The sequence below is a fragment of the Priestia sp. JSM ZJ58 genome (assembly GCF_044383985.1).
Lineage (GTDB): Bacteria > Bacillota > Bacilli > Bacillales > Bacillaceae_H > Priestia > Priestia zanthoxyli.
The window spans coordinates 2523672-2581342 of record NZ_JBISEM010000001.1 but is presented as its reverse complement, the minus strand read 5'-3'; the positions used below and the strand labels follow the sequence as shown (position 1 = coordinate 2581342).

Annotated in this window: 53 protein-coding genes and 1 riboswitch (2 of these 54 cut by a window edge); of the genes, 46 read left to right on the top strand and 7 right to left on the bottom strand. The window is 35.7% G+C overall.

Annotated features, from left to right (window positions below):
- The 7 genes from ACH6EI_RS13615 to ACH6EI_RS13585 all read left to right on the top strand — a co-directional run.
- A protein-coding gene (locus tag ACH6EI_RS13615) for a glycosyltransferase (RefSeq protein ID WP_048021089.1) crosses the window boundary here: on the top strand, nucleotides 1-566 show its end. Its footprint begins 685 nt before the window's first position; the window shows 566 of its 1251 coding nt (coding positions 686-1251); the start codon falls outside the window, past its left edge; its stop codon occupies nucleotides 564-566.
- The gene (locus tag ACH6EI_RS13610; protein WP_226313292.1) at nucleotides 566-1600 is read left to right on the top strand and encodes a glycosyltransferase; all 1035 of its coding nucleotides are present in this window, start codon (nucleotides 566-568) and stop codon (nucleotides 1598-1600) included. Before ACH6EI_RS13615 ends, ACH6EI_RS13610 begins: the two co-directional genes overlap by 1 nt.
- Nucleotides 1601-1619: 19 nt before the next feature.
- On the top strand, nucleotides 1620-2780 hold the full coding sequence (locus ACH6EI_RS13605) for a polysaccharide pyruvyl transferase family protein (RefSeq protein ID WP_048021087.1): 1161 nt from the start codon (nucleotides 1620-1622) through the stop codon (nucleotides 2778-2780).
- Between the two features lie 13 nt (nucleotides 2781-2793).
- Complete coding sequence (locus ACH6EI_RS13600) at nucleotides 2794-3984, top strand: glycosyltransferase (RefSeq protein WP_048021086.1); 1191 nt, start codon at nucleotides 2794-2796, stop codon at nucleotides 3982-3984.
- Nucleotides 3985-3997: 13 nt separating this feature from the next.
- Nucleotides 3998-5185, top strand: coding sequence for a glycosyltransferase (locus ACH6EI_RS13595; RefSeq protein WP_048021084.1), 1188 nt, complete (start codon nucleotides 3998-4000; stop codon nucleotides 5183-5185).
- A gap of 14 nt (nucleotides 5186-5199) precedes the next feature.
- Nucleotides 5200-6384 (top strand): glycoside hydrolase family 88 protein, encoded by a 1185-nt coding sequence (locus ACH6EI_RS13590; RefSeq protein ID WP_394530684.1) that lies wholly within the window; start codon nucleotides 5200-5202, stop codon nucleotides 6382-6384.
- Nucleotides 6385-6822: 438 nt separating this feature from the next.
- Nucleotides 6823-8376, top strand: coding sequence for a lipopolysaccharide biosynthesis protein (locus tag ACH6EI_RS13585; protein WP_048021079.1), 1554 nt, complete (start codon nucleotides 6823-6825; stop codon nucleotides 8374-8376).
- A 309-nt stretch (nucleotides 8377-8685) separates the two neighbouring features.
- On the opposite strand, the gene ACH6EI_RS13580 is transcribed toward ACH6EI_RS13585, so the two are convergent.
- The gene (locus tag ACH6EI_RS13580) at nucleotides 8686-12660 is read right to left on the bottom strand and encodes a chitobiase/beta-hexosaminidase C-terminal domain-containing protein (protein WP_108674680.1); all 3975 of its coding nucleotides are present in this window, start codon (nucleotides 12658-12660) and stop codon (nucleotides 8686-8688) included.
- A gap of 377 nt (nucleotides 12661-13037) precedes the next feature.
- Between ACH6EI_RS13580 and ACH6EI_RS13575 the strand changes: the two genes are divergently transcribed.
- The 14 genes from ACH6EI_RS13575 to ACH6EI_RS13510 all read left to right on the top strand — a co-directional run bounded on the left by ACH6EI_RS13575 (nucleotide 13038) and on the right by ACH6EI_RS13510 (nucleotide 26200).
- On the top strand, nucleotides 13038-14978 hold the full coding sequence (locus ACH6EI_RS13575; protein WP_108674681.1) for a lasso peptide isopeptide bond-forming cyclase: 1941 nt from the start codon (nucleotides 13038-13040) through the stop codon (nucleotides 14976-14978).
- 14 nt (nucleotides 14979-14992) lie between these two features.
- Complete coding sequence (locus ACH6EI_RS13570; RefSeq protein ID WP_108674682.1) at nucleotides 14993-15148, top strand: paeninodin family lasso peptide; 156 nt, start codon at nucleotides 14993-14995, stop codon at nucleotides 15146-15148.
- A gap of 469 nt (nucleotides 15149-15617) precedes the next feature.
- On the top strand, nucleotides 15618-16550 hold the full coding sequence (locus tag ACH6EI_RS13565; RefSeq protein WP_048021074.1) for a phosphoenolpyruvate carboxykinase (ATP): 933 nt from the start codon (nucleotides 15618-15620) through the stop codon (nucleotides 16548-16550).
- Nucleotides 16547-16852 carry a lasso peptide biosynthesis PqqD family chaperone gene (locus ACH6EI_RS13560; protein WP_048021072.1) on the top strand — a complete coding sequence of 102 codons (306 nt, stop codon included), beginning with the start codon at nucleotides 16547-16549 and terminating at the stop codon, nucleotides 16850-16852. The genes ACH6EI_RS13565 and ACH6EI_RS13560 overlap by 4 nt, the downstream gene beginning before the upstream one ends.
- Before the next feature lie 32 nt (nucleotides 16853-16884).
- Nucleotides 16885-17367 (top strand): lasso peptide biosynthesis B2 protein, encoded by a 483-nt coding sequence (locus ACH6EI_RS13555; RefSeq protein WP_048021070.1) that lies wholly within the window; start codon nucleotides 16885-16887, stop codon nucleotides 17365-17367.
- Nucleotides 17360-18553 carry a nucleotidyltransferase domain-containing protein gene (locus tag ACH6EI_RS13550; protein WP_108674683.1) on the top strand — a complete coding sequence of 398 codons (1194 nt, stop codon included), beginning with the start codon at nucleotides 17360-17362 and terminating at the stop codon, nucleotides 18551-18553. The genes ACH6EI_RS13555 and ACH6EI_RS13550 overlap by 8 nt, the downstream gene beginning before the upstream one ends.
- Nucleotides 18553-20346 carry an ABC transporter ATP-binding protein gene (locus ACH6EI_RS13545; protein ID WP_108674684.1) on the top strand — a complete coding sequence of 598 codons (1794 nt, stop codon included), beginning with the start codon at nucleotides 18553-18555 and terminating at the stop codon, nucleotides 20344-20346. The genes ACH6EI_RS13550 and ACH6EI_RS13545 overlap by 1 nt, the downstream gene beginning before the upstream one ends.
- Nucleotides 20347-20425: 79 nt before the next feature.
- Nucleotides 20426-20629: a hypothetical protein gene (locus ACH6EI_RS13540; RefSeq protein ID WP_098626850.1), complete on the top strand. Its 204-nt coding sequence runs from the start codon at nucleotides 20426-20428 to the stop codon at nucleotides 20627-20629.
- A gap of 108 nt (nucleotides 20630-20737) precedes the next feature.
- Nucleotides 20738-21523: a hypothetical protein gene (locus ACH6EI_RS13535; RefSeq protein WP_226313293.1), complete on the top strand. Its 786-nt coding sequence runs from the start codon at nucleotides 20738-20740 to the stop codon at nucleotides 21521-21523.
- A complete protein-coding gene (locus tag ACH6EI_RS13530) occupies nucleotides 21520-21789 on the top strand; it encodes a PqqD family protein (RefSeq protein ID WP_108674685.1) in 270 nt (89 codons plus the stop codon). Before ACH6EI_RS13535 ends, ACH6EI_RS13530 begins: the two co-directional genes overlap by 4 nt.
- 28 nt (nucleotides 21790-21817) lie before the next feature.
- Entirely contained in the window at nucleotides 21818-22237 is a 420-nt protein-coding gene (locus ACH6EI_RS13525; RefSeq protein WP_189643461.1) for a signal peptidase I, read from the top strand.
- A 15-nt stretch (nucleotides 22238-22252) separates the two neighbouring features.
- A complete protein-coding gene (locus tag ACH6EI_RS13520; protein ID WP_108674687.1) occupies nucleotides 22253-24064 on the top strand; it encodes an ABC transporter ATP-binding protein in 1812 nt (603 codons plus the stop codon).
- Nucleotides 24065-24082: 18 nt separating this feature from the next.
- Entirely contained in the window at nucleotides 24083-25186 is a 1104-nt protein-coding gene (locus ACH6EI_RS13515) for a nucleotidyltransferase domain-containing protein (protein ID WP_108674688.1), read from the top strand.
- 87 nt (nucleotides 25187-25273) lie between these two features.
- Entirely contained in the window at nucleotides 25274-26200 is a 927-nt protein-coding gene (locus ACH6EI_RS13510; protein ID WP_226313326.1) for a metallophosphoesterase, read from the top strand.
- An 84-nt stretch (nucleotides 26201-26284) separates the two neighbouring features.
- On the opposite strand, the gene ACH6EI_RS13505 is transcribed toward ACH6EI_RS13510, so the two are convergent.
- A complete protein-coding gene (locus ACH6EI_RS13505) occupies nucleotides 26285-27406 on the bottom strand; it encodes an FAD-dependent monooxygenase (RefSeq protein ID WP_108674690.1) in 1122 nt (373 codons plus the stop codon).
- A 331-nt stretch (nucleotides 27407-27737) separates the two neighbouring features.
- Between ACH6EI_RS13505 and ACH6EI_RS13500 the strand changes: the two genes are divergently transcribed.
- The 8 genes from ACH6EI_RS13500 (at nucleotide 27738) to ACH6EI_RS13465 (ending at nucleotide 36569) form a co-directional block, all read left to right on the top strand.
- Entirely contained in the window at nucleotides 27738-28133 is a 396-nt protein-coding gene (locus ACH6EI_RS13500; RefSeq protein WP_014460246.1) for a CDI toxin immunity protein, read from the top strand.
- A gap of 222 nt (nucleotides 28134-28355) precedes the next feature.
- Complete coding sequence (locus tag ACH6EI_RS13495) at nucleotides 28356-29132, top strand: NUDIX domain-containing protein (RefSeq protein WP_028413475.1); 777 nt, start codon at nucleotides 28356-28358, stop codon at nucleotides 29130-29132.
- A 72-nt stretch (nucleotides 29133-29204) separates the two neighbouring features.
- On the top strand, nucleotides 29205-29753 hold the full coding sequence (locus ACH6EI_RS13490; protein ID WP_108674691.1) for a cysteine hydrolase family protein: 549 nt from the start codon (nucleotides 29205-29207) through the stop codon (nucleotides 29751-29753).
- A gap of 23 nt (nucleotides 29754-29776) precedes the next feature.
- Entirely contained in the window at nucleotides 29777-31246 is a 1470-nt protein-coding gene (locus tag ACH6EI_RS13485) for a nicotinate phosphoribosyltransferase (RefSeq protein ID WP_028413473.1), read from the top strand.
- Between the two features lie 15 nt (nucleotides 31247-31261).
- Nucleotides 31262-31942: a nicotinate (nicotinamide) nucleotide adenylyltransferase gene (gene nadD, locus ACH6EI_RS13480; protein WP_049164380.1), complete on the top strand. Its 681-nt coding sequence runs from the start codon at nucleotides 31262-31264 to the stop codon at nucleotides 31940-31942.
- A 34-nt stretch (nucleotides 31943-31976) separates the two neighbouring features.
- Nucleotides 31977-32798 carry an ammonia-dependent NAD(+) synthetase gene (gene nadE, locus ACH6EI_RS13475; RefSeq protein WP_028413471.1) on the top strand — a complete coding sequence of 274 codons (822 nt, stop codon included), beginning with the start codon at nucleotides 31977-31979 and terminating at the stop codon, nucleotides 32796-32798.
- A gap of 181 nt (nucleotides 32799-32979) precedes the next feature.
- Nucleotides 32980-33417, top strand: a complete 438-nt coding sequence (locus tag ACH6EI_RS13470; RefSeq protein WP_013056909.1) for a S1 domain-containing RNA-binding protein — start codon at nucleotides 32980-32982, stop codon at nucleotides 33415-33417.
- A gap of 740 nt (nucleotides 33418-34157) precedes the next feature.
- Nucleotides 34158-36569 carry a S8 family serine peptidase gene (locus tag ACH6EI_RS13465; protein ID WP_028413470.1) on the top strand — a complete coding sequence of 804 codons (2412 nt, stop codon included), beginning with the start codon at nucleotides 34158-34160 and terminating at the stop codon, nucleotides 36567-36569.
- Between the two features lie 36 nt (nucleotides 36570-36605).
- Here the strand turns inward: ACH6EI_RS13465 and ACH6EI_RS13460 are convergent, their stop codons facing one another.
- Both ACH6EI_RS13460 and ACH6EI_RS13455 read right to left on the bottom strand, forming a co-directional pair.
- Nucleotides 36606-37382, bottom strand: a complete 777-nt coding sequence (locus ACH6EI_RS13460; protein ID WP_013056911.1) for a 3-hydroxybutyrate dehydrogenase — start codon at nucleotides 37380-37382, stop codon at nucleotides 36606-36608.
- Between the two features lie 83 nt (nucleotides 37383-37465).
- Nucleotides 37466-37747, bottom strand: coding sequence for an acylphosphatase (locus ACH6EI_RS13455; RefSeq protein ID WP_028413469.1), 282 nt, complete (start codon nucleotides 37745-37747; stop codon nucleotides 37466-37468).
- Nucleotides 37748-37887: 140 nt separating this feature from the next.
- Here ACH6EI_RS13455 and ACH6EI_RS13450 point away from each other — a divergent pair, with 140 nt between their 5' ends.
- The 5 genes from ACH6EI_RS13450 to ACH6EI_RS13430 all read left to right on the top strand — a co-directional run bounded on the left by ACH6EI_RS13450 (nucleotide 37888) and on the right by ACH6EI_RS13430 (nucleotide 42628).
- Entirely contained in the window at nucleotides 37888-39105 is a 1218-nt protein-coding gene (locus ACH6EI_RS13450) for an MFS transporter (protein ID WP_028413468.1), read from the top strand.
- 129 nt (nucleotides 39106-39234) lie between these two features.
- Nucleotides 39235-40245, top strand: a complete 1011-nt coding sequence (locus ACH6EI_RS13445) for an LLM class flavin-dependent oxidoreductase (protein ID WP_098999811.1) — start codon at nucleotides 39235-39237, stop codon at nucleotides 40243-40245.
- Between the two features lie 60 nt (nucleotides 40246-40305).
- Nucleotides 40306-40935, top strand: a complete 630-nt coding sequence (locus ACH6EI_RS13440) for an alpha/beta hydrolase (RefSeq protein ID WP_098999812.1) — start codon at nucleotides 40306-40308, stop codon at nucleotides 40933-40935.
- A gap of 27 nt (nucleotides 40936-40962) precedes the next feature.
- Nucleotides 40963-41679, top strand: a complete 717-nt coding sequence (locus tag ACH6EI_RS13435; RefSeq protein WP_028413465.1) for a helix-turn-helix transcriptional regulator — start codon at nucleotides 40963-40965, stop codon at nucleotides 41677-41679.
- A 64-nt stretch (nucleotides 41680-41743) separates the two neighbouring features.
- Complete coding sequence (locus ACH6EI_RS13430; RefSeq protein ID WP_098999813.1) at nucleotides 41744-42628, top strand: DMT family transporter; 885 nt, start codon at nucleotides 41744-41746, stop codon at nucleotides 42626-42628.
- 36 nt (nucleotides 42629-42664) lie between these two features.
- Here the strand turns inward: ACH6EI_RS13430 and ACH6EI_RS13425 are convergent, their stop codons facing one another.
- Nucleotides 42665-44284: an ABC-F family ATP-binding cassette domain-containing protein gene (locus tag ACH6EI_RS13425; RefSeq protein WP_013083037.1), complete on the bottom strand. Its 1620-nt coding sequence runs from the start codon at nucleotides 44282-44284 to the stop codon at nucleotides 42665-42667.
- Between the two features lie 505 nt (nucleotides 44285-44789).
- On the opposite strand from ACH6EI_RS13425, the gene ACH6EI_RS13420 reads away from it, so the two are divergent.
- From ACH6EI_RS13420 to ACH6EI_RS13410, 3 genes are read left to right on the top strand one after another with little or no spacing between them, the layout of a single operon-like run.
- Nucleotides 44790-46367, top strand: a complete 1578-nt coding sequence (locus ACH6EI_RS13420; protein WP_034265842.1) for a spore germination protein — start codon at nucleotides 44790-44792, stop codon at nucleotides 46365-46367.
- A 6-nt stretch (nucleotides 46368-46373) separates the two neighbouring features.
- Nucleotides 46374-47501 (top strand): spore germination protein, encoded by a 1128-nt coding sequence (locus ACH6EI_RS13415; protein WP_098999815.1) that lies wholly within the window; start codon nucleotides 46374-46376, stop codon nucleotides 47499-47501.
- Nucleotides 47485-48696 carry a Ger(x)C family spore germination protein gene (locus tag ACH6EI_RS13410; protein ID WP_028413460.1) on the top strand — a complete coding sequence of 404 codons (1212 nt, stop codon included), beginning with the start codon at nucleotides 47485-47487 and terminating at the stop codon, nucleotides 48694-48696. Before ACH6EI_RS13415 ends, ACH6EI_RS13410 begins: the two co-directional genes overlap by 17 nt.
- 162 nt (nucleotides 48697-48858) lie before the next feature.
- Here ACH6EI_RS13410 and ACH6EI_RS13405 read toward each other — a convergent pair whose 3' ends face one another.
- Nucleotides 48859-49299 (bottom strand): YtoQ family protein, encoded by a 441-nt coding sequence (locus tag ACH6EI_RS13405; protein ID WP_098999817.1) that lies wholly within the window; start codon nucleotides 49297-49299, stop codon nucleotides 48859-48861.
- A gap of 170 nt (nucleotides 49300-49469) precedes the next feature.
- On the opposite strand from ACH6EI_RS13405, the gene ACH6EI_RS13400 reads away from it, so the two are divergent.
- The 3 genes from ACH6EI_RS13400 (at nucleotide 49470) to ACH6EI_RS13390 (ending at nucleotide 52745) form a co-directional block, all read left to right on the top strand.
- Complete coding sequence (locus ACH6EI_RS13400) at nucleotides 49470-50381, top strand: ABC transporter ATP-binding protein (protein ID WP_108674694.1); 912 nt, start codon at nucleotides 49470-49472, stop codon at nucleotides 50379-50381.
- The gene (locus ACH6EI_RS13395) at nucleotides 50374-51141 is read left to right on the top strand and encodes an ABC transporter permease (protein ID WP_108674695.1); all 768 of its coding nucleotides are present in this window, start codon (nucleotides 50374-50376) and stop codon (nucleotides 51139-51141) included. Before ACH6EI_RS13400 ends, ACH6EI_RS13395 begins: the two co-directional genes overlap by 8 nt.
- 101 nt (nucleotides 51142-51242) lie before the next feature.
- Nucleotides 51243-51349, top strand: a riboswitch (SAM riboswitch).
- Nucleotides 51350-51434: 85 nt separating this feature from the next.
- Nucleotides 51435-52745, top strand: coding sequence for a Na+/H+ antiporter NhaC family protein (locus tag ACH6EI_RS13390; RefSeq protein WP_394530687.1), 1311 nt, complete (start codon nucleotides 51435-51437; stop codon nucleotides 52743-52745).
- 39 nt (nucleotides 52746-52784) lie between these two features.
- Here ACH6EI_RS13390 and ACH6EI_RS13385 read toward each other — a convergent pair whose 3' ends face one another.
- Nucleotides 52785-52913, bottom strand: a complete 129-nt coding sequence (locus ACH6EI_RS13385) for a hypothetical protein (RefSeq protein ID WP_255256027.1) — start codon at nucleotides 52911-52913, stop codon at nucleotides 52785-52787.
- Between the two features lie 124 nt (nucleotides 52914-53037).
- On the opposite strand from ACH6EI_RS13385, the gene ACH6EI_RS13380 reads away from it, so the two are divergent.
- From ACH6EI_RS13380 to ACH6EI_RS13355, 6 genes are all read left to right on the top strand, one after another.
- A complete protein-coding gene (locus tag ACH6EI_RS13380; protein ID WP_108674697.1) occupies nucleotides 53038-53997 on the top strand; it encodes a LacI family DNA-binding transcriptional regulator in 960 nt (319 codons plus the stop codon).
- Between the two features lie 85 nt (nucleotides 53998-54082).
- Nucleotides 54083-54331, top strand: a complete 249-nt coding sequence (locus ACH6EI_RS13375; RefSeq protein ID WP_016764006.1) for a transcriptional regulator SplA domain-containing protein — start codon at nucleotides 54083-54085, stop codon at nucleotides 54329-54331.
- A gap of 111 nt (nucleotides 54332-54442) precedes the next feature.
- Nucleotides 54443-55471: a spore photoproduct lyase gene (gene splB / locus ACH6EI_RS13370; protein ID WP_025752275.1), complete on the top strand. Its 1029-nt coding sequence runs from the start codon at nucleotides 54443-54445 to the stop codon at nucleotides 55469-55471.
- Nucleotides 55472-55624: 153 nt separating this feature from the next.
- On the top strand, nucleotides 55625-56068 hold the full coding sequence (locus ACH6EI_RS13365) for a hypothetical protein (RefSeq protein WP_108674698.1): 444 nt from the start codon (nucleotides 55625-55627) through the stop codon (nucleotides 56066-56068).
- 101 nt (nucleotides 56069-56169) lie between these two features.
- The gene (locus tag ACH6EI_RS13360; protein ID WP_013056931.1) at nucleotides 56170-56406 is read left to right on the top strand and encodes a hypothetical protein; all 237 of its coding nucleotides are present in this window, start codon (nucleotides 56170-56172) and stop codon (nucleotides 56404-56406) included.
- A gap of 173 nt (nucleotides 56407-56579) precedes the next feature.
- Nucleotides 56580-57671: the 5' portion of a DUF2339 domain-containing protein gene (locus tag ACH6EI_RS13355; protein WP_108674699.1), read on the top strand. Its footprint extends 564 nt past the window's final position; 1092 of the gene's 1656 nt are visible here — the first part of the coding sequence; the start codon lies at nucleotides 56580-56582; the stop codon falls past the right edge of the window.

The following is a 57671-nucleotide window of genomic DNA, read 5'->3' as shown; positions in this document are numbered from 1 at the left end:
AAATTGTAACAGTAGCAAGATTATCGCATGCAAAAGGAATTGATAATGCTGTTAAAGCGTTGAAGCTATTAAGAGATAAAGGGTACAGTAATATTTCTTGGTACGTAGTTGGATATGGTGGAGACGAAGCTATGATCAAAGAATTAATATCTAAGAATGGCTTAGAAGATAGTTTTATTCTGCTAGGTAAACAAACAAATCCGTATCCATTTATAAAAGAGGCTGATCTATACGTTCAACCGTCTAGGTATGAGGGAAAGGCCGTTACTGTAGGAGAAGCTCAAATACTTACAAAGCCTGTTATGATAACTAACTATCCAACTGCTTCAAGTCAAGTTAAAGATGGATTTGATGGATATATTTGTGAATTATCTATTCAAGGAATAGCACAAGGAATAGAAAGGTTATATAAGAATCTTCAATTGAGAAACACTCTATCTAATAACTGTGAAACTGCAGACTTCAACAACAGTAATGAATTAGAAAAGCTATACAAAATAATGGATATAAATAATAATTATAGCTTTTTAGGCACAGAGAAAGATTCTATAAAAGGAGTGATTTAATGATGAATGTAAAAGTAAGTGTTGTTATACCTGTATACAATGCAGAAAAATATATTACTGAATGCATTGAGTCACTCTTAAACCAGACGCTTAAACAATGCGAATTTATTTTCGTAAATGATGGTTCAAAAGATAATAGTTTGCAAATTATAGAGAACTATAGAAAAAAAGACAATAGGGTAAAATTAATTAATCAAGAGAATCAAGGGGTGAGTATTGCACGAAATAATGGCTTAGAAATAGCTTTAGGGGAATACGTAGGATTCGTGGATGCAGATGATTATATAGAAAAAGACATGTATGAAACATTATATAACTGTACAAAACAATATAATTATGATCTTATTTTATCAAACTTTGAAAGTGAGATAGAAGGGCATAAGTTAATCACTAAATATTCTTTTCCAATTGGGAGCATTCTAGATGAAAGTTATATAAAGGGAGAAATATTGCCTTATTTTCTTAAGGCCGACGACTTAAATACTGCCTGTAATAAACTCTATAGGAATAAAATATTAAAAGAAAACTTTATAAGATTTCCTCAAAATGTTTCACTTGGTGAAGACGGGATGTTTAATATAAGCTTTATAGGGTCTATCGATACTATGATATATATAGATTATACGGGATATCATTACAGAGAGGTTAAAGGAAGTGCCACTAGAAATGTAGCAGAAAAGGACTATTTTCAAAGAGCTTTGGAGGTCTATAGATTAGAATTACCTACAAATTTAATAGGTAACATTAATAAAGTTAAAATACAAAAATTTAAATCATTAAAGCTTATAAGAAGCGTAATGTCATACATACATGTATATTTTGGTCCAGGTAAAGAATTAAGTTTTAAAATGAGATACAGGTATATAAAGGAAATGATAGGCAATAAATGCGTTAAAGAAGCGTTAGCGATTTATTGTAACGAAAATTACAATACAATGGGAAACTATGAAAAATTCATTGTTAATATGATAAAAAGAGAATCAACTTTAGGACTATACTTTGCTACGACGTACAGCAGAGTACGGAATAAATAATATTTGGAGGTATTTTTTAATGAAGGTTATGATGTTTGCCCATGATGGCAGTCTTAATAGAGGGTGTGAAGCTATTGTCAGGTCTTCTAACGATATAATAAAAGAAAAAATAAAAGGAACAAAAATATATTTAGCATCTGGGAAGCCTGAAACAGATAAGATATTAGTTAAATTAGATGGTATCTATGATGCTTCAAAGAAAAATATAAAAAAGTATTCGCTTGATTGGTTATTGTCGTCAATTAAAGTGAAGTTTTTCAATGACGAGTCTTATGCTTTAGGTAAAATTGAACATAACATAATTAAGCATATAAAAGATATAGATGTATTTTTGTCTATTGGCGGAGATAACTACTGTTATGGAGAGCAACCCGGATGGTATGAAATAGATAGAAGAATAAAGGCACAGGGAAAGAAATTAGTTTTATGGGGATGTTCTATTGGCGAAGAAGACATATCGCCAAAAAAACTAGAAGACTTAAAATTATTTGATTTAATACTAGCAAGGGAAACTCTTACTTACAATATCTTGAAAAATAAAGGACTTACGAACGTTAAACTATGTGCAGATCCCGCATTTACAATGGAAAAAGAAGAGATGGAGTTGCCGGAAGGGTGGGAAGAAGGAAAAACAGTAGGATTAAATTTTAGTCCGCTTGTTTGGAATAGAAATAAAGAGTCCCGTGCAGCGGTACGAGATCTTATTAATCACATACTAAATACTACAGATCTAACAATTGCTTTGACTCCCCATGTCATTCAAGAAGGAAATAATGACTATGAAGTTCTAAAAAATTATTATGAGGAATTTGAAAATACAGGAAGAGTTCTATTATTGCCAGAGAATTTAAACGCAATACAATATAAAGGCTATATAGCAAGAATGAAATTTTTTATTGGAGCAAGAACACATGCAACTATCGCAGCTTACTCTTCATATGTTCCTACGATGGTATTAGGTTATAGTGTAAAATCGAAAGGGATTGCTAAGGATCTTTTTGGAGAAGAAAAATTAGTTTTAGGTATTGATGATATTTCTGATAGTGTCAAATTAAAAGCTAACTTTGATCAAATGGTAGAAGAGGAAGAAGTAATAAAAAAACATTTACAGCAATCAGTACCAAGAATTAAAGAAATGTCGTACAAAGCAGTAGATTATTTAAGTAAATTAAATAGATAATTTGAGGTGTAAAATGAAAAAAAATCTATTATTTGTAATACCAAGCTTATCTGCCGGCGGGGGAGAAAAAAGTTTAGTAAATTTACTGTCTCAAATTGATTATAATTCATATAATGTGGATCTATTTTTATTGAATCACAATGGGATTTTTATGGATTATATACCAAAAGAGGTAAAAGTTCTTTGCTTACCTGAATCTTATCATCTGTTTTCTTTACCATTTTATCAATCAATAAAGAAGCTTCTACTAAAAGGTAAAATATCTTTACTATTTAATAGGATCATGTTTGCATTAATAAATAAAAATAATAAAAACATTTCTCAAAAAGAACAATATGGCTGGAAGTATATTTCTGAATCTTTAGAAAAAATTGATAAAAAATATGATGTAGCTATAGGTTTTTTAGAGAAAACATCTACCTACTTTTGTATAGATAAGGTAGACGCTTTAAAAAAAATAGGTTGGATTCATATTGATTATGACAAATTAGGTATGGATCCAAAATTTGATATACGATATTTTAGAAAGCTCAATAATATTATTACCGTCTCAGAAGAATGTGGTAATATTCTGAAAAGTCGTTTCCCTAGTGAACGCAATAAAGTAAGAATCATGTACAATATCGTTTCACCAAAATTGATAAATAAGATGGCTAAACAAGTTAAAATGGGTGTTTATGACAAAAAATGTAATGAGATTGTCATTTTGTCTATAGGAAGGCTACACTATCAAAAAGGATTTGAGTTGGCTATTAAAGCATGTAGAAAATTAGTAGATAAAGGTTTTAATATAAAATGGAACATTATAGGTGATGGCGAAGAGAGAGAGAATCTTACAAAGTTAATTAAAATAAATAATCTGGAAAATCATGTTATATTGTTAGGGTTAAAATCTAACCCATATCCCTACATAAAACAAGCCGATATATATGCACAAACATCAAGGTTTGAAGGTAAATCTATAGCTATAGATGAAGCTAAGATCCTTCAAAAACCTATTATTGTTACTAATTTCAGCACAGCTAGAGACCAAATAACAGACGGTGTCAATGGACTAATAGTAGATATGAATTCAATAGCTATTTCTGAAGGAATTGAACAACTTATAAAAGATTTTGAACTCAAAAAAACCATAATAAGTAATTTATCTAAAGAAGAATTAGGTACAGAAGAAGAAATAAATAAGTTGTATGAAATATTATAGAGGGTGACTATTAATGAAAAAAAATCTATTATTTGTAATGAATAATTTAAGCTGTGGGGGTGCCGAAAAGGCTCTTATTTCTTTATTAGAAACCATAGATTACTCTAAGTTTAATGTGGACTTATTTTTATTTAAACATGAAGGTTTATTTTTTTCGAAAATACCTAAACAAGTAAATTTATTAAAAGAGCCTTATGAATATAAATATTATGACATGCCTATAAAAAGAGCAATAATAAGTTGTATTAAGAAAGGCAGACTTAACATAGCTTTATCAAGGTTAAAAGCTGGTTTCATATTTAAAACTGAACAAAACAGAGTTAGGTGTGAACAAAGAGTCTGGAAATATATATGTAATTCTTTAAAAAGTATAAATAAGAAGTATGATGTTGCAATTGGTTACCTGGAAAAAACCCCCATTTACTTTTGTGTAGACAAAGTAAATGCAAAAAAGAAAATAGGATTTATTCATAATGATTACGACAAACTTGGAATGGACCCTGAAATTGATCAAAAATATTTCGATAAACTGGGCAACATTGTTACAGTATCTGAAGAATGTGCTAGTGTTTTAAAACAACGATTTCCTGTATACAAAGACAAAGTTGAAGTGATGTATAATATTGTTTCACCGAAAGTAATAAATAAAATGTCATCGAACCATTTGAACATAAAATACCGTGGAGTAAATTTAGTTTCATTAGGCAGGTTACATCAACAAAAAGGGTTTGAGCTGGCGATAGAAGCATGTAAGAATTTAATTGATAGCGGTTATAAAATAAAGTGGCATGTAATTGGAGAAGGGGAGGAAAGAACTAAGCTAGAAAAGCTAATTAAAGCCAATAGGCTTGAAGAGAACTTTATACTGTTAGGTCTTAAAGAAAACCCATATCCATACATAAAAAATGCAGATATTTATGTTCATCCTTCCAGATTTGAAGGTAAATCTATAGCTATTGATGAAGCAAAGATACTTAATAAACCAATTGTAGTAACTAACTTTACTACAGTTAAAGATCAAATTAAAGATCAGGAAACTGGATTAATTGTAGATATGACATCATCATCAATTGCTGAGGGAATCAAAAGATTGCTTGATGATGATCATTTAAGAGGAAAATTAACAAACAATTTGTCAAAAGAAAAGCTGGGAACTGAGTCTGAAATAGAAAAGTTATATAAATTGTTTAATGCAGGATAGGAAAGGACATAGAAATGATTATTCAAACAAGTGTTTTTTTATTAATTACTCTAATAGTAATAGTTATACTAATAGATATTATTCCTATATTTAAAGACTGGTTGGGGCGGATTCACATAGGGAGATATGACAATAAAAACATCTGGAATAAATTAATTACTGAGAAAGCAGTTAGTTGGTTAAATGATACCCCAAAGATAAAGGTAACCGATAATACACGCTTAATTGTATTAGATATGTTAAAAGGAAATTATACTAAAAGTGCTATACAGCACTGGCAAGAGGCATCAATATTATTAGGTTTATCAGAATATTTAAAAAGTATTGAAGATCACAAAGCTGAAAATGAGATAGTAAAGTTTTTAAACAAAAAGTTTGATAGTGCAGGTCAATGGATAAAGAAGCCTGTACATGTAGATGGGGCAATATTGGCTTATGCTGTCATGAAATTGGACTTTATAGAAACTGATACGTACAGAAAAGCATTGGATTATACATGGGAAATGATAAAAGAGCATATAGGCGAAGAAGGCACAGTTGAATATAGGAAATCTATGCCGGGCTACAGATATGTAGATACGATAGGTTTCATATGTCCTTTTTTAATTGCTTATGGAACAAAATATAATAAAGGTGAATGCATAGAATTAGCAGTAAAACAAATTAAAGAGTACGAACGATATGGCATGTTAGAAATATACTCTATCCCGTGTCACGCTTATAAGGTAGATAATAAAATACCCTTAGGATTATACGGTTGGGGAAGAGGTCTTGGCTGGTATGCTATCGGTCTTATAGATTCATGGGCCGAACTGCCAACCGATAGTAGACATAAATCGATACTAGAAGAAAGTGTGAAAAAATTCGCTAAAGCTGCTATGAGCTTTCAGCAGGATAACGGAAGCTGGAACTGGACTGTCACTAGAAATGAATCTAGAGCGGATTCTTCTACCACCGCCACCTTAGGCTGGTTTTTAATTAATGCTTCAAAAATTGATGGGATTTCCAAAGAATGTCTAGACAGCACTACCAAAGCCATAAATTATCTGATGAGCGTTACAAGAAGAACTGGAGAAGTTGATTTTTCTCAAGGAGATACAAAAGATATAGGGGTGTATGCAATGTTATTCAATATACTGCCATTCACGCAAGGATTTTGCATAAGAATGATAAATGCTATATCTATTACAAAGAAGTAAAATGCGAATAGAAAATCTTATTGAAACAGGAATGAAACTTGGTGATAATTGGTTAATTAAGACGGGAATAATATTTGTTTACTCTCATATACAATGTCCTTCCAGCACCTCAAGTGTATTTAGCGGTGCTAGAGCTTTAATTATATCAGAAGTAACTAATAATAAAAATTCAATAGTTATTACATGGAATTTATAGGATCATAGTAACGAATTCTTTAACAGGAAACGTAACCTAGAAAAAATCCCTAAAAATTTAATGATACTAAAGCTAATATATAAGAAAGTAATTATACTATAAAAGAAAATGTATCACGTATCAGTCAGAATAAAATGCATGAACAGCTAAAAAGATGAAATAGTTTTTATTAAATAGGTTGTTAAATATACAGGAGAGTATAAATTTTATATTTCTTATACATGTGACCTAAAGGAGAGCAAATGAGAACTAAACATTCAATTATTAACATAGCAACGGGTTTAGGGAATCAAATTATTATTACATCATTAAGCTTTATTTCAAGAACGGTATTTATAACATATTTAGGGGTCGAATACTTAGGAATCAGTGGGCTCTTTACTAGTATATTAGCAATGTTAGCATTAGCTGAAGCGGGTGTAGGCTCAAGTATTGTTTATAGCCTTTATAAACCAGTAGCAGAAAATGATCAGGAAAAAATAAATGTTCTAATGAACTTATATAAGAAAGCATATATGGTGATTGCCTTAATTGTATTACTGGTGGGCTTATCGATCATGCCATTTCTTGAACTTTTTACTAAGGATACTAGTGTAGAAAACATTCATTTAATCTATCTAATCTTTTTAATTAATACTGTTTTACCATACTTGTACTTACACAAAAACAACTTTTTAAGCGTATGTCAAAAAACATATATGATAACAGGAATCTACTCTATATCTTCGATTGCATCTGTTTGCCTTAAAATAGGTATATTATATTATACTAAAAACTTTATTTTATACTTAGTTGCAGATTGTTTTATAACAATAGTTACATCTGCTGTTTTAGCCATTATTGTAAATAAAATGTATCCATTTTTGAAAAATAAAGTAACCAGAAAATTAGACAGCGAAACTAGAAGCAACATTATTAAAAATATAAAGGCTATTGTCTTGCAAAATATTGGAACCTATCTTGTGTTTGGTACTGACAATATTATTATATCTACATTTGTAAGTGTCACAGCAGTTGGGTTGTATTCTAATTATAATATGCTAATAGAAATTTGTAGGACTTTTGTAAATCAAGTTTTTAGTAATATTTATCATAGCGTTGGAAATTTAATAGCACAAGAAACTAAAGAGAAGGTTTATAGCATTTATAAAGTAACTATGTTATTGAGCTTCTGGCTATATTCAACTCTGGGTATTTTGCTACTAATCATGTTAGAACCGTTCATTGCTATTTGGATAGGATCCAAATTTTTAATGAGTAAAGGTGTAGTAATAATACTAATTATTATTTTTTATGAAAGAGGTATGAGAAATTCAATTTCTACAGTGAAAACAACTTCAGGAATTTTTCATGAAGACAGGTTTGCCCCTTTATTTCAGGCAGCTGTTAATCTAGTTATTTCAATTATTGTGGTTCAGCACATAGGCATTGCAGGTGTTTTTATCGGAACTCTTATTAGTGCCCTAGTCGTGCCTTTTTGGGTAACACCTTATTTAGTCTATAAAAAAGTATTTAATAAACCCATAATAATGTATTTCGTAAGATATTTTTACTTTACAATTATAGCTACAGGAACCTATTTTACGACAAATTTAGTGTGGAGTCTTATAGAACCCGACACTTTCGTAACATTAGTTTTAAAGGGAATTATCTGTTTAATAACTATCAATACGATATATATATTAGTTTTTTACAAAACCAAGGAGTTCAAATATTTATTTAATATAATTAAAAACATAATGGGAACGATATTAGAACGATTTAAAATAAATAAAAAAGTTACTTATAAAAGTTAAATGTTAGTTTTAGCGGTAATAATAATTTCATCATTATAGTATGTAATAAATAAAAACAATAAGATAAAAGAGTACTCATTATTGCAAATGAAAAATGAGGAATATATTAAAATCAAGAAAAGTAATAAAACTTCAAATTTAGATTGTATCTAAATAATGGTTTGTAGAGAAAGTGGCAAAATTAAAAAAGAAAAGAGTAAAGAGTAAAGAAATAATTGCAGAAATATAGAAGACTAGAATGATTTAATTATTAAAGGTATTCTAGTCTTTTTGAATTATTATTTTAGGGAAATTAAAAATGTAATCATATTACTTAAGCGCATTAAAGTTAAGGGCTAATTCTTCAGGAGTTAATATTCTATTATAATATGCTACATTTTTAAATAAAACTGGTACTGCTTTATCGCCTATAATGAGCGGGAGGGAGGAAGGTTTAGTATAAACGTTATTAGCTATTCCTGCTTCCGAGACTTTAACATTATTGATATACATTAACAATGCTGTGCCGGTTCTTATTACATCAATGTGATAATACAAAGATTCATCTGCATACTGAGGAGAGGTAACGGTTGTGTTAGCGGTATTTCCCCATATAGAAAACCCAAAAGCATTATTTCCATTGCGTTCTAACAATATTTTATTTTGAGATCCACCCAATTCATATCTGCTAATTAAGTCACCAAATTTAGGTACTTTTGCAGTAAAGGAAACGGTAAATGTATCATTCACCATAAAATAGCTGTCCGGATTTTCAATAATTAAATTGTTGGAAGGATTATCTTTATATAAAATAAGGCCATTTGTTACGTAGTTAGCTGATACGGCTGAAGTCTCTACTGTAACACTAATACCATCAGAAACATTTCCGTTTATATCTTTTGATTTTACAGTTAACTTATATTGTATATTTGCTTTTAATCCAGTTATACTGTAATTCGTAGTTGTAACATTTCCATTTAATAAGACAGAGTCCTGGTATATTTCGTAACTTGCAACATCAGAGGATAAGCTTCGAGTCCAAGTTAATCCAATCGAGTCTGAAGTGATACTGCTTGCTAATAAGTTTGAAATCTCTTCTGGCGGTGTGGTATCTTGTGAAGTAGTAACTATGATAGAAATACCAGATGATTTATTTCCTGCTTTGTCTACCGTTTTAACAGTAAATGAATATTGACTTGCAGCTAGAAGACCATTAACAGTATACGTAGTACTGTTAATGGACCTTATAAGTGTATCCCCGTTATATACTTCATAATTTAATACATCGTTAGAAGTACTAGCTGTCCAGGATAAATCTACTTTATCATTAAACGGTGCAGCAGTTAAATTTGTAACATTGGTTGGAGGAGTTTTATCTATATTAAACTGAACTGATTTAACTTTACTTTGATTACCAGCAGCATCTACTGCAATAACTTTTAGGGTAGTGGGATTTGAAAGTTTAAGGGGCGTAGAATATTGAATACTAGATGTAGTTGGAAGCGTTCCGTCTAAGGTATAGTAAATAATTGCATCTTCATTTGCTAATAATGTTACCGTTTTATCTGTATTATATATTCCCCCATTAGGGTTAACAGTTACCCTAGGTGCATTAAGGTCAGCTGTGGAATTAGTGATATCAATGTTTTCTAATAACAAGGTTGTTCCAGGATTTTTATTTACAGTCATAGCTGTATTAAGAAGGGTACATCTTGTAATTAAATATCCTTTTTTTAGTTCTAGCCAGTACCCATCAACTATAGAATTTTCTAAATAGCAATGGTTCAAAATTGTTTGGGTGTTGTTATCAGTTTTACTGAGCTTTACGTTAAAAAATGAACAATTATCTACAGTAGAATTTATTAAAGTTGCATCGATATTTCTAAATAGGCTGTTTTTAATATTAACTTTTGTTTCTGGGAAAGCTGAATCACCAAATTTTAAGTCAGGACTAATTGACTTGTTTCTATTTCTGATGAATTGACTATTTAATACATTACAATCTTTAATATTCGCACTACCGTCTATAATAGTTAAACCGTCAACTGTTAACGGCCTGCCTACATAAATATTAGATCCGTTTCCATTAATACTTACACTATGATTTTTAAGTGTGACATTCTGAATAATGCTACCTGCTGCAGTTACTGCAAAGCCGGGTGTTGTTCCACCACTATTCCAGTCTCTTTCAATAACAACATTATTAATATAGCACCTTCCATAATTAAATCGACTAACATTAAATCCCCACTCGCCGGAATCATAAAAGGTGACAGGAGGGCCATCTTCAGTTTCAGATACTTGAAAAGAATTAGTAGTACGATTTACAACATAGTATATTTTGTCGACACTAATACTGCTAGGAACCTTTCCTACCCATTGTTCAAAACAAATTTTAGCCGTATTTCCCATACCGTGATTATTGATAATAAAAGAACTCGTTGAAACATCAACTGTAGGCGTACCAAAATAACCATAGTTGGCATTTCCATAAAAAATGCCATTATTTAAACGTATGTCTTGAATAACAGAACCTCTAACGTCCATTAATCTAAGATTAGACTGTTGACCAACTAAGCCATTTACATAATTGTCACCAGATACAATAAATTCTGTATTAATAAAAGTATTATTTAAATACTTTATATACATGTTTGTAGGATAAGAACTAACTCCTCCAACATTCCAACCTTCGAAAATATTATTTTCTACGGTTACATGGTTACCATCTGCGTTCACAAAGTGGCCTCTTTCATTATCGTGAATATGATTGTTAAAAATGTATAACCTAAAGTTCAGCTCTAGACCATCTTTATTATAGTAAGGCTGTTTATATGGTATGTTGCTTTCACCTACCATAGACTCAATATCTATTGCAAACATAGGAGGAATTCCATTGCGAAAGTCTGATGTAACATTATCATCTGCTTTACCTATATGATGAATCTTATTATCATAAATGTATACATCGTTTGCTGAAGCAAGAGTAATACCTTGTCTTCTACAGTGGTGTATATCACAGCCATGAACCCAAATGTGGTGTCCCATTTCGTTCTGAGTATAGTCAGATGAATTAGTTCGGTATTGTAACCAACCTGTTGAAACAGCATCTCCAGTACAATCACATATCTCTGTGTTTTTAATTTCTACATGATTTGAACCTGCTATTTCGATTCCTTGTCCCCATTCATGAGTATATCTTTCATTATCAACTTTCGCAGTAATAGCCGCAATTTGATTATCCGTTAATGGGGTATTAGTAATATCAATAGTGAAAACCATTTTGTTGTTTGCTCCAATATTAGGCTGTAAGAGCCATCCTCTGCCTGTTGGTGATGATGGAGCAAATTGTCCATTATTTCTAAAACCAACTAATGTGTTATTAGAAACTGTGTCTTTGTACTGATAAAAGCTATAGCCTTTAGATACATCTATCCCTTCGATTTTCCATAGCCTAAAATTGTTTAAAAGTCCCGGATCCTTAAATCTATCAATTATTTCACTTCTTATGAAATTAAGATTATCGTTTAATGATCCATCAGGGTTGATTCCACCCCGAACAAATTTCACACCAATTTCGTAATAATGTGTTTTTCGGTCTCCGATTATCTTACCGCCAGAAATCTTTACGTTTTTGACATCTTTAACTTGAAAAATACTGTAGCCTGGAGAACTGTTACCTTCTAATTCTAGTATGCAACCATCTGCCATTTCAAAGTGAAGGTCATTTACCATATTAATACATGTGAAGGATAATGAAGCAGCATCTTGCCATACCCATGGTTTTAGCTTTAGTTTATAAAAACCACTAGGTAATATTACATGGTTAACGCCTTGAGACTTAGCCCAAATAATTGCATCATTGATACCCTGGGTAGTAGTTTTCGAAGAAGTTCCATCGTTTTTAATATTCCACCTATTGAGTTCAATTACATAAGGAGATGAGGATATTGTACCTGATAAATTTGTTGCTGGTTTCCAAATGCCGGCTTCATATTTGAGAACATCCCCATTTTTAGGTGATAATGTAGATATATCTACGTCACTCAACTCATCTAAACTAGTGGCTCCGTGATTGTCACTAATTTTTCTTTCTATTTCATTAATTGCATTAACTAAATTTTCTTTATCGATAGTTGTTAAATTTGATAAAAGCCCAATTTCACTTTTATTTGCTATTTGGATATTACCAGAATCAGAACCGATAAATAATTCGGCTGTATCTGTGCATAATCCAAATTCCCCAATACCTAAAGTTGGTAAATCCTTCTTTAAACTACTGCTGATTTGTATCTTATATGCCAATGCAAATCCCCCCGTTAATTGTTATAGCTTTAATAAAAAGAGATGCTCATCTTTATTTTTTCCTTATAATATTAAATTCGAAATTTCCTCTTATTGCTTGGACTAAACGGTAATTATTGTGAAATTATGGTGAATTCATGTGTTAATTAAAATATCATTTGAAATTTTCTTCTGAGTCATTGACATCTGATGTAAATAAGATATAATTTACCTATATTGTTCTTTATAAAGAACAATATAGGTTGGATAGAGAAATTGATTTGGAATTTATAAAGTTAAATTAAAACGATTTAAGATATAAAAGTAAATTATTTTAAATCTTAGTTCTTTAAAAAGAATAAGTTCTATCATGATACATATTTGAAAGGGAGAAAATCATGAGTGCAATTGCTGGTATTTATCATTCTAATAATGAACCTGTACCTGTCGAGCATGTGAATAGAGTTATGCAATCTTTACAAAAATATCCTGCTAATGATATTCAAATATCGCATAAGAAAAATATCTTTCTTGGTTGCCATGCACAATGGATTACACCGGAATCAGTGGGAGAGCAGCAGCCTTATTGTGATTATGAAAGGCAGCTAGCAATTACAGCTGATGTCATTATCGACAATCGAGATGAATTATTCGAGAAACTGCAGGTTAAATACATTGAAAGAAAAGCGATGACGGATAGTCAATTAATCTTACTTGCCTATTACAAGTGGGGAGAGGAGTCCCCAAAGTATTTAGTAGGTGATTTTGCTTTTGTAATTTGGGATGAGAGAAAGCAAATACTCTTTGGTGCGAGAGATTTTTCAGGAAGTAGAACCCTTTACTTTTATCATGATACAAATAGATTTGCTTTCTGCACTACTATAGAACCATTGTTATCCCTTCCCTATGTAGAAAAGAAATTAAATGAACAGTGGCTTGCGGAATTTTTGGCAATTTCTGGAATGGTTGATGTAGTAGACGCATCACTAACCCCTTATAAAAATATAGCACAGATGCCCCCTGCACACAGTATTACCGTAATGGAAGAAACAGTAAAGGTTAAGCAATATTGTACATTAACTTCCGTCCAAACATTAAAATTGAAATCTAATGAAGAGTATATAGAAGCGTTTCAAGAAGTGTTTCAAGAGGCAGTTACTTCACGTTTACGCACTTATCGTCAAGTTGGAGCTCAGTTGAGTGGAGGTTTAGACTCAGGTTCAATTGTTAGTTTTGCTGCAAAAAGTCTTAGTGGGACACATAAGCAACTATATACATTTAGCTATGTTCCTCCTAATGATTTTAAAGATTTTACACCTAAACACTTAATGCCAAACGAAACGCCCTTCATTCAATCAACTGTACAGCATATAGGTGGTATCAAAGATCATTATTTAGATTTTGAAGGAAGAGATTCCTATTCGGAAATTGATGATTTTCTCAACACTATGGAAATGCCTTATAAATTTTTTGAAAATTCTTTCTGGTTAAAAGGGATGTTTGAGAAGGCTAGTGAGGAAAATGTAGGAGTGCTGCTAAATGGCGGTAGGGGGAATTTAAGCATATCCTGGGGTTCAGCTATTGATTACTATGCTCTTCTTTTAAAAAAATTAAAATGGATTCGATTAGCTAGCGAACTTCACCACTATAGCCACAAAGCTGGAGGAAGTAGATTTCGAAGAATCCCAGTTATTGCAAGAGTAGCGTTTCCTTTTATTGAGCGACTTTTTCCACTAGGAGATTCATATGAGTTTCCGATGCTGATTAACCCAGAATTTGCAAAAAGAACAGGTGTTTTTCATAAGCTGCAAAACTACGGTATAGATGAAACAGGATGGTTTTCAGCAACAAATATATATGAACAGAGAAAAAGGCATTTTGAAGATATTTTTCATTGGAATGCAAGTAATACACTTGCAACCAAATTATCTTTGCGTTACCCATTATGGAAGCGGGATCCCACCAATGATCTTAGAGTGATTCGTTTTTGCTTGTCTTTGCCTGAGGAACAGTATGTTCAAAAAGGAATGGATCGAGCTCTGATTCGAAGAGCAACAGAAAAGCTTTTACCTGATACAGTGAGGTTAAATCAACGAATTCGTGGTGTTCAAGGTGCGGATTGGGTCCATCGTATGATGCCGCACTGGAGTGAATTTACGGATGAGCTGCACCAACTTAGTAAAGATCAAACAATTCTTGAATTTTTAGATGGGAAAGGAATAAAAGAAGCGATGTCTAATATTCATGAAGGCGTGCATGCAAAGCATGCAATTAATCCTTATTATAAGATAATGATGCGTAGTTTAATCGTACATCGCTTTATAAAAAAATTTAATTGAGAGGAGGTGAGATGATGAAGAAAGAGTGGCAAATACCTGTATTGGAAACGTTAGATATTACAATGACAATGGCTTCTACAGTCTATGGTCCTTATACGGATGAAGCATATGTACCAGGTAAAGATGTTGATAAAGATAACCCTGGTACATGGAAACGTTTTACGAGTTGAGACAAATAAAATATAAAATTTGATCTTATATTAACCTCTCTTGTTTCATTTTTCTCGAATTTTTGAAAGCCCCTTATACATAATAGTGTATTTGGGGTTTTTATTTTAAAAGTTAGAGTGAGGTGCTAAATTCTGATTTTCATATCCTAATGAAATAAATAAAATAGGCAGTTAAGTAAGTTATTGTTTAGAATATTTATTACTCAAGATATAGGTAGTAATTTTAAGTGATTGACACCATCAAGAAAAGGTGATAACTTTATTTTAGATATTGTTCTTTATAAAGAATAACTTTGTTTTAACTAAGCGATTTTTTCTAACATATTCACGTAAAAGTATTTTTTTTATCTTTTTTGTTCTTTATAATGAACTTAAGTGTGTGATTTTATTAGGTAATGACTATGTTGTTGAAAAAGTACAGGAGGGTATCTATTATGAAAAAATTATTTGCAAACAAAGGTGAGTCTCAATGATAGATACTACCAAAAAGGTTGTGTATGAGGCATTTGGATTAAAATTACTCAGTGAAATTCCTTTACCTGAACTACCTGAAATAAGTATCTCGGGAGGATCAGTAGAAATCATAGTTAAGAAGGGGGATTTAACCACACTATGGTCGGAAAAAAATAAATCAGGCGCGTATTTTATCGTGAAAGAAAACCTGTGTATGTTTAAAGTTCCTGGTTTAGCTATTTATCTAATTCAAGATGGTAAAGAGATTACGGTTTCTCCGACAGAGGGCTTTAATGAAGACTTGAGTCGGCTATATATTCTAGGAACATGCATGGGAGCATTATTAATACAAAGAAAAATCTTCCCGTTACATGGAAGTGCTATAGCTATTGATGGAAAGGCCTATGCAGTAGTAGGTGAATCGGGTGCAGGAAAATCAACGCTTGCCTCTGCTTTTCTAAAGAGAGGATATCGGCTTCTAAGTGATGATGTCATACCCGTAACGTTTACTGAAGAGAATATTCCTATTGTAACGCCAGCGTATCCACAACAAAAATTATGGCAGGAAAGCTTGACTCAACTTGGAATGGAATCAACTTGTTACCGTCCAATCTTTGACCGGGAAACCAAGTTTACTATTCCAGTAGAATCTCAGTTTGCCACCGAAGCTTATCCTCTTGCTGGTATATTTGAATTAATTAAAAACGACAGTAATGAAATTAAAATTCAGTCTATTGAAAAATTAGAAAGGCTTCATATGCTTTTCAACCATACATACCGTAATTTTTTCATTGAACTCTCTGGTTTAATGAAATGGCACTTTGATGCATCAGCAAAAATTGTTAATAAAGTTGACCTTTACCGATTGCATCGACCAATCTCTGGTTTTACGGCTTATGATTTAACAGACTTAATTTTAACTACAATAAAAAGGAGAGAAAACAAATGATTAAAAATCAAGACATTTCGATGAATCAATTAGTTAGTCAAGAAACAGGCCATATCGTCAGTGACATGGATGGAGAAAAAGTGATGTTAAGTATCAGCAATGGTAAGTACTATAATTTAGGTGAAATAGGTGGAGAAATATGGGAGAAAATTAAAGAACCCATTTCAGTAAGCGAATTAATTTCTACATTAGTAACTCAATATAATGTCGAACAATCCGATTGCGAAGAACAAGTCATTGCTTTTTTAAGTGGGCTTATAAAAGAAGGTTTAATTCAAGTAGCAGAGAATAATCGCTCTTAGTTTCAATGTTTTTTTATCCGTGGGAGGGAAAAATGAAAATTTTGCGAAAAATAACGGTTTTTTTAAAATTGAACATGAGAGCAAAACTGTTGTTGATAGAGGCATTTATTTATTTAGGATGGGCCCGTTTTCTTAAAACGTTACCTTTTTCTAAAATATCTCCTTCCTTAGGACAGCAAATGAAGGAAACAGCGTTCACTACTAGTTCATCCGATGATAAAGTTCTAAAGGATATAGCCCAATCTCTTCATATTATGAGCCGTTACACTTTTTGGGAAAGTCAATGTCTCGTTAAAGCAATTGCAGGAATGAAGATGTTAGAAAAACGGAAGATTGAAAGTACACTTTATTTAGGTACTGCTAAAGATGAAAACGGAAAATTAATTGCACATGCATGGTTGCGCAGCGGTCCATTTTTTATTTCCGGTGCAGAAGGTAAAGCGAAATTTACCGTTATAGCTAAGTTTGCAAAGGAAATCAGTGTGAAAAAGCGTGAAGGAGAAAATTATGGATAACATACTCAACTTAGACCGCATGCCTAAGGAATTAAAACTAATTCTTGAATTATTGAAGGAAGGGAATGAACAATACCTTGAAAAATATAGCGAAGGATTATGTCGAGATATTGACTGGAACCTTTTTATCAAACTGACGCTGCATCATCGTGTTTATCCAGCGATAAATTTCAAAATAAAAATGTTGGATGCGGATGTAGTCCCAACCTATGTAGTTCAATTTTTAAATAGACAATATAAAAGAAATACATTTCAAATGCTTCGTTTAAGTGCAGAAATGGAAAAAGTTAGCCTGCTCTTTTCTAAACATCAAATACAGACTCTATTTTTAAAAGGTCCCATTTTGGCTAAATGTTTGTATGGAGATATCTCTCTTCGTACTTCCAGTGATTTAGATTTCCTTATTCCAATTCAAGATCTTGCGAAAGCAGAAGACCTTTTAGTAAGTCTTGGATATGAAAAGGATGATTATATTCACACTGTATTAAATGACTGGAAGTGGAGGCATCATCATGTCACATATATTCATCCTCATACAGAAATAAAACTAGAAATTCATTGGAGATTACACCCAGGTCCTGGAAAGGAACCATGTTTTGATGAACTATGGAAGCGAAAAGAGAAAAGTTCAATTACCAGTTATCCTGTGTACTTATTAGGCACAGAAGACCTATTTCAATTTCTTGTGGCTCACGGAGCGCGTCATGGCTGGTCTCGCCTTCGCTGGCTGATTGATATTCAGCAAATAGTGAAAAGAAAAATTGATTGGGTAAAACTTTATACTTTATTTACGACTTATCATAATCCTTATGTAGGGGGACAGGCAATTATTTTGGCCTCACAGTTGTTAAACGTGAGGGTAGAAAAAAAAATGAAACCTTTATTAATAAGCAAACGATCCCAAAAACTAGCTCAAGAGGCAGTCTTTTATCTTGAAACTATGATAAATTTACATACTGATTCCGTGCCTGAATATGTATCCAAATATCATAGTCGCCATTTATTCTCATTAATGTCTGCTCAACAAAAACTTTTCTTTACCGCAAGTTTATTGCATCCTTACCCTGAAGATGCAGAGATGTTACCTTTGCCTAAAAAACTTCATTTCTTATATTTTCCTTTGCGTCCTGTTTTATGGGCTTGGAGGAAGACTAAAAAAGATGAGTTACGTAAGGGGAGAACATAATGAAACAGCTTGTATACTTCTTGAAGCAAATACGTTCGTTTGCTGGCAAAAGGCTCTATATTAACCTCTTAGCAACGGTGTTTATGAGTTTACTTGAAGGTATCGGGATTTTATTATTAATTCCGATGATTAGCTTAAGTGGTATCGTGGATTTTGATACAGGAGGACCATCAATTTTAAGGGTATTTTCATTTTTACAAAATACCCCTGTATCTATGACCTTGCTTCTAATTTTGAGTATTTATGTGTTAATAGTTACTGGTCAAACTATATTACAACGACAGATAACGATTCAAAATAGAGTCATTCAGCTCGGTTTTCTTAGACATATGCAAATGGAGACTTATAGCACCTTACTTCATGCGAACTGGGAGTTCTTTATAAAAAAAAGAAAGTCAGATCTTATTAATATAGTACTTACAGAAATTGCTCGTACTAGTGGAGGAACAACCTCGTTTTTGCAGTTTATAGCTTCTCTTATATTTACGTGCATACAAATTGGGCTGGCATTTTGGCTTTCACCTAAAATAACTCTTTTTGTATTGCTTTGCGGTGTAGTGATTATCTTTCTGAACCGTAAATTTCTCAAACGATCGCTGACATTGGGCAATAGAAACTTTGAGCTGGGAAAAAGCTATCTTGCAGGGATAACCGATCAGATTAACGGAATTAAAGATATTAAAAGTAATACTTTAGAAGAATCGAGAATGAACTGGTACCGATCAATTACAGAAGAAATGAAAAATGAGCAAGTTGAATATACTAAGCTAAATACAACGTCACAATCTTATTATAAAATATCATCTGCTGTATTAGTTGCAGCCTTTATATATGCTGCAGTGAAGTTGTTTCATGCTGAAGCAAGCCAATTAATGCTTATCATTCTTATTTTTTCACGATTATGGCCAAAAGTCGCCGGTATTCAAGCCTCTATGGAACAGATTGCGACAACTCTACCAGCATTTAAAGCTGTGAAAGCCTTGCAAGATGAATGCAAAAATGCAAGAGAATTTGAAAAAGAAGCTAATCAAAGTGTCGAACCAGTTCAATTTAAAAAAGACATTCAGTGCAGAAACGTTTATTTTCGCTATAACCAAGGTGCATCTTACGCTTTGCAGCATATTAATTTAATCATTCCATCTAATCAAATGACAGCTTTTGTAGGTCGGTCCGGTGCTGGGAAAAGCACGCTGATAGATTTGTTGATGGGACTTAATCAGCCTGAAAAAGGTCAGGTTTTAATTGATGGGATTCCGTTATCAAAAGATAATTTATTATCGTTAAGACGAGCTATTAGCTATGTTCCACAAGATCCTTTTTTGTTTAATGCGAGTATAAGAGAAAATTTATTGTTAGTAGAACCTAACGCAAGTGAACAGCAAATGTGGGAAGCGCTTGAGTTTTCATCGGCTGCAGAATTTGTAAGGAGGCTTCCGCAAGGTCTAGATTCATTAATTGGAGACCGAGGAATTAAGCTTTCAGGAGGAGAAAGGCAGCGGCTTGTGCTAGCCCGTGCTATTTTACGCAATCCATCTATTTTAGTCTTAGACGAAGCAACGAGCGCGCTTGACACGGAAAATGAAACGAAAATTCAAGAAGCATTGGAACGATTAAAAGGAAAAATGACGATTATTGTTATTGCTCATCGTCTGTCTACAATCCGTAATGCTGATCAGGTTATCGTGCTGGAGCAAGGTGAAATTATTCAACAAGGCGGCTTTACTCAACTTGCTGAAGAAAAGAGTAATACATTTAGTCAATTACTAGGAAAACAAATGGAAGTTGCTCATTAGACCGTTACTAAACAGCAGTGAGTTAAATTTTTAAAACCAATCGTTCTTAATAAAGAACTAATTGAAAGGTGGTGATCATATGCAAGAGAAGACTTATAGCGCTCCAGAAGTGTTAAATCATCAGCCAATCCGTTTTGAAACCGCTCAAAGCTGGAATCCTGGAAAAGGAAACTTAGATCATCCTGGAAAAGGAAACAATGGTTCCAACTGGCCGTCTACGAATCCAAATCCTACTCCAGGTGGTGCAGGTGCCCCAGGAAAAGGAAAAGGGAAAAATAAATAAAATATTTTTTAGCTATTTTATTTACTTAATACAGCAATATATAAAGCAGAAAGTCAATGGTGTTCCATTGACTGCTGTTTTAAGAGAAATTGATTGAGGAGACGAATAATGAAGACGTTGCATACAAAAATAGGGGATCACTATATTGATATTAAAACAGAATTTGATGACGTATGGAAAATACTCAAACAATATTTTTTATGTGTTAGTATAGCCGAAAACCAGCCGGATCTGACCGTCACAATCACAAATGGCTATGGTGTTTCGTTTCAAGATTATGAAGTCGCTATAGAAGAAAAACTCAATACAATTACTTTTAAAAGAGCAGACTATTTAATTGAAGTAGATTCAGAGTATAAACTGGCTAACGTAGCTATCCACGATGAATTGGCTTTAAAACATGCTCTTATGAACTTATACAGTTCGTTCATCGTTCATCATAACTGGGGGATTCTTCTCCATTCATCGTGTGTTATTAACAGCGGTAAGGCGCATATTTTTACAGGGCATTCAGGAGCCGGAAAGTCGACTGCAGCAAAGTTATCAATGCCAAGGGAACTTCTTTCTGATGAAGCTACGATTTTAAAGATTACAGAAGGGAGTGTAACAGTTTTTAACTCACCGTTTAGGAGTGAGTTAAAAGCCAAGGGAAGTGAAAAAAACACACCTTTAGAAAGTATTCAGCTATTGCATCAGTCACTATCTAATCAACGGATAGAGGTAAGGAGAATAGAAGCGTTGATGAAGCTAATAGATAAAGTGTTTTACTGGTCTTATAAACCTGAAGAAACGAAAACAATCATGGTCCTGTTAAAACTGTTAGTTAAACAAGTTCCTGTGTATGAGCTTCATTTTCAAAAAAATAATACATTTTGGGAGTTGATGTCATCGTGACAAGTTATATTCAAAAAGGCGGTTATGAAGTAATGGAAGTAGACTCAGAGTGGGTGATTTTAAATCCGCAGGCCTATACAGTGACTACTTTAAACGAAGTAGGAGGCTACTGTTGGAAGGTAATAGAAAATAAAAAAACGCTTGCGGAAATTATTAAAGCTGTTGCAGCCTATTACAATACAGAAGCTGAATTGATTAAAGGAGATATACAGCATTTTTTAAATAAGTTAATTGATTGCGGCCTTGTTGAACAGTATGCAAGCTGATGATAAGCAGGGGCATATACTAAAAGCTTTGATTGATCGGAATGGATTACTTGAACTTCCTGCTGAAGGAACGAGTATGTATCCTCTTATTAAACGAGGAGATATTTGCCGGTTTACTTCAATAAAGCATTCTCCGCTAAAAAGAGGAGACATTGTTTTATTTGAAAGTCCAGCTAATAAACTCATTGCTCATCGACTTTTAAACTGTTCCTACGTTCAAGAAGAAGAATGTTATATTTTTAAAGGTGATACGAACTACGGGGTGGATGATCTGGTTACCCAAGAAAAGATTATCGGAAAACTTGTTGTTATTCAAAAAAAATCAGTGACGATTCAAGAAAAAAATGTAGCTGCTGTTTTGTGGGGAAAGCTCATTCTTGCTTTTCCTCTTCTGTCAGTGCTGTTACGAAGGTATATAAACTATCAAGAATGGAAAAAAGCAGATTGAAAGGAGGATGTCGTTATGATTAGTTTAAAAAAGATAAAGCAATTCGACATCCGCGAATATATTTCTATCAAAGAGACAAAAAGCATGGTTCAGTGGCTCTGGCCATACGTAATGAAGCATAAAGGTGCTTATATTGGACTGTTTATTTTGTTATTTGTTGAAATTACCCTTACTTTATTATCTGCATGGTTTATTGGAAACATTACCGATGCTGCTGTTCATGGTAATTTTGAACGGCTTAAGTGGCTAGTAGCTATTGGTGTAGGGTTGTCAGTAACAAGTATTACAGCTAATTTTATTGATACATACCTTGAAACAATTGCGGTCAATGCCGTCAAGCGAGACCTGAATTTGGATTTATATAAACATATTTTACTTTTACGAGAACGAGATGTTTCAAATTTACATTCCGGCGAATTGTTGTCTCATTTCACTAACGATATACATAATGTTGAAGGCGTAATTGGACGAGGCTTAATCAATCTAGTTAGATTTCCTATCATTTCTATCGCTGCCTTTATCTATTTAATTCAAATTAATTGGAAATTATCGTTATTAATTGTGCTCGTATCTCCTATTGCGATTACTGGTGGAGCTATATTTGGGGTTTTACTTCGAAATAATAGCCGTATCATGAATGAATTAATTAGCAATATTATTAAAAAACTGAATGATACGTTTCACGGATTTACTGTAATTCGATCTTTTACATTGGAAAAACTGTTTTATAGAGATTATAGACAAAAGAACGAGCAGCTTTATTCATTGGAAATGAGAGAGGCAAAGTTAAGAGGCTGGTTTTACGCTGGAAGCGAAGCAATTGGAGCCATTGCGTTTCTTATTAGCTTAATTATAGGTGCTTTTTTTGTAACAGACAAGATTATTACGATTGGTGCATTATTAACGTTTATTAACCTTGTGAACCAGTTGATTTCTCCCTTGACAGGACTAGCTGGACAGTGGGCTGGCTATCAGCGGTCTGTGTCAGCGTTAGAAAGAATTACTAAACTACTTAATTATCCAACTCAAGCGAAGGCGCTGCCTCACTATACTTCCGCAACGCTTGTTCAAAAGGATATACAGGTTAGAAATCTTACATTTAGCTATCATGAGAGCGCGATTGTATTCAAGGATTTCAACTTATACATTCCTGCTGGTAAAGCAGTAGCGCTAGTTGGTCCAAGTGGTGCCGGAAAATCAACGCTTTTTAATTTGATTCAACATTTTTATGAACCTCATTTTGGCACTATTTCAATCGATGGACATTCAATTGATGAGTTAACCATTTCAGAACTAAGAAGTTCAATTGCATACGTTCCTCAAGAGACATTTCTTTTTAGCGGTACGATAAAAGATAATCTAATGATAGCGAGACCTTTGGCTACGGAAGAAGAAATGATTAATGCCGCTGTTCATGCAAATATTCATGATCATATTATGACGCTGCCTAACGGCTATGAAACAGAAGTCGGGGAACGAGGAGCTAAGCTGTCAGGAGGTCAAAGACAGCGATTAGCCATCGCAAGAGCCATTTTAAAAGATGCGCCTATTCTTCTATTAGACGAAGCAACTTCAGCACTAGACAGTGAAACGGAACATTTGGTAAAAGAAGCATTGGACCGTTTAATGATAAATCGTACAACTATCATGATTGCCCATCGATTGTCTACTATTCAACATGCAGACCTCATTGTGGTAATGGATCAAGGAGAAGTTGTTCAAAAGGGCACCCACGAAGAGTTAATGAGACAAAGTGGAATGTACCGCAGATTAAATAACGCACAAGAAATCAGTGAACAGAATCCAATCATGCTGAAAGCTAAATAATAGGAAGGAAGAAGTGCTTTGCTTGATAAACTCATAACATACCTTTACGATTCTAACGCTAATCTACCAAGTGATGATGAATTTTATTATGAAGTAATAAAAGAGATTGAATTGTATTTCATTTCCCCACAAGTCTACTCCTTATTGAAAGAAAAAGGAAAGCTAGGAAATACTCCTTTATTTTTTCAAACAAGACTCAAGCAAAAATATCAAGAAACACTATATCAAAATTTATTTATTAAAAATCAAACGGATCATATTATTCGAAAATTTGAAGAAGAACAGATAGAAGTTATACCTCTTAAGGGAGTCTACTTTGCTGAAAAATATTTTGGTCACATAGGTGCTAGAGGGACTTCAGATATCGATATCTTAGTTAAAAGGAAAGACATAAATAAAGCGAAAGAAGCAGTAAAATCCATGAATTTTGAAATTGAAGAAGAATTTATTCCTTCTCACTTTCACAGTAGTTTTAGTAAAGAAATCCCTGGATTGGCTATCCCGCTAACAGTTGAAATTCATTGGGATATATTGAAAGAAAAAACTGCTAACTTCAACATCCAAGAGTTTTGGGGTGAAGCAGTAAGGTTAGAAGGCTTTCAGTTTGTAAAGACTTTATCCGACTATCATACGTTTTATATGATATGTCTTCACGGTTGGAGGCACAATTTAGATTCGCCTAAGCATTTTTTAGATATTATTCAAATGATTGATGTTGTAAAGGATAAGATAAGCTATGAAACTCTCTTTAAGGATGCAAAGCGTCATCAAACATATAAGAGGATGATTCGAACATTGTCCATCGTGTATAGCCAGTACAGCATATTGGAACAAATAAAAGAATTAAGTTCTATTGAAAATCAATTTAAGGGTTTTGCGTCTTCAACATTGGAACAAGAAAAGAAAGGAATTAAAAAATATTTTGCCTTTATGGATTATCAATTTTTCAGCTATGATTCTGTTTGGCATAGTTTAAGTGAAATGCGCAGCTGGTTATTACCGAATAGGTTTGAAGTAACTTCTCAGTTAAAAGAGACGTCAAAACAACGTTCGTATTCTTATAGTTTACTTATGTTATATAAGCAGAGATGTAATAGTTTGGTGAAAGTTCTAGGGTCTTAAGATTCGAATTTATAGAGAGTTTAACTTATAAAGAAGTCTGTACCACTTTTTAATCTTCATACATAGGAGGGGATGCTAGTGAGAAAGATGAAAGGAAAAGTGATAGCAGCCTCTTTCTTTTTAATAGCTGTAGTAGTTGGATATACAGTTTGGGATAATCAACGAATTACTATAGCTAAGCAAGACATCATAATTAAGGACTTACCTAAAGAGCTTGAAGGATTTTCTATTGTTCAAATTACAGATTTGCATGAAAAAGAATTTGGGGAAAATCAAGAAAGACTAATAAATGCTATTAATTCAATTCATTATGATGCTATTGTTTTTACTGGTGACATGATGAAAAATAATAGTACAAACGCCGTGCCGTTTTACACGTTAATAGAAGGTATTGAAAATAAACGATCTGCTTTATTTGTACCCGGAAATACAGATCCTAAAAGCTATCGTACTTCTTCAAATAGTCTTGAGAAAAGTGAATTTGTTAAACATATGGAAAAAAAGGGCGTTAAGCTGCTTGATTCCACGTATACAGTAAAAAGGGGAAATGCCTATGCTCAGTTTGTTAACTTTGACTGGTCGTTGAAGACAGAGAATAAATTAGAAAAAGACAGAAATAATTTGTTGAAAAACAAAAATTATCCGAAAAAGGAAACCACAAATCTTATTATTGGGTTGAATCACTTTCCAGTAGTTGATTCTCACATCGATGCTCTTCTTGCAGATCCCAGCGTTACCTTTAGGTATTACGATTTAATTATGGCTGGGCATTATCACGGAGGGCAATTTCGTATTCCATTTTTCGGCGCACTTTTTGTCCCGGAAGCATGGTATGAAAAGAGTGGCCTGTTTCCTCCTCAAGATCGAGTTAAAGGACTGTGGGAATACAAACATATTAAGCAATATGTTAGTGCAGGATTAGGAAGCAACGGTCCCATCCCATTTTTGAATTTTCGGCTTTTTGACTCACCTGAAATTAACGTACTAACATTTAAAAGTGGGAAAGCTGAATGAGAAAAATCTGCTTATATATGATAAGGTTTATTAACAGCAAAGCTACGCTCGACAAAGAGGTAGCTTCTTTTTGTTTTATTGAAATTAATAAAGAGTAATATTTTCTTTTTCGATCTTTAAGGAATTTGTGAATTTTTCCATAAAAGAATCTTCGGTCACCACTTGTTGAGCCTGCAAATCTTCTACTATTTTTCTTCTTGCATTTTCAAATACTTTTAATTTTCCAGCTTCTAAGGAACCTTGAGAAAGTAAGTTAGGTAAAATTTGAGAAAGAACATCAGCATCCATTATAGCGGCATTCATACCATATGCGCCGGTTGGAGTCATAGTATGCGCGGCGTCTCCTATGATTGCTAATCCGTTTTTTACCCACGTATCACAGTGAGAGCTATAAACAGACAATAAAATGAAATCTTTCCATGAATGAAGGTTCTGCTCCATACTTTCTTTTAATTGAGGAAATGCCAGAATTAGCTGATCAAGAAAAGGCTGGACAGACTGCTTCTTTAGAAAAGTATAGGACCCTTTTTTAATATTCCAGCCTATTTGAATAAAGCCGCCTGTCTGTGTAAACAGTGCCATTTGCTGATTGTTCACTACCGTAAAGCGAATAGTAGGTTCCCATTTCTCAGGTGCAGGAATTTTCGCCCAAAGCAAATCGTATCCATGATTATGAATATTGTTTTTTATGTGCGCAAGTTTGCGAACAGTTGAATATCGACCATCTGCTCCAATAATGATTTTACTTTCAACTATTATTTCACCCCGGCCTTTTTGCTGAGATTTTATTCCAGTATATTGTCCTTTTTCATTTTGCGTTAGCTCCGTTACTTTTGTGCCCAGCATAAGTTTGTAGGAGGGATGGCTGCTTGCTCGGCTATCTATAGACTGAAGAAGATGCTGCTGTGGAACATGAATTCCTGCATGTCCAAGTTCAGATTCTATCGTTTTGAATACATGTCCATCTTTCCAGTATTCGACCCTAGACATTCGAAGGAGGCCTAAGCTTTCAATTTCTTCAAATATATGATGTTTTTTAAGAATCATTTCTCCATCTTCATTTAAATGTTCGCCTCGAAATTCTTTTCCAAGCTTATCAGATCTCTCTATCAGTATAGTTGATATATTTTGTTTAGCCAGTAGATAGGCTAGTAGAGCACCGCCTGGTCCGGCTCCTATTATACACACATCTGTTTGATAGTTCATTTTCTTCACCTTGTTTGTTATATGCAATTAAGTTACTTTTAGTAAGTATATTAACTTTTATAAATGTTAATGTCAACTTTTTTATAGCTTTTCTTCTATGGAATTCGTTCTTTGGTCGAAACACAAATAAGGTTTTACATAAACAAAGTCAAAGATTAAGTTTTATGGTAAACTAAAATACACAAATTATTTTGAATAATTTGTATAAAAAGGTGAAATTTAAACATTGTTGAGAAAAAGCACGGTTGGAAAGCTGCAGGATTTTTAGCAAGAAGAGTAGAGAACGTCTCTGAAAATTCTAGCAAACTCCAATTTCGACTGGAGGATGATTATGACAAAAGTAGAACATTATATTCAAACATTGGGTAACAGTGCAGATTTGCTAACGAAAAAGCAGACAAGCATTTACTTCGAAAAACTTTCAAACACCTTTCCTTTTTTAACAATCATGCAAATTAATTGGAGAAAAGTATTAATTAAAAAGTCCGCCCGGCATATTGAAGAAATCAAAAAATGGCTTCAAGAGATGAATATAAAAGAACATCAGGTTGTTTTATTTTGGAAACGAGCAACTAAAGCCGTAAGCGTCGATTTAGCTCAGGCTCTAACGTTTTTCCAACAAACAGCTGATCTTACAGAAGAAGCGTTTATTTACTGTCCGTCTGTTGACTATGTCATTGAATATTTTAAAGACGGTAAAATGATGATTGGTTTAGCAGCACGTTAATTAAAAGGGAAAAAAGCTGAGGGAAGAGGGGGAATGAGAACTTCTTCACTCGGCTTTTTATGCATATAAACTCTAAAAAATACGAAACATAACGTTATTTACAACATAAATTACCTTCTCTTTATAATTAGTGGGAAAAGTATTGACATTTTCCATAAAACAAATATAATTAACATTAATCATATTGTTAATTGTAAAAAGAGTGATCAGGAGAAATGCTGAATGTCGAACAAAAAAGCAATGACGAATCAAATGAAAAAAGAATACCCTAAACCCTATGGCTATACGTCAGATATTGCTGTATTTACGATTGTGACGGAAGAAAAAGAACCATACAAACCACCTAAAATGAATTTAAAATTAATGCTTATCCAGCGAGCAATGCTAAACGCGGAGGGAGAAAAGAACAGCGAAGCAGGAAAGTGGGCGCTTCCCGGCGGATTTGTCCATCCTGATGAATCAGCTTTTGAAGCGGCTAAAAGAGAGCTCGAAGAAGAAACGGGCGTGAACGATATCCATTTAAAACACTATGGTGTCTATGATGAGCCCGGAAGAGACGATAGGGGATGGGTCATCACAAACGCACATTATGCAATTGTCCCAGAAGATAGTCTAATAAAACGAAAAGCGAATGATGATGCTGCTCGAGTTGAATTATTTAAAATAGATGAAATCTTTTCATTGCCTTTAGCTTTTGATCATGAAATCATCATTCGAGATGCAATCAAGGAAATTAAGAAAGATTTATTGCAAACGACTATTGCTCAGAAGTTTCTGCCTTCTCAGTTTACATACTCTGAACTGCAGGCTGTGCTGCTTACCGTAACGGATGATGCGGCAATTAAAAGTGATCAGGCGTTTGCACGAAAAATAAGAATGCTGCCATTCATTGAAGAAGTAGACGGAAAAACAACGACGAGAACGTCTAAAAAGCCAACAAAGCTCTACCGGTTTGTTGAGATGAATGTGATGAAGCCAATCTATACAGCACGCTATTAAAAGAAAAAACTTTCAATTCAAATAATTAACAATATGTTAACTGTTAATTTTTATTTATGAGGGGGAAACATAATGAAAAAAGCACTGATTAACATTGATTATACCAATGATTTTGTAGCTGAAAACGGAGCTTTGACATGCGGAGAACCAGGGCAACACATTGAAACATCTATAAGCGATATCACGCGTCAATTTATTGAGCAAGACGAGTATGTCGTGTTTGCCATTGATTTTCATAAAGAAAATGATTCCTTGCATCCAGAATCAGCGCTGTTTCCGCCTCATAATATTGAAGGTTCTGCAGGAAGGAAGCTATACGGAAAGTTAAATGATTTATATAATGTGTATCAATCAAAGGCAAATGTAGAATGGATAAATAAAACGAGATACAGCGCATTTGCTGGAACAGATCTGGAGATTAAACTGCGAGAAAGACAGATTACCGATGTCTACTTAGCAGGTGTATGTACGGATATCTGTGTACTTCATACAGCAGTAGATGCTTATAATAAAGGATTTGCTATTTATATTTATGAAAAAGCCGTAGCGAGCTTTAATCAAAAAGGCCATGAGTGGGCGCTCGAACACTTTAAATCTTGCCTCGGAGCAGAAATTATTTAAGGACATAAAAGTGGAGGAACTCAATGAATATGTTTACAGATGACAGCGTAATGCTACACACCGATTTATATCAAATTAATATGGGAGAAACGTATTGGGAAGATAACATTCATCAAAAGAAGGCTGTTTTTGAAGTTTTTTTCCGCAAACTTCCTTTTGGGAATGGGTATGCTGTTTTTGCTGGATTAGAAAGAATTATTGAATATATTAAAGCATTTAAATTTAGCGAATCTGATTTAACGTACTTGCACGAAGAATTAGGTTTTAAAGAAGATTATTTAGCTTACTTAAAAGACCTTACATTTACTGGGACAATTCGATGTATGCGTGAAGGTGAGCTTGTGTTTCATAATGAACCAATTTTACGTGTAGAAGCACCGTTAATTGAAGCTCAGCTTGTAGAAACAGCGATTTTAAATATTGTGAATTACCAAACGCTGATTGCAACAAAAGCAGCCCGAATCAAACATGTAGTAGGAGATCAAGTGGCAATGGAGTTTGGAACGCGACGCGCTCAAGAAATGGATGCTGCTATTTGGGGAACAAGAGCAGCCTATATTGGCGGATTTGGTGCTACTTCTAACGTGCGTGCAGGAAAGAAATTTGGAATTCCAGTTGCAGGAACGCATGCCCATGCAATGGTGCAAGCTTATAAAGATGAATATATTGCATTTCATAAATACGCTCGTCGCCATAAAAACTGTGTGTTTCTAGTTGATACGTACGACACCTTAAAATCAGGAGTTCCCAATGCGATTAAAGTAGCAAAAGAATTAGGAGACAAAATTAATTTTACGGCAATTCGTTTAGACAGCGGCGATTTAACTTATTTGTCTAAAAAAGCTCGTCAAATGTTGGATGAAGCAGGGTTTACAGAGACAAAAATTGTTGCTTCCAACGATTTAGATGAAGATACGATTATGCATTTAAAGTCGCAAGGTGCACAGATAGACATGTGGGGAATTGGTACGAAGCTCATTACTGCATATGATCAGCCGGCGCTTGGAGCAGTGTATAAACTCGTCTCTATTGAAGGAGAAAATGGCGAGATGATGGATACGATTAAAATTAGTGCGAATCCTGAAAAAGTCAGTACACCAGGGTTAAAGCGCGTATATCGTATTATTAATAATTTGAATGGGAAATCTGAAGGGGATTATATTACGATGGAAGACGAAGACCCTCAAAGCGAAGAGCGTTTAAAAATGTTCCACCCTGTTCATACGTTTATCAGTAAATTCGTCACAAATTTTGAGGCAAAAGAACTTCATCATGATATCTTTGTAAACGGAAAGCTTGTGTATGAAACAGAAGAACTTCAAGAAATTCAGCAGTACGTAAAAGATAATTTAGAGCTGCTTTGGGATGAATATAAGCGCACGCGCAATCCAGAAGAATATCCAGTAGATTTAAGCGAAAAGTGTTGGGAAAATAAAACGCGTCAAATTGCGTACGTAAAACAAAAAGTAGCGGAAGCCCTAAATAAAAAATAGTAGGGAGCTGGAGACATGTCAGATACGCTTGCTTATTTTCAACAGCTAAACCCTGATAAGAAAATAGATACGCTTTTAGAAAAAGGAGCGAAAATTGGGATTTATGGTTCATCTTTTGATCCGGTTACCAACGTTCATCTTTGGACGGCATCAACGGTTGCGCATCGAAAGAAGTTAGATGCTATTATCTTCTTGCCTTCATCGCACAAACGGACAGACAAAAAGCTCCAAACGTCCGATGAACACCGTGTAAATATGGTTAGCTTAGCGATTAAAGACAACCCGAAATTTTTGCTCGATACGTATGAGCTAGACGTATTGCCCGGCTATCATTACACATACTACACTATGGAGCACTTTAAAAAATTGCTCCCACACGCTGACTTATTTTTTATTATGGGAGCCGACTTACTGCAAGATATTGGTGAGGGCAAGTGGAAGAAAGCAGATGAACTTATTAGTCAAAACCAGTTTATCATCATGGCAAGAGAGGGAATAGACATGTTGAAAGCTATTAGTCATTCTCCTTTGCTTCGAAATTATGACGACGGCCGGTTTCAGCTTCTTGATAAGGGGCTAGCAATGGAAATCAGCTCTACTTATATTCGTCAAGAATTTGCCAGGGGCGGAGAACCACGATATTTAATGCCTGATCTCTGTTATTTTTATAGTAAAAAACATGGATTGTATCAGTAAGAAATCTACATATAATGGAAGGAGAGCATGTATCATGTCAGACATGCAAGAAAAAATAAGAAAAGAGCTACATGTGAAATCTGAAATTGATCCAGCACAAGAAATTCGTGCCCGCGTTGATTTTTTGAAAAACTACCTAAAGTCAGCAAATGCAAAAGGCTTTGTATTAGGTATAAGCGGAGGGCAGGACTCTAGTTTAGCTGGACGATTAGCGCAGATTGCTGTAGACGAATTGCGAAAAGAAGAATATGAAGCAAAATTTGTAGCCGTTCGCTTGCCTCATGGCACGCAGCATGATGAAGCGGATGCGAAGGCGTCACTAGAATTTATTAAACCTAATGAAACATATACATTTAATATTAAAAACACGGTGGAAGCATTTGAAAGTTCGTTTACAGGTTCTACAGATATAGCACTGTCTGATTTTCATAAAGGAAATGTCAAAGCACGTACGCGTATGATTGTACAGTATGCAATCGGAGGAGAAAACGGCCTTTTAGTTATCGGAACCGATCATGCAGCAGAAGCAGTAACAGGCTTTTTTACAAAATACGGAGATGGCGGAGCAGACGTGCTGCCTCTAACGGGATTAACAAAACGTCAAGGAAAAGCATTGCTAAAAGAATTAGGTGCAGATAAACGATTGTACGAAAAAGTACCAACCGCTGACTTATTAGATAATAGTCCTGGTCAATCTGATGAAACGGAACTAGGAATTTCTTATGATGAACTAGACGATTATTTGGAAGGAAAAGAAGTATCACAAGAAGCCGTTGAAAAAATTGAACAGCGCTATCGTATTACTGAACATAAGCGTCAGTTACCGGCTAGCATGTTTGATGAATGGTGGAAATGAGAGAAATGCCCATATTAGGTATATCTAATATGGGCATTATTTTGACTGATTTCTTTCATAAAACAAAAAAGTGGCGGAAAAAGTGTAATTTAACAAATTGTTTTCTCATACACACTTTGTTATTCTTACGCACTTTGGTATAATGAAGTGCTTTTAATATTATTGAGGAGGAACATTTTTTATGGCAGTTGAAGTAGGTAGCAAGGTACAAGGTAAAGTAACAGGTATTACTAATTTTGGAGCATTTGTAGAATTACCTGGAGGTCAAACTGGGCTTGTACATATTAGTGAGGTAGCTGACAGCTATGTAAAAGACATTAATGACCATCTTAAAGTTGGTCAAGAAATTGAAGTGAAAGTCGTTAATGAGAAAGACGGAAAAATTGGATTATCGATTAAAAAAGCGATAGATAAACCGGAAAGACCCTCATCTTCTTATTCACAACGCCCGCCACGTCAGGCAAGAAATAATGATAATCGTTCTAAAAGCAACTTCCAACCAAAGGAAAACTTCGAACAAAAAATGGCGCGTTTCTTAAAAGATAGTGAAGATAATTTATCTACACTAAAACGCAGCACTGAATCAAAACGAGGTGGCAGAGGCGGAAGACGCGGATAAATCCCTTCCACTCTAACTACTTTATTATATAGTTGAAGCAAGCCAGTAAAAATTGGCTTGCTTCTTTTTTGTGATAGCTTAAGTACATACGCTAGAAGAGTAAAGAGAAGGTTAAGCACTTACTTAGTTGTAAAGTAGATGCCAATCGTAACAAGCGATGAAAGAAGATCAAGGATGAGTAGGATGAAATTTAAATCTATCATAATCATACCTCCCTTTTTGCGAGCGTTGACGTTAGTATCTGCACGAACTACTTTTATTATTCGTAATTTTTAAAAATTTCATTTAATTAAGTGCAATATTTTATATTAAATTAAACTATGTTCTAAATAATAACTTATAAAATAAAAAACGCTTATAAGAACAATTTTCTTAAAATAATAAAAAAACCTTATAAGTAAACGAAGAGAAAGTAGGAATGAGTCCCTCATCGAAATAGCTAAATTAACAGAAAATCGCCAGTATTCTTGTATATTCATCTAATTCCTTCATAATTTTAGGAATAAAAAAGTGCTGAAAAAGCAAAGAACAGACAAAATTCTTCCTTTTTTGAGCAGTAGTGCTCAGTTTGGAGAAATATATAAAATGATTCCATAGACTCAAGGATTTTATAGTAATATATAGAACTTCCATACTATTCTAGTTTTTAGCTCATTAGCTAAGTAAAAGATGCGTATGTTTTGGGGATGAAGACATACATAGTCGTACGAATTATAGAGAGAAATGGAGAGGGAAAAACGATGAAAAAAGTATCAATTCGGGCTGTATTGAGTACAGTAGCATTTTCGGTTGCTTTATCTTCTTTTGCAATGGGAGCATCGGCTAACGGGAATTCAAAGCCGGCGCTGGAACCGTCACTAGTTAAAATTCAAGGAGACTATAACTTAAAGTCGGCTAAAAAAGTAAAAGTTATTGTGGAGTTAAATGAAGAGTCTGTAGCGGAAGCAAAGAAAAAAGGAGTAGCGCAAAGTAAAGGAAAGATTAAAAAAGCGCGTGACGAAGTGAAAAAAGAGCTTTCAAAAGCTTCTAAAACTTCAAAAGTAAAGCGAGAATACGACCAAGTGTTTTCCGGGTTTTCAGCGGAACTTCCAGCTAATGACCTTGAAAAAGTAGCAAGTTTACCTGGAGTAAAAGCTATTTATCCAAGCGTTGAATATCATACAACAGAAGTAAAATCGAAAGAAGTGAGCGCCGAAGAATACGGTTCTGAAATGGATAAAAGCATTTACTACGTGGGAGCAGATCAAGCGTGGAAATCAGGATATACAGGTAAAAATATGACCGTAGCCGTTATCGATACAGGCGTTGATTACGACCACCCGGATTTAAAGTCGGCGTTTGAGAAATATAAAGGATGGGATTTTGTTGATGATGACAAAGACCCTCAAGAAACGCCGGCTGGAGATCCAAAAGGCGAAGCGACAACGCACGGTACGCACGTAGCGGGAACAATTGCAGCGGACGGGAAAATTAAAGGGATAGCTCCTGATGCTCATTTACTTGCGTATCGTGTACTAGGCCCAGGAGGAACAGGTTCAACAGAAGACGTAATTGCCGGTATTGAACGTGCGGTAGAAGACGGGGCGGATGTAATGAACCTGTCGCTTGGAGATACGATTAATAATCCGGACTTGGCAACGAGTATTGCATTAGATTGGGCAATGGAAGAAGGAGTAGTAGCCGTTACATCAAATGGAAACAGTGGACCAGCTAACTGGACAGTAGGCTCTCCGGGAACGTCTCGTGAAGCTATTTCAGTTGGTGCGACTCAGCTTCCTTACAATTTGTATAAAACGACATTAACCGTAGATAACGCAAGCTATGCTTCAGCTGAAGTAATGGGCTTTCCAAACGACAAGGCGTTACTGGATGCAAGCGGTAAAAATTATGAATTTGTCCCTGTCGGACTTGGAAAACCAGAAGACTTTGAAGGAAAGGATGTAAAAGGAAAAGTAGCGGTTATTTCCCGCGGTGACATTGCATTTGTAGATAAAGTTGACAATGCGAAAAAAGCCGGCGCTGTTGCAACAGTCATTTACAATAACGTAGAAGGAACAATTCCTGATATTCCAGGTACATCTCTGCCGAGTATTCGCCTATCGAAAGCCGATGGACAAGCTTTGATAGCTTCTTTAGCAAAAGGATCCGTCACCGGCTCTTTTAACGCAACATTTGATCAGACAGTCGATGAAACAATGGCTGACTTTTCGTCTCGCGGACCCGTTGTGGATACGTGGATGATTAAGCCGGACATTTCGGCACCGGGAGTCGATATTATCAGTACAGTGCCAACAGATGATCCGAGCAATCCTCATGGATATGGATCAAAACAAGGCACAAGTATGGCCGCACCGCACGTAGCAGGAGCAGCAGCGTTAATTTTACAGGCGCATCCCAATTATAAAGTAGAAGACGTAAAAGCATCTTTAATGAACACAACGGAACTGCTTCGTGACCGCAATGGGCTCATTTACCCTCATAATACGCAGGGTGCAGGAAGCATGCGCGTAGTAGATGCAATTAAAGCAAAAACGCTTATTACCCCAGGAAGTCACTCGTACGGCGTCTTTTATAAAGATAAAGGGAAACAAGTAGAAAAACAAAGCTTTAAGATTAAAAATCTATCAAATCACAGTCAAAAATACTCGGTCAAAGTGAAATTTAAGAAAAGCCATCAAGCAATTGATGTTAAATCAACAAACGATTTAGTTGTTAATGCAGGAAAAACGCAAAAAGTAAATCTCAATGTAAAAGTAGATGCAGGGAAATTATCTCCTGGCTATTACGAAGGCACAATTACGGTAAGTAACAATAAAGAAACGTACGATGTTCCAACGATCTTATTTGTAAAAGAGCCGGATTATCCTCGCGTTACTTCTGCGTATGTAGATGTACTAGGAAATGGCTCGTTTGAATACGGCAGTTATTTACCAGGAGGAGCAGAGAAGCTTAGCTATTACATTTACGATGCAACGCTAGAAAAAGGGGAATTGTTAAGTTCGTATACGAATGTAGGAAAAGGATTCTCTAGCGCAACGTGGGACGGAAAAATTAATGGTGAAGCTCTTCCAGCGGGAACGTATTATTTATACGCAGAAGCAGTAAAAGCAGGTCAGACGACCGGTTCTTTAGGAGAATTTGAAATTCAATAAATAAAAAAGAGTGTCAGTTACACTGACACTCTTTTTTTATTGAGCCGTATATCCTCCATCGATCACAGCAGCTTGGCCGGTGACGCCTTTTGCTAAATCACTTGCTAAAAACATTGCGTAGTCTGCAATTTCATCAACTGCCAGCAAGCGTTTTTGAGGAACAAGAGGATAAATAACTTCTTCTAGTACTTTTTCAAGCGCTACATTTCGCGTACGTGCTAAATCTTTTAATTGATTTTGAACAAGCGGTGTATCAACATAACCAGGGCAAATGGCATTTACCGTAATGCCGTGCTCCGCACCTTCAAGAGCAGCCACTTTCGTTAAGCCAATCACGCCGTGCTTAGCACTGTTGTATGCCGCTTTTCCTGAGAAACCAATCAATCCGTTAATGGAAGACATGTTCAAAATGCGGCCGAATTTTTGCTTTTTCATAATAGGAAACGCATGCTTAGTCGCAACAAAAGGTGCAACAAGCATAATTTTCGTTAAAAGTTCAAATTTTTCAGTAGGAAATTCTTCGAGCGGGGAAACAAATTGCATGCCAGCATTGTTAATTAATACATCAAGGCGGCCATATGTTTCAACCGTTTGAGCAATCATTTGTTCAATGTCACTTTCATTTGTCACATCTGCTTTAATGCCTAATGCTTCGTAGCCTTTTGTCTTCAATTTGTCTGCTGCTTTCTTAACTCCGTCTTCATTCAAGTCAGTTAAGACAACAGTCGCTCCGTCTTCAGCAAAGCGCTCACCAATTTGATAACCAATACCTTGAGCTGCACCTGTAATTAACACAATTTTGTTTTCAACCATCGTTTTTTCCCCCTTATATGTAGATGATATAAAATCGCTTACTTTTCCATTTTATCAAAAATTATCTTAATTTAGCGAGTATTTTAACTGTACTTTACGCGAAAAGAATGGGTGTGGGAAGGGGTGTTTACTACCTTTACTTCCACATTGCTGACAGAAGCGAACGGCGAGGGACCTTTTTTAATTTCTTCAATAAATTTTTGGATATTACTTTCTTCACCTTCAGCATCAATTTCTACTTTTTGATCTTCTCGATTTCGTACCCATCCGTTAATGGAGCATTCCATTGCTTTTAGCTGCGTGTAGTGACGGAACCCAACCCCTTGAACGCGTCCGTCTACAATCATATGCACATGTTTTTTCACTGTTCTCACCTCACAGGCAATTTTCCCTTTTTTATAAAAAAGAAAACAACTATAATTTTACTTTTCACTGTATAATAGAAAAAGACATTGTAAGACTTTAACAGTTTTAATGTAGATTAAATAAGAAAGAAGGGTTATGAATGCAAGCAGCAGCACGAACGCAGCAAGCGCAGCCGGCGACGATTTACCGTATTTTATTTGCTATTAGTTTAGGACATTTTCTAAATGATTGTATGCAGTCTGTTATACCGGCACTTTTTCCAGTCCTTGAAAAATCGATGAATTTAAACTACACGCAAATCGGCTGGATTGCCTTTGCTTTAAACATGACGTCATCGATTATGCAGCCGGTATTCGGCGTATTTGCCGATAAGCGTCCCTCGCCGTTTTTATTGCCAATTGCAATGTGTTTAAGCATGATTGGTATGGTTGGACTCGCTTTAGCGCCAAATTTTTATTTTGTGATTATATCTGTTTTATTTGTAGGATTCGGATCCGCTATTTTTCACCCGGAAGGTTCTCGCGTAGCGTATATGGCAGCAGGAGGAAAGCGGGGGCTGGCACAGTCTATTTATCAAGTTGGCGGGAATACTGGACAGTCGATGGCTCCGCTGTTTACGGCATTTATCTTTATCGGACTTGGTCAGTTTGGAACAATTTGGTTTACGTTAATTGCAGGTATTGGCGTAGTGGTTTTATACAGCGTGTCTAAATGGTATAAATCAGAGTTAGCTACTCGTCAACGCTTGAAGAAAAAGCAGTCAGATGCTTCATTTACGATGAACAAGCAAATTATTTTTGCGATTGGACTTTTAATTTTTCTCGTTTTTGCACGTTCATGGTACGGAGCAGGCATCCTTAATTTCTTTCAGTTTTATATTATTGAAAAATTTAATTTGCCTATCAAAAGCGCTCAGCTTTACGTTTTTTTATTTATGATTGCAGGGGTGTTTGGAACATTCTTTGGAGGTCCGCTTGCCGATCGTTTCGGAAAACGAAATATTTTATTGTTTTCTATGTTAGGGTCAGTACCGTTTACTTTATTACTCCCTCACGTTTCTCTCGGAGTCGCAGCGCCTCTTTTAATACTAATCGGCTTTATTCTCCAGTCAAGTTTCAGCGTCACGGTCGTCTATGCTCAAGAGCTGATGCCGGGGAAAATTGGCTTGGTTTCCGGCTTAATTGTAGGGCTTGCTTTTGGGATGGGAGCTTTAGGAGCTGTTGTATTCGGTAAATTAGCCGATGTCTTCAGCCTTCAGTTTATTATGCTGTTTTGCAGCTATTTACCAATCCTAGGGCTGTTAACATGGCTGTTGCCGAGCGATAAGCGTGTGAAAGAAATACACGAAGCAAAATAAGAAAAGAAAAAGCAAACGCGCCTTAGCATTTGCTTTTTTTATGAGCGTGAAGCAAATTTCAAGACGAATTCATATTTTTCTCCTACAATAGATACAATAGAAATTGAAAATCGAAAGGAAGAATCAGCTATGATTAAGCTAAGCGTATTGGATCAGTCTCCAGTTTCAAGCGGATCAACACCAAAGGAAGCGTTAAAACGTACGGTGGAACTGGCAAAATTAACGGAAAAGTTGGGCTACCACCGCTTTTGGGTAGCGGAACATCATAATACGAACGGTCTTGCAGGCTCATCTCCAACTCTTTTAATGACGCACTTAGCTTCTCAAACGAGCCGAATCCGAATTGGATCTGGAGGAGTCCTTCTTCCTCAATACAGTCCGTATAAAGTAGCAGAAGATGCTCAGCTGCTTGAAAATCTGTTTCCGAACCGAATCGATTTAGGTCTTGGACGCTCACCGGGAGGAGATGCGCTGACGCGGATAGCGCTTACAGATGGAGTACGTAAAAGCCTCAATGAATTTCCGCGTCAAATTCAGGCGTTAAAAGGGCATCTTGAGCATAATTTGCCGTCTGATCATCCGTATTACGGTGTGACAGCTTATCCGTTAAGTGAAACAAAGCCGGAACTGTGGCATCTTGGTATCAATAAAAGAGGAGCAAGATCAGCTGCTGAGCTGGGCATTTCTTTTACGTTTGGACACTTTATTTATTCAGTTGGTGGACAAGAAGCCATTCGTCATTATAAACAAGAATTTATCCCTTCTTCGTATCAATCAAAGCCTAAAACCAACGTATGTGTATTTGTTGTATGTGCAGAAACAACAGAAGAAGCCGAGGAGCACGCCAAAACGCTAGATGATTGGCTGTTGAAAGTAGCCAAAGGCGGAGACACAACGGTTTCATCGATAGAAGAAGTGCGCAATCGTTCTTATTCAGAAGAAGAGCTTAAAAAAATAAGCACCAATCGTCCTCGTATGATCGTAGGAAATCCAGCTGAAGTAAAACAAGGATTAACGCAGCTGCAGCAAAAATACGATAACGACGAATTTTTAATTATTACAAATATCCATGATTATGAAGCAAAAAAGAAGTCTTATCAACTGCTTGCAGAGCTATTTCCTCAACCCTCATTTTTCTAAGAAAAAGATGGGGTTTTTTTACGTAATTAAATGTTAGAATATTTAAAAAGGAGGAGTGACATGCAAGTAGAGCAAAAAAGTGTAAGCAGCCAAACTAATAAGATTACCTATACATATATTAAAACAGGAGGGCCTCGCATTTGCTTTATGTTTTCAGGGCTAGGCTATACGTACGAAAAGCCCCTGTTGTATTATGTAACGATGCTGATGATAAAACACGGAATTGACGTGGTTCAGATTCACTATACATATTCAAAAGAGCTGATGACAAAGTCTACAGATGAGATTGCAGACGTTATGATGAAAGACATTTGTTTAGTGCTGCAAGACGTTTTGCCTCAAAATAGCTATAAAGATATCATATTTGCAGGGAAATCGCTTGGGACCATTCCTCTAATTCAGCGAGTTATGAAAGATGAAGTTTACAAAGACGCAGTGATGCTTTTACTGACGCCGCTTTTAACAAGAACAGAACTGTTTGAAAGTTTACTAAAAAGCTCTCACAAAGGTCTTCTTGTAATAGGAAGTGGTGATCACTATTATACTGAAGAAGTTTATCGATTAAAAACAAATCCAATGAATATTGCGGTCATCGAAAATGCCGATCATTCATTGGATGTTTTATATGCTCCAGCAGAATCGTTAAGGGCGCTGGGAACCGTTTTGGACGGCATAGAACAGCTTCTATGAGACAGGAAATAAGGAAAGGAGAACAAAATGGATACGCTACGTGAAATTATTTGCGAAAAAAGAGCCTACAGCTATTCACCTCATACTCATGATCATAACTACAGTCAGCTTTTGTTTCCGCTAGCAGGTGCTCTTGATATTCAAGCAAGCGAGCAGCACTTAACGCTGCAAGAAGGATGCTTTTACATTCCGCCTCGTCAACTGCATACGTATCAAGCTAAAAATACAAATGAATGTTTGGTTGTTGATATTCCTTTGAAATTTACAGAAAGTGCGCATCTTTCTCAAGAAGCAGCTTTTATTCAATGGGATTCAACGTGGAAAGCACTTCGCTACCTGTTACTTGAGGGGCTTCAAAAAAGCACTGACAGGGGGGCGCTTGAAGATTTAGTCCGTTACGTTCAGCATTATTTGCCAAAGAAACAAACGTTTAAATCCATTGATTACCTTCATGCTAACTTCAATCAAGAGTTAAATATAGAAAGTCTTGCTAAGCTGGAAAATTATCATCCTGCCTATTTTTCCACTTGGTTTAAACAAAAAACGGGTTATTCGCCTCAAAGCTATGTAGCGCATATACGTTTAAATAAAGCAAAAGAACTGCTAAAAGAGAGCAGCTACTCGGTAACGTATATTGCGCATGAAGTGGGCTATCACAGCTTGTCTTCATTTACGAAATGGTTTGCAAAACAAGAGGGAGTCTCACCGACGCGATATCGAAGTATCTTAAAAACAGACAAATAAGATCATAAAAGCGGAAAAACTTTTTTCTTTCTTTTAGCTATGATAAAAGAAAGGAGATGAAACGATGAATACTTCATTATCAAAAATACTTATTTTATGTGCAGCTGTACTATGGGGAACAACAGGGACTGCCCAAGCTTTAGCATCTGCTGAAGCGCATTCCGTGGCGATTGGAGCCGTACGTTTAGCGGTAGGGGGACTGTCGCTTCTTGGAGCTTGTCTTATACAACGAAAGAAAGTGGACGTAAGACGTCTTCCTATTTTGCCTCTTGCGGTTGCTGCAGCAAGCATGGCCGCTTATCAGCCGCTGTTTTTTTCAGCCGTTATCACAACGGGTGTTGCAGTAGGAACAATGGTGGCAATTGGCAGTGCGCCTGTTTTATCAGGAGTATTAGATTACATAGTGTACCGCAAGAAACCTACAAAAAAATGGTTGCTTGCTACGGTTACTGGTATTATAGGGTGCTGCTGCTTGTTGTTAAGAAAAGATACTCAAATCGACGTGATAGGTTTGGGTATGGCGATAGGAGCAGGGGCGTCTTTTGCTTGCTATACGACTGTCAATAAAAAAATTGTTCAGCATGTTGATCCGCAAGTAGGAGCTTCGCTTGTGTTCACAGCCGCCGCCGTTTTACTGATACCATGCTGGTTTATGTACGATATGAGCTGGCTGGTCTCTTTAAATGGAATGGGGATTGCTCTTCATTTAGGAATACTTACGACGGCGATTGCTTATGTATTATTTTCTACAGCGCTTAAGTCAGTGCAAGCGTCTACCGCCGTAACGTTATCGTTAGCAGAGCCCGTTACCGCTTTTTTACTTGGCGTCTTTTTCTTAGGAGAATCTCTAACTTTGGTGAACATATGCGGAGCAGCACTAGTATTTGCTAGCTTAGCGTTTTTAACGTATTCTCCGAAGTCATCGCTAAATCAAGAGGTGCGTATATAAAAAAATCCCCTTTCTCTATAGAAAGGGGATTTCTTATTAAGCGTACATACTAGCTACTTGTTTTTGCAGGTTGCTGTCTTCTAAATACTCATCGTACGTCATTTGCTTGTCAATTACTCCATTTGGCGTAATTTCAATTACACGATTTGCAATCGTTTCAACGAACTGATGGTCATGAGATGTGAAAATCATTGAACCTTTGTAGCTGATAAGTCCATTATTTAGTGCTGTGATTGATTCTAAGTCAAGGTGATTCGTAGGGTCGTCTAGTAAAAGAACGTTTGAACCGCTTAGCATCATTTTAGAAAGCATACAGCGAACTTTTTCTCCTCCGGAAAGAACGTTGGCTTTTTTCAACACTTCTTCACCAGAGAATAGCATTCTACCTAAGAAACCGCGTAAGAAGCTTTCGCTTTGATCATTAGGTGAATACTGACGCAGCCAGTCTACTAAGTTTAAATCTCCGTTTTCAAAGTACTCGGAGTTGTCTTTTGGGAAAAAGGCTTGAGACGTTGTGACACCCCATTTGTACGTACCGCTGTCTGCTTCCATTTCACCCATTAAAATCTTCATTAATGTTGAATTTGCAAGTTCGTTTCGGCCTACAAGAGCAATCTTGTCATCTTTATTCATAATAAAGCTTACGTTATCAAGTACTTTTACGCCGTCAATTGTTTTTGTTAAACCTTCAACGCGAAGTACGTCATTTCCAATCTCACGTTCCGGCGTGAAGTTCACGTATGGGTAACGACGAGAAGAAGGACGGATGTCATCTAATGAAATTTTATCAAGCAATTTTTTACGAGACGTTGCTTGTTTTGATTTCGATGCATTTGCGCTAAAGCGAGCGATAAAGGCTTGAAGCTCTTTAATTTTTTCTTCTTTTTTCTTGTTTGCATCTGACGCCATTTTTTGTGCTAATTGACTTGATTCATACCAGAAATCATAGTTACCAACGTAGACTTGGATTTTACTGAAGTCAAGGTCAGCAATGTGCGTACATACTTTGTTTAAGAAGTGACGGTCATGTGATACAACAATGACTGTGTTTTCAAAGTTAATTAAGAACTCTTCTAACCATTGAATTGCTTGGATATCCAAGTTATTCGTAGGCTCATCTAGAAGTAATACATCAGGTTTTCCGAATAAAGCTTGTGCAAGAAGCACTTTTACTTTTTCACTACCCGTTAGTTCAGCCATTTTTTTTGCGTGAAGATCTTCAGAAATACCTAATCCTTTTAAAAGAATAGCCGCTTCTGATTCTGCTTCCCAACCGTTTAATTCAGCAAATTCACCTTCAAGCTCAGCTGCTTTCATTCCGTCTTCATCTGTGAAGTCTGCTTTCATATAAATAGCATCTTTTTCTTGCATTACTTCATAAAGGCGAGCGTGCCCCATAATAACGGTTTTCATAACTTCTTGATCTTCATATTCGAAGTGGTTCTGTTTTAAGACAGCAAGGCGTTCGCCAGGGCCCATATGTACATCACCAGTCTGAGATTCAATTTCACCAGATAAAATTTTTAAAAACGTTGATTTTCCAGCACCGTTTGCGCCGATTAATCCATAGCAGTTACCAGGCGTGAATTTAATATTCACATCTTCAAATAACTTTCGGTCGCCAAATCGTAAACTTACATTACTAACTGTAATCATGTATGAGCAGTCCTCCAAATTCAATATCTATAAAATTATACCATTCTTTTGAGATAAGAGCGATATGAATACAATATTTCAAACATAAAGTGTAACCGACACTTTAAGCACTCGTCAACCATTTAAGGGATTTTTTGAGCGGTAACGCTTGATTATTCTAGCATTCACCAAAACTTTGAGCAGCAAACTAGTATATCTAAGCCTTCAGTAAGCAGCTCTTTTTCATTTTTAAGATGGATGTTGTATTCCTTTGTATAAGAAACAAAAAGAAGAATAATACTACCTGGTAAATAAAAGAATTTCTATGAAGTAAACACTGATATTTTACGGATGCTTATTTCTAAAATTGCTTTGATATGGACATAAATAGGGTGATGATTATGTGGAAATTAGTTGTTTCCTATCTTCCAGAAGGGCCAGTTTTTATACAAGCAGTTCTGGTTTTTTTCATCCCGTATATAATCTACAAATTATTAAGCGGGATTCGTAATTCAGAGGAAGAGTGATGAAAGTGAAAAAATGGAGATCAACAATAAAAAAAATAGGAAACCATGCGAATGAAAAGGAAAACAAACAGGAATTTACATCTCAAAATTCATCTAATCATGTTACGGATCATTTAGCTTTAACTCTAAAAGCAGTTAAAAATGAAATTGGTCATAACTCCGACGTTCATTTTCGGGAGTTTATTATAGGACGTACAGGCATTCAGGCAGCTATTATTTTTGTAGAGGGGCTATCAGATAAAGATCTTATTGAAAAACATATTTTGTCATCATTGATGGCTGATTTTTCAAAAGAATACCAACAAGATCAGCTTTACGTAAAGGAAAGCCTTTCAAAACAGTTTATTAAAAGCCAAGTATTATCAATCAGTGATGTAGAAGAGGTTCATTTCATTAAAGAAGTAACATCAAAAGTCTTAACAGGATCTACGGCTCTTTTAATTGACGGAATATCACCTGCCTTAATTCTTGGTACAAGCAAAGTGAAAACAAGGACGATTGAAGAGCCCGTATCAGAAGCATTAGTGAGAGGGCCGAGAGTAGGCTTCACTGAATCTTTAAGTGATAATACTTCTTTATTAAGAGGAAGCGGAGACATTGAAAATTTGTCGCTGGTGAAATTTCAAGTAGGAAAGCGTTCCAAAAAAGACTTAGTTGTTGCTTACATAAAGGAAATTGTTGATCCAGAACTAGTTGAAGAAGTAGAAAAACGAATTAAAAAAATTGATCTTGATAATGTACCGGAGTCAGGATATGTGGAACAACTCATTGAAGATAATTACCTTAGCCTATTTCCTCAGGTGCAGAATACGGAGCGTCCTGATCGTGTAATTGCTGCTTTGATGGAAGGGAGAGTAGCCATCTTATTAGACGGGACGCCTTTTGCTTTGATTGCCCCCGTTACGTTTAGCATGATGCTACAGTCGCCGGAAGATTATTATGAAAGGTGGATTCCCGGTACATTTATTCGTTTTCTTCGTTATATTGCAGTAGTTCTTTCCCTTTTTACACCGGCTTTGTATATTGCTTTTATTTCGTTCCACCCAGGGATGATTCCGACTAAATTGGCTATTTCCATTATAGGAACAAAGTCTGGAGTGCCGTTTCCAGCCCTTATAGAAGCCTTATTCATGGAAATAGCTATCGAAATCTTGAGAGAAGCTGGACTCAGATTACCAAAACCAATTGGTCCAGCAATGGGAATTGTCGGTGGATTAATTATTGGAGAAGCTGCTGTGCAGGCAGGGATTGTTAGCCCTATTTTAGTGATTATTGTGGCGTTAACTGCCATTTCATCGTTTGCTATTCCGCAATATAGCGTCGGGATTTCATTGCGTATTCTTCGCTTCATAGCTATGCTATGTGCTGCCATACTTGGATTATACGGCGTCGTTTTATTTTTCCTTTTTATGACCAGTCATTTGGTGAAACTAAAAAGTTTTGGCGTATCTTACATGAGTCCAGCGGTACCCTATCGTTTAAGTGAATGGAAAGACTTGATGGTCCGTATGCCTCTTATGATGATGAAAAGACGTCCAAAGATGATGCACACCAAAGATTCTCTACGAAAAGGATAGCAGCTTATGATAAAAGGAAGTGAATCAGAGGTAATGATAAATTCAAAAGATCGTATTACGACGCCACAAACAGCTATTATTGTCATCAATTTTATACTTGGAACTGGTATTCTGACGTTGCCTCGAACAGCTGCGGAACAAGTGAAAACACCAGATGTGTGGTTAACTGTTATTCTAGGAGGAATAGTCACCATGATAGCAGCGATAATCATGGTGAAGTTAAGCCGGAAATTCCCTGGAAAGACGTTTTATCAATACAGTAAAGAAATTACAGGGAAATGGTTGAGTAAGTTAATTAGCTTACTTATGATAGGTTATTTTTTACTGCTTGGTGGTTTTCACGCCCGTTCATTGGCAGAAGTAACCGGATATCTCTTGCTGGAAGGAACGCCGACGTGGGCTATTATTATGCCATTTATGTGGATAAGCCTCTATTTAATTAGAGGGGGCATTAATCCGATCGCTCGACTGTTTGAAATTATATTCCCTATTACCGTTATTCTTTTTTTACTGGTAGCTTTTATGAGTATGAAAATATTTGAAATAGATAATCTGCGCCCCGTACTTGGATCAGGAGTCCTTCCTGTATTAAAAGGGGTAAAAACAACTGCTCTTGCATTCACCGGTCCTGAAGTCATGTTAATCATTTTAGCTTTTATGAAAGAACCGCACAAAGCAGGAAAAGCTGTGCTAGTTGGAATTACTATTCCTATATTTATTTATGTGATTACTGTTGTAATGGTGATTGGAGCGTTATCGATTGATGGAGTAGTAATAAGAACATGGCCAACGCTTGATTTAATAAGGAGTTTTGAGCTGACAGGCTTGATTTTTGAACGATTTGATTCCTTGCTTCTAGTTGTATGGATCATGCAGATGTTTGCTTCTTTTACTATTAACCATTACGCCGCTTCATTAGGACTGTCTCAGCTTTTCAAAAAAAACATTCATCCATTTATGTATGGTTTGCTTCCGGTCATATATCTTATTTCCATGATTCCTAAAAATATTAATGATGTATTTAAATTGGGAGATATGATTGGCAATATCGCCTTAGTTTTATTTGGCTTTTTGCCGCTGCTTCTTCTCATTATTTCAAAAGTAAAGGGAGTAAAATATGAAACAAACCTTTAACCATTTCCAGTACCTATTGGTTTTGTTTTCTGTTTTTTTGCTCTTTCCTCTGGCAGGCTGCTGGAGCAGTCATGAAATTGAAGAGCAAAGTTTTGGAGTGGGTGTGGCCTATGATAAAGGTAAGGAGTCCATAGCTGAAAAAGAATTTGATGAACAAGGAGAAGGGTATACTAAAAAGAACCTGATTACGTCAACTTATCAACTTATCACTCCTCAAGTCGCAAGTTCAACCACTAAACAAGGAGGACCGCAGCAGAAATCTTACGTAAATATTTCGGAAACAGGAGATTCTCCTTTTCAAATGCTTCGTGAATTATCTTTAAGAAGTGACACTCCTTTAACTAGTCCTCATATGAAAGTAATGGTTATCAGTGAGGCCCTTGCACGAGCGTATAGTTTAGAGCAATTAGTGGACCAAACTCTTCGGGACAATGATTTTAGACCTAGTTGCCTTGTGTTTATTAGTAAAGGAAGAGCTAGCGACACGTTAGAATCAAAAACAGCAGGAGAGATCCCAGCTTTTCACCTGTATGGAATGATAGACAATACGTATCGAACAACGCGGGTTTTACCGCCCATGCCGCTTATTAAATTAGCAAGCAAGATTCAAACTGGATCTAGTTTTCTATTGCAAAATGTATTATCAGCAAATGGAGAAATCAAATTTGCGGGTGCTGGTATAATTAAAGGGGAAACAAGCAAAATGATTGGTTTTTTGAATGAAGAAGAACTAGATGGTTTGGCTTGGATTACAGGGAAAGGGAAAGGCGGGCTAGTAAAAAGCTTTGATAAAAAGACCGGTCAGCTGATTGTATATGAAATAGAGTCTATGAAAAGTCACATTCAACCCCATGTTAAAGGAGATAATATCTCTTTTGATGTACACATTGAATCAGTGGGAAGGCTATCTGAAAGTTGGATGACCTCAGGGAGCTCTTTTAATAATCAATTTTTACAGAATGCGCAAAAAACTTCAGAAAAAAAAGTAAAGTACCTGGTAAGAAACGTACTAGAAAAAATGCAAACAAAATATAAAGTTGATGTTGCAGGTTTCGGAAATCAATTGAGAATTAAGCAGCCTAGAACATGGATGAGGGTCAAAGGAAATTGGGATCAAACATTTAGTGAAGTGCCAATTAACTATGATGTGAAGTTAACGATTAAAGATTATGGAGCATCCGGGTCAAAAAAGTAAGCACCCGACTGTAACTTTGCTTATCGTTATGTCAAAAATGAAAAAAACCTAAAAAAATAATAATCTCGGAACTTCCCACGAAATACTCATCGTATGCTTCGTACAGAGCCTTCAACAAACAACAAATAAGAGCTGCCGGTTTTCGACAGCTCTTATTTGTTGTTATTCAAAAATATAAGCTAGTGCTTGAAGAGCCTGTTCTGGCGTTTCGACTACAACTTGGGCTTTGTTTGACAGTTCTTTAAGCGGGTGGTGCAGTTTTTCAGGGCGAACCAAAATTAGCGGTTTATCTAATGCGATGGCTGTCGCTGCATCCATTGAGCTGTTCCACTGCTTGTATTTTTCACCAAATAAAGCAATGACCACATCAGATTTTTTAAGGAGCACCTGCGTGCGTAAATTATTAATTTGAGAAGCAGCTTCATCTTTTAAGACAGCGTTAGGCTGTTTTCCTAAAATTTCTTCTCCAATGTTGTCGGAGCGGTCATGGTCTGTCATGGGACCGACAAAGGTAAGGGGAAGGTTTAATTGTTCCGCTTGGTTTTTAATTTCGTCTCGCCAGTTATCGTGAATTTGCCCGGCAAGGTATACGGTTAAGTTCATTATGTAGAAGTCCTCCTCTAACTAAAGTTTGTTTTATTTTATCAAATGTAAGCGGATAATACGAATGATTTGAATGAGCTACTTTTCCAAAAATAAGGTTATAGTAGACAAATAGTTAAAAAAGAGAAACAATAGAAGGCGTATTGCTAATTAAAGAAAGGATGTACATGATGACAGAAACAGTGCTACAAGTAGATCATGTCAGTAAAGTAATTGGGAAGAAAACCATTTTGCATGATGTATCCTTATCGGTTGAGCGCGGTGAGATTTTCGGGTTGCTTGGTCCGAATGGCTCTGGAAAGACAACGCTAATTCGTACCGTCGTAGGACTCATTAAAGAAACAGAGGGAACGATTACCGTTAACGGCTTTCCTTTAAAGGAACAGTTTACATCAGCTATGAAATCAATTGGAGCGATTATTGAAAACCCTGAGTTCTATGATTATCTGACGGGCTATCAAAATTTAAAACACTTTGCTAATATGCATGAAGGCATCACATTAGAACGCTTGGATGAAGTCATTGCGCTAGTAAAACTTGAAAACAGCATTCATGCAAAAGTGAAGACGTATTCTCTTGGGATGAGACAGCGTTTAGGAGTAGCTCAAGCTATTTTACATAAACCTGCATTGCTTTTACTAGACGAGCCAACAAACGGTCTAGACCCAGCGGGAATGAGAGAATTTCGTACATATTTACAAACGCTTTGCAGGGAAGAAGGAATTTCAATTTTAATCGCGAGCCACTTATTAAAAGAGGTAGAAGCACTATGTGACCGCGTTGGTATTATTCAAAACGGCGAGTTAAAAGCTATTCAAGATCTATCTCCAAATCGTCAAGATCAAGGGATGTATGTAGAATTTGAAGTATCTGACGCGCAAAAAGCAGCGGATCTTTTATCTCAAGAATTCCAAGTAACAATAAAATCCGATAGTATTGACGTAGTGATTATGAAAGAACAAATTCCAGCTGTGAATAGAAAATTAGTGGACAGCGATATTTTAGTCTACCGAATCACTCCTGTTCATGAGACGCTTGAAGATTCCTTTATGTCCGTTACGGAAGGAGAGCATCATGCTTAAGTTAATTCAAAATGAACACATGAAATGGTTTCACAAAAGAAGTACAAAAATCACGTTTATTACAATCGGCATTTTAACTCTTTGTATGGCTCTTTTAGTGAAGAAAGTGTCAAACAGTGCAGGAACAGAAGACAACCTCTTACACTTCTTGTCATTTAGTTCGGGTATGCTGATTCTCGTTCAATTTTTCGCGCTTGCTGTTGGAGGGTCAATGGTTGCAAAAGAGTTTGAAGCAGGTACCATTAAGCTTCTTTTAATTCGCCCGGCTAGACGCTCAACGATTTTAGCATCCAAGTATCTAACCCTCATTTTAATTAGCTTATATTATTTACTAAGCTATTTGCTTTTTTCGTTTGTATGGGGAGCATTGTTCTTTGGCTTTACCAGTCTAGAAGGAGATGCGCAGCTGCTTAAAAACATTACGCTTACGTATGACAGTGCGTATATGGAAACGTTTATGATGATGACGTTTGCTTTTATGCTGTCGTCTTTATTTAGAAACAGCGCGCTTGCTTCTAGTCTAGCTATTGTCGTAAGTATCGGGGCGAAAGCAGTAACTGGAATAGTATCACAGTTTGGTTTATGGTGGGGGAAATTTTTACTGTTCGCCAACACAAACTTTGTGCAGTATATGGACGGAATGAAGACGATGTTTGACGGCATGACGATTCCATTTTCAATCTTCATTTTAGTTGCACACTTTGCCTTCTTTATGGGCGTAGCTTGGGCAGCGTTTTTAAAACGTGACGTAGCTAATTGATGTGAGAATTTTCACACTATATATTTTTCTAAAATAGCATTTGACAATTAAATAAAAAGAGATTACAGTAGTGAAAGACTATTTTTAAAACAACTATAAACTTCTTATCAAGAGAGACGGAGGGACTGGCCCTATGATGTCTCGGCAACTGGCTGTACGCAGTGCGGTGCCAAATCCAGCAGACGATGTTTCGTTTGGAAGATGAGAAGGGTAATCTTATGATACAAATAAGAGACCTCTTCTTATCAATAAGAAGAGGTCTTTTTTTATTACGTAAACAAGAGGTGTTAAGAATGGAACAACAAAAAGGAAACGGCTGGGCGCTGTTACCGCTGGGTGTCTTTTTAGTCCTGTTTGTCGGATCAGGAATTATAACGGGAGATTTTTATAAACTGCCTGTATTAGTAGCCATTATCATTGCAGCCATTGTGGCGCTGGCTATGAACCGCAAAGATTCATTTAATGTAAAAGTGGAGCGTTTTGCTAAAGGAGCAGGGCATCCTGATATCATTATTATGGTGCTTATTTTTATTTTAGCAGGTGCTTTTTCTCAAGTTGCTAAAGGCATGGGAGCTGTTGATTCAACGGTAAACTTAGCTCTGTCTGTGCTTCCGCAAAGCTTAGTGGTAGTTGGAATCTTTGTTATTGGCGCATTCATTTCAATTTCGATGGGAACGTCAATGGGAACAATCGCTGCGTTAGGGCCTATCGCTGTAGGGATCAGTGAGCAAGCGCATGTATCCATTACATTGGCAATTGCCGCTGTTATTGGTGGTGCAATGTTTGGAGATAATTTATCTATAATCTCTGATACAACCATTGCGGCAGTTCGTACGCAAAAAACAAATATGTCAGATAAATTAAAAGTAAACTTTTTTATCGTACTTCCTGCAGCGATTGTTACGGTAGTTTTATTACTTGTAATGACGCTAGGCAATACATCATCAGTAGAAATTAAAGGTTTTAGCTGGTTTAAAATCTTGCCTTATGTCGGCGTACTAGTTGCTGCCATATTTGGTGCAAACGTATTAAGCATTTTAACCGGAGGAATTGTATTAGCCGGCGTGATTGGATTAGCTGACGGAAGCTACACGCTTTCTTCTCTTGCTAAAACTGTGACAGAAGGTATTGGCGGAATGTCGGAATTAATTATTTTATCTCTTTTAATTGGCGGAATGGTTGAACTCATTCGCTATAACGGCGGTATTCAGTTCTTATTGAACTTATTAACACGACGCATTCAAACAAAAAAAGGCGGAGAATTCAGTATCGCTGGATTAGTAAGTTTAACCAATTTAGCCACGGCTAATAACACGATTTCAATTATTACAGCAGGTCCGTTAGCGAAAGAAATCGCTGATAAGTATTCAATTGATAATCGTAAATCAGCCAGTCTGCTCGACTTGTTTTCATGCAGCGTTCAAGGGCTTATCCCTTACGGTGCACAAATGCTTCTAGCAGCAGGATTTGCTAAAGTTTCACCGATTGAGATTATTCCATTTACATTCTATCCAATGTTAACAGCGGTTTGCGGTATCATTGCGATTGTAATTGGCTTTCCTCGTTTAAATAAAAAATCAAAATCATCTAAAGAAGTTGCGTAATATCAAACCCTTAAAAAGAACATTCTTTTTAAGGGTTTTTTACTGTTTGAAAAAATCAGTCGGCTTTTCTTCATCTAGCTCCTTCCAAAGTGTCTCATTTTGTTTAAGTGCATAAGCCGCTCCTCCGATTTCAATTCCGCATAATAAAATGAATAATAAAATACCCATGATATGACCTCCTTATATAAGTGAATAAAAACATGATTGTAACGGGTTTAGCTTATTGCTGTTTCACTTTATAATGAGAATAAAGTATGAAACGCGTTTCAGCGCAAGAGAAAAAGGTGAAAACATGACAAATATCCGAGATATCGCAAAAAAAGCTGGTGTATCTGTTTCGACCGTGTCACGGGTTTTAAATCATCATCCGTATGTAAAAGAAGAAAAGCGCCGTCTGGTAGAAGAAGTAATTCAAGAACTTAATTACGAACAAAATATTAATGCCGTTCACTTATCAAAAGGGAAAACAAATATGATTGCCGTCGTCTTGCCTTTTATTAACCATCCTTATTTCAGTCTGCTTTTAGAAGGAGTGGCCTCTCAAGCATTAGAAAAGCAGTATCAGCTTGTTATTTGTCAGACGAACTATGATGTAAAAAAAGAAGAAGAAGCGCTTCATATGCTAAAAACAAAGCAGGTTGATGGAGTGATTATTTGTTCTAGAGCAAGCAGGTGGAGCACGATTGAATATTATCAGCAGTACGGGCCGATAGCCGTGTGCGAAAACGTACAAAATCGTTCTATTCGCTCCGTATACGTTGATCATTATGCAGCTTTTAAGAAAGCGCTCATGTATTTAAAAGAAAAAGGATATACGGATATTGGCTATTGTATTGGAAGAATGACGGGTACAAATAGTCAACAGAGGCAACAAGCATACAAAGAATATGTAGAAAGAATAAATCAGCCTTATCATCCAGAATGGGTTTTTCAAGGCTGTTTGAACGTGACAGACGGTGAAAAAGTGGTGGAAAAACTAGTGCAGATGAAAAATCGGCCTCAGGCGCTTTTAGTAACAAACGATCAAGTAGCTATCGGAATAAAAGCTCAGTGCGAACAAGCTGGTATGTCAGTTCCAGGCGATTTAGCTATCATTGGTTTTGATAATCATCCGCTTTCTTCTTATTTACAAATTACAACGATCGAACTTCCGCTTAAAGAAATGGGAGAAACGCTTTTTAAACTAGTCGGGAGCAAGGATCTTCAAAAAATTGAGCTTCCTTTTCGGTTTATCGAGCGTAAAAGCGTATAAATTCTTGATGACGTTATGGGGTGTTTTTACCGGATAAAATGAGCAAAAGCGGACATCATACGAGTAAAGTAAGAAGAAAAGGATGATGATCGTGGAGAAAAAAGAATATCAAGTGGGAGATCAAGTATTTGTTATTTATCGAAATCCTCATACGGCAAACGTTGCCAATATTAATCAAGCTGAAATTGTTGAACATCCTGAAAACAAAGGCGAAAAAGCGCTCTTTTTACATGAGTCTTATCATTTGTTAGCTGAAGATGATGCGGTGTATTCAACGTATGAAGAAGCAGAGAAAATGTATAACAAGATATTTGATTATGAACAATATGACTGACGCAAGGCTCTCTTAAACAGAGAGCTTTTTTTGTGTGAAAAATAATTACCAAGGATAGAGTCTTTTTGTTTTTCAAACGCTATTAGTATTAGAAAAAAGGAAGTGTACATGATGATAAAACCTTTTGTACCTCAATTAGTATACATTGAACCAGGGGCAATGGAGTACCCGCTTGGTGTTCAATTAAAAGAAAAATTTGAGAAGATGGGAATTGAGATTCGTCAAACAACTTCTCATAATCAAGTGCGTAATATACCGGGAAAAAATGATTTGCAAAAATATCGGAATGCCAAGTCTACTTTAGTAGTTGGTGTGCGTAAAACCTTGAAATTTGATACATCTAAACCGTCAGCTGAATATGCAATACCTTTTGCAACAGGGTGTATGGGGCACTGTCACTATTGTTATTTGCAGACAACAATGGGAAGCAAACCATATATTCGCACGTATGTGAATGTTGAAGAAATATTAGGTCAAGCAGAACAATATATGCAGGAAAGAGCCCCTCAAATAACGCGATTTGAAGCGGCTTGTACATCTGACATCGTAGGAATTGACCATTTAACACATTCATTAAAACGCGCGATTGAATATTTTGGAGAAAGTGAACTAGGTCAACTGCGCTTTGTGACTAAGTTTCATCACGTGGATCATTTATTGGATGCTAAACATAATGGTCGCACGCGCTTTCGCTTTAGCATAAATGCAGATTATGTTATAAAAAACTTTGAACCTGGTACATCTCCTCTCGATTACCGGATTGAAGCTGCTAATAAAGTCGCAAAAGCGGGATATCCACTTGGTTTTATTGTGGCCCCTATTTACATTCATGAAGGTTGGCAAGAGGGGTACCGTCAGCTGTTTGAAAAGCTTGACGCCTCTATACCTGAGGAGTCAAGAGATGATATTACGTTTGAAATGATTCAGCATCGCTTTACCAAGCCGGCCAAGCGGGTAATTGAGAAAAATTATCCAAAAACGAAGCTTGAAATGAATGAAGAGGAGCGCCGCTACAAATGGGGGCGTTACGGAATTGGAAAATATGTATACGCAAAAGATGAAGAACAAGAATTAAGAGAAACATTAGAATATTACATTGATCAGTATTTTCCAAATGCAAAAATCGAATATTTTACGTAATTATTCTACAGTAATTGAAAAGTTATTCTGATGCCTTAGTCAAAATAACTTTTCAATTTTTAATGTAAAAAAATAAATTGCTTGCTAATAAGTTGAAAAAAAGAGGTTATTTTTATCTCTTGTCGTATTACATACAAAAGGGAGGTGACTGAGGTGTTAAAAAATGAAGAGTTTGCGCTAACAAAAGAATTAACAAAAGAACAGAAAGAAGCTGCACGGAATTTTATTCAAGTGTTGTTCCAAGAAGATTTATCTGAATTTTGGAACATATTATGCGATATCGATAAGTCTCGTATTTACGGCTTGTATGAAGCAAACCATTACTATGATTCTGATATTGAACTACATGGATTTGTACAAGAAATAAGAGATAATGTAAGAGCTGTTTATGCGCCTCTTCAAGGGCAAGGGGGTATTTCCACGAAGGTTCGATATACAAGCGAAGGAAAGATGTATGTATACATATTAGGAAGTGGCGAAAACCCTAAGGTATATCCTGTTGGATTAATGCCTGAAACATATATCGAACAAGAACGTTTTTCTCAGCGGCTTCAAATTAGCATTTATAACGAAGAGTTTCGAAACGTTGCGCTGTAAACCATATATAAATGGAAAAATAAAGAATAATAAAATTAATTTGTTAAAATAGCAATATTTGGGGTATGTAATAGGTATAACATTAAAAAGGGGTGAAAGAAATGCATTATTATCGTATTTCAGAGGGAGACCATGAAGAGTATTGTGAAACGATTCTGCTTCATGAAAAGAAGTTTTGCAAAGAAACATTTCAATCTATGGTGCGAGAAGCAATGAACAATAAGCCCGGTAAAATTGACCGTGTGGATATTGTTAAATATTTAATTGGTCACCATAGTTTTCAAGTAGCCCACATCGAAGCGGGATTTCATAGTACATACAGCGAGAAAGTGACATAAAAAATGCAGCACATCCTATACAACGAACTTTTCTTTTGAAAAGGGCGCTGTATTTTTTTTTGCCAAAAATAGAATGTTTCTAAGTGTTATTCCTTTTAATGGTATAATAGTTAAGTGTTGTAAGATATACATATAAAAATCACAAATACTTTAAAGAGAAAGGGTGAGGAAATATGGAAAAAGAAAGAATAGAAGAACTTGAACGAAAAATAAGCAGTTTAGAAGAAGACGTAGCCAGACTAAAGTCGCTTGTATATAAAACAAATTCTCCAAGGCCAAAAGCAGTTCACGCTCCTCCTCAGCGGCGCGAAGAGACAGCTAAACGTCCTATTCAGACAGCAGCTAAAAGTTCACAGGTAATAGAAGAACCTGTTGATTGGGAAAAAGTCCTTTTTCAAATATGGCTACCGAGAATCTTTATTTTTGTATTTATTATTGGCGTGCTATGGGGATTTAAAGCAGCCTCTGACTATGGATTAATGAATGAAAAAGTAAAAGTTGTTCTCGGTTTCGTTGTTTCAATAGGTTTTGCTGTGACAGGTCATTTCCAAATTAAAAAGGGTAGGTTGGTGCTCGGGCAAGTACTTGTAGGAGGAGCTATTCCTATTCTCATGTTAACGACGTTTGCGATGCATAGCCTATATCATTTAGCGGGACCAACGCTTGCTTTTATACTAAATACGAGCTGGATTATCTTAGGGATTATCGCGACAGTCTTTTATCGTTCACAGGCATTAGGGGTTATTAGCGCGGTTGGAGGCGTACTAGTTCCTTTTCTTATTGAAAGTAATTCGCCTAATGCGCTCGTTTTCATTGGCTATGAAACGCTTCTGTATATTGCCTTTTTATATGTGGCAATCAAACAAAAATATTCAATTTTATATGTTCTTTCCGCGGTACTACTAAATTTTACGCTACTCATTTATTATTCGTTTGTTGGTGATAATGGTGTAAAAGAGTTATTAGGTATGGCGATTCTGATTCAGCATTTATGCTTAATTTCTAGTTTTTTTCTATCGCAATCCGTACTCCAAGTATATGCGTTTACCCTTCTATCGAGTTTAGCAGTTACGTACGGCTGGCTGCTTGCCGTTTTTGACGATGGCACGACCACCATGGTGCTGCTTGCGCTAGTTATTATTTACGCATTAGGTGTTTACACAGTAAGAAGTTCTAAAGAGAAATTTGAATTTTTTATTACCTATTTAATTGTTGCAGTAGCGTTTTTTATTCATCAGCTCGTCGATTTAAGAGAAGGAGCCATT

Coding starts and splice junctions, on each gene's coding strand:
- ACH6EI_RS13610 (WP_226313292.1), top strand. CDS start 566: ATGATGAATGTAAAAGTAAGTGTTGTTATACCTGTATACAATGCAGAA.
- ACH6EI_RS13605 (WP_048021087.1), top strand. CDS start 1,620: ATGAAGGTTATGATGTTTGCCCATGATGGCAGTCTTAATAGAGGGTGT.
- ACH6EI_RS13600 (WP_048021086.1), top strand. CDS start 2,794: ATGAAAAAAAATCTATTATTTGTAATACCAAGCTTATCTGCCGGCGGG.
- ACH6EI_RS13595 (WP_048021084.1), top strand. CDS start 3,998: ATGAAAAAAAATCTATTATTTGTAATGAATAATTTAAGCTGTGGGGGT.
- ACH6EI_RS13590 (WP_394530684.1), top strand. CDS start 5,200: ATGATTATTCAAACAAGTGTTTTTTTATTAATTACTCTAATAGTAATA.
- ACH6EI_RS13585 (WP_048021079.1), top strand. CDS start 6,823: ATGAGAACTAAACATTCAATTATTAACATAGCAACGGGTTTAGGGAAT.
- ACH6EI_RS13575 (WP_108674681.1), top strand. CDS start 13,038: ATGAGTGCAATTGCTGGTATTTATCATTCTAATAATGAACCTGTACCT.
- ACH6EI_RS13570 (WP_108674682.1), top strand. CDS start 14,993: ATGAAGAAAGAGTGGCAAATACCTGTATTGGAAACGTTAGATATTACA.
- ACH6EI_RS13565 (WP_048021074.1), top strand. CDS start 15,618: ATGATAGATACTACCAAAAAGGTTGTGTATGAGGCATTTGGATTAAAA.
- ACH6EI_RS13560 (WP_048021072.1), top strand. CDS start 16,547: ATGATTAAAAATCAAGACATTTCGATGAATCAATTAGTTAGTCAAGAA.
- ACH6EI_RS13555 (WP_048021070.1), top strand. CDS start 16,885: ATGAAAATTTTGCGAAAAATAACGGTTTTTTTAAAATTGAACATGAGA.
- ACH6EI_RS13550 (WP_108674683.1), top strand. CDS start 17,360: ATGGATAACATACTCAACTTAGACCGCATGCCTAAGGAATTAAAACTA.
- ACH6EI_RS13545 (WP_108674684.1), top strand. CDS start 18,553: ATGAAACAGCTTGTATACTTCTTGAAGCAAATACGTTCGTTTGCTGGC.
- ACH6EI_RS13540 (WP_098626850.1), top strand. CDS start 20,426: ATGCAAGAGAAGACTTATAGCGCTCCAGAAGTGTTAAATCATCAGCCA.
- ACH6EI_RS13535 (WP_226313293.1), top strand. CDS start 20,738: ATGAAGACGTTGCATACAAAAATAGGGGATCACTATATTGATATTAAA.
- ACH6EI_RS13520 (WP_108674687.1), top strand. CDS start 22,253: ATGATTAGTTTAAAAAAGATAAAGCAATTCGACATCCGCGAATATATT.
- ACH6EI_RS13510 (WP_226313326.1), top strand. CDS start 25,274: ATGAAAGGAAAAGTGATAGCAGCCTCTTTCTTTTTAATAGCTGTAGTA.
- ACH6EI_RS13505 (WP_108674690.1), bottom strand. CDS start 27,406: ATGAACTATCAAACAGATGTGTGTATAATAGGAGCCGGACCAGGCGGT.
- ACH6EI_RS13500 (WP_014460246.1), top strand. CDS start 27,738: ATGACAAAAGTAGAACATTATATTCAAACATTGGGTAACAGTGCAGAT.
- ACH6EI_RS13495 (WP_028413475.1), top strand. CDS start 28,356: ATGTCGAACAAAAAAGCAATGACGAATCAAATGAAAAAAGAATACCCT.
- ACH6EI_RS13490 (WP_108674691.1), top strand. CDS start 29,205: ATGAAAAAAGCACTGATTAACATTGATTATACCAATGATTTTGTAGCT.
- ACH6EI_RS13485 (WP_028413473.1), top strand. CDS start 29,777: ATGAATATGTTTACAGATGACAGCGTAATGCTACACACCGATTTATAT.
- nadD (WP_049164380.1), top strand. CDS start 31,262: ATGTCAGATACGCTTGCTTATTTTCAACAGCTAAACCCTGATAAGAAA.
- nadE (WP_028413471.1), top strand. CDS start 31,977: ATGTCAGACATGCAAGAAAAAATAAGAAAAGAGCTACATGTGAAATCT.
- ACH6EI_RS13470 (WP_013056909.1), top strand. CDS start 32,980: ATGGCAGTTGAAGTAGGTAGCAAGGTACAAGGTAAAGTAACAGGTATT.
- ACH6EI_RS13465 (WP_028413470.1), top strand. CDS start 34,158: ATGAAAAAAGTATCAATTCGGGCTGTATTGAGTACAGTAGCATTTTCG.
- ACH6EI_RS13460 (WP_013056911.1), bottom strand. CDS start 37,382: ATGGTTGAAAACAAAATTGTGTTAATTACAGGTGCAGCTCAAGGTATT.
- ACH6EI_RS13450 (WP_028413468.1), top strand. CDS start 37,888: ATGCAAGCAGCAGCACGAACGCAGCAAGCGCAGCCGGCGACGATTTAC.
- ACH6EI_RS13445 (WP_098999811.1), top strand. CDS start 39,235: ATGATTAAGCTAAGCGTATTGGATCAGTCTCCAGTTTCAAGCGGATCA.
- ACH6EI_RS13440 (WP_098999812.1), top strand. CDS start 40,306: ATGCAAGTAGAGCAAAAAAGTGTAAGCAGCCAAACTAATAAGATTACC.
- ACH6EI_RS13435 (WP_028413465.1), top strand. CDS start 40,963: ATGGATACGCTACGTGAAATTATTTGCGAAAAAAGAGCCTACAGCTAT.
- ACH6EI_RS13430 (WP_098999813.1), top strand. CDS start 41,744: ATGAATACTTCATTATCAAAAATACTTATTTTATGTGCAGCTGTACTA.
- ACH6EI_RS13425 (WP_013083037.1), bottom strand. CDS start 44,284: ATGATTACAGTTAGTAATGTAAGTTTACGATTTGGCGACCGAAAGTTA.
- ACH6EI_RS13420 (WP_034265842.1), top strand. CDS start 44,790: ATGAAAGTGAAAAAATGGAGATCAACAATAAAAAAAATAGGAAACCAT.
- ACH6EI_RS13415 (WP_098999815.1), top strand. CDS start 46,374: ATGATAAAAGGAAGTGAATCAGAGGTAATGATAAATTCAAAAGATCGT.
- ACH6EI_RS13410 (WP_028413460.1), top strand. CDS start 47,485: ATGAAACAAACCTTTAACCATTTCCAGTACCTATTGGTTTTGTTTTCT.
- ACH6EI_RS13405 (WP_098999817.1), bottom strand. CDS start 49,299: ATGAACTTAACCGTATACCTTGCCGGGCAAATTCACGATAACTGGCGA.
- ACH6EI_RS13400 (WP_108674694.1), top strand. CDS start 49,470: ATGACAGAAACAGTGCTACAAGTAGATCATGTCAGTAAAGTAATTGGG.
- ACH6EI_RS13395 (WP_108674695.1), top strand. CDS start 50,374: ATGCTTAAGTTAATTCAAAATGAACACATGAAATGGTTTCACAAAAGA.
- ACH6EI_RS13390 (WP_394530687.1), top strand. CDS start 51,435: ATGGAACAACAAAAAGGAAACGGCTGGGCGCTGTTACCGCTGGGTGTC.
- ACH6EI_RS13385 (WP_255256027.1), bottom strand. CDS start 52,913: ATGGGTATTTTATTATTCATTTTATTATGCGGAATTGAAATCGGAGGA.
- ACH6EI_RS13380 (WP_108674697.1), top strand. CDS start 53,038: ATGACAAATATCCGAGATATCGCAAAAAAAGCTGGTGTATCTGTTTCG.
- ACH6EI_RS13375 (WP_016764006.1), top strand. CDS start 54,083: ATGATCGTGGAGAAAAAAGAATATCAAGTGGGAGATCAAGTATTTGTT.
- splB (WP_025752275.1), top strand. CDS start 54,443: ATGATAAAACCTTTTGTACCTCAATTAGTATACATTGAACCAGGGGCA.
- ACH6EI_RS13360 (WP_013056931.1), top strand. CDS start 56,170: ATGCATTATTATCGTATTTCAGAGGGAGACCATGAAGAGTATTGTGAA.